The 50,166-nt window shown below is 67.2% G+C and carries 49 protein-coding genes and 2 pseudogenes (1 of these 51 only partly in view); 27 read left to right on the top strand and 24 right to left on the bottom strand.

The window, feature by feature from the left end; genetic code table 11:
• The 4 genes and pseudogenes from GGR43_RS23470 to GGR43_RS02380 form a co-directional block, all read right to left on the bottom strand.
• Positions 1 to 157 (bottom strand): annotated as a pseudogene (locus GGR43_RS23470) (electron transfer flavoprotein subunit alpha/FixB family protein); the annotation flags it as partial.
• On the bottom strand, positions 154 to 903 hold the full coding sequence (locus tag GGR43_RS02390; RefSeq protein WP_188070320.1) for an electron transfer flavoprotein subunit beta/FixA family protein: 750 nt from the start codon (positions 901 to 903) through the stop codon (positions 154 to 156). The pseudogene GGR43_RS23470 and the gene GGR43_RS02390, both read right to left, overlap by 4 nt.
• A gap of 157 nt (positions 904 to 1,060) precedes the next feature.
• On the bottom strand, positions 1,061 to 2,260 hold the full coding sequence (sucC, locus tag GGR43_RS02385) for an ADP-forming succinate--CoA ligase subunit beta (RefSeq protein ID WP_188070319.1): 1,200 nt from the start codon (positions 2,258 to 2,260) through the stop codon (positions 1,061 to 1,063).
• A gap of 130 nt (positions 2,261 to 2,390) precedes the next feature.
• Entirely contained in the window at positions 2,391 to 2,711 is a 321-nt protein-coding gene (locus GGR43_RS02380; protein WP_188070318.1) for a hypothetical protein, read from the bottom strand.
• Positions 2,712 to 3,357: 646 nt separating this feature from the next.
• Between GGR43_RS02380 and GGR43_RS02375 the strand changes: the two genes are divergently transcribed.
• The gene (locus GGR43_RS02375; protein ID WP_188070317.1) at positions 3,358 to 4,608 is read left to right on the top strand and encodes a lipoprotein-releasing ABC transporter permease subunit; all 1,251 of its coding nucleotides are present in this window, start codon (positions 3,358 to 3,360) and stop codon (positions 4,606 to 4,608) included.
• Entirely contained in the window at positions 4,601 to 5,278 is a 678-nt protein-coding gene (locus GGR43_RS02370; protein WP_188070316.1) for an ABC transporter ATP-binding protein, read from the top strand. Before GGR43_RS02375 ends, GGR43_RS02370 begins: the two co-directional genes overlap by 8 nt.
• Before the next feature lie 15 nt (positions 5,279 to 5,293).
• On the opposite strand, the gene GGR43_RS02365 is transcribed toward GGR43_RS02370, so the two are convergent.
• Positions 5,294 to 6,499 carry a Yip1 family protein gene (locus GGR43_RS02365; RefSeq protein WP_188070315.1) on the bottom strand — a complete coding sequence of 402 codons (1,206 nt, stop codon included), beginning with the start codon at positions 6,497 to 6,499 and terminating at the stop codon, positions 5,294 to 5,296.
• Positions 6,500 to 6,662: 163 nt separating this feature from the next.
• Between GGR43_RS02365 and dnaE the strand changes: the two genes are divergently transcribed.
• On the top strand, positions 6,663 to 10,184 hold the full coding sequence (dnaE, locus tag GGR43_RS02360; RefSeq protein WP_188070314.1) for a DNA polymerase III subunit alpha: 3,522 nt from the start codon (positions 6,663 to 6,665) through the stop codon (positions 10,182 to 10,184).
• Positions 10,185 to 10,443: 259 nt separating this feature from the next.
• Here the strand turns inward: dnaE and GGR43_RS02355 are convergent, their stop codons facing one another.
• The 6 genes from GGR43_RS02355 to GGR43_RS02330 form a co-directional block, all read right to left on the bottom strand.
• Positions 10,444 to 11,130, bottom strand: coding sequence for a glutathione binding-like protein (locus GGR43_RS02355; protein WP_188070313.1), 687 nt, complete (start codon positions 11,128 to 11,130; stop codon positions 10,444 to 10,446).
• Positions 11,131 to 11,204: 74 nt separating this feature from the next.
• On the bottom strand, positions 11,205 to 12,272 hold the full coding sequence (locus GGR43_RS02350) for a PA0069 family radical SAM protein (protein ID WP_188070312.1): 1,068 nt from the start codon (positions 12,270 to 12,272) through the stop codon (positions 11,205 to 11,207).
• Between the two features lie 146 nt (positions 12,273 to 12,418).
• Positions 12,419 to 13,030 carry an ABC-type transport auxiliary lipoprotein family protein gene (locus GGR43_RS02345; RefSeq protein ID WP_188070311.1) on the bottom strand — a complete coding sequence of 204 codons (612 nt, stop codon included), beginning with the start codon at positions 13,028 to 13,030 and terminating at the stop codon, positions 12,419 to 12,421.
• Between the two features lie 11 nt (positions 13,031 to 13,041).
• Complete coding sequence (locus GGR43_RS02340) at positions 13,042 to 14,004, bottom strand: MlaD family protein (protein WP_188070310.1); 963 nt, start codon at positions 14,002 to 14,004, stop codon at positions 13,042 to 13,044.
• The gene (locus tag GGR43_RS02335; protein WP_425502145.1) at positions 14,005 to 14,889 is read right to left on the bottom strand and encodes an ABC transporter ATP-binding protein; all 885 of its coding nucleotides are present in this window, start codon (positions 14,887 to 14,889) and stop codon (positions 14,005 to 14,007) included.
• 14 nt (positions 14,890 to 14,903) lie between these two features.
• On the bottom strand, positions 14,904 to 16,037 hold the full coding sequence (locus GGR43_RS02330; RefSeq protein ID WP_188070308.1) for an MlaE family ABC transporter permease: 1,134 nt from the start codon (positions 16,035 to 16,037) through the stop codon (positions 14,904 to 14,906).
• A gap of 135 nt (positions 16,038 to 16,172) precedes the next feature.
• Between GGR43_RS02330 and GGR43_RS02325 the strand changes: the two genes are divergently transcribed.
• Complete coding sequence (locus GGR43_RS02325; RefSeq protein WP_188070365.1) at positions 16,173 to 16,820, top strand: HAD family hydrolase; 648 nt, start codon at positions 16,173 to 16,175, stop codon at positions 16,818 to 16,820.
• Positions 16,821 to 17,009: 189 nt separating this feature from the next.
• On the opposite strand, the gene pgeF is transcribed toward GGR43_RS02325, so the two are convergent.
• The 3 genes from pgeF to lgt are packed head-to-tail and all read right to left on the bottom strand — an operon-like array spanning position 17,010 to position 19,745.
• Positions 17,010 to 17,777 (bottom strand): peptidoglycan editing factor PgeF, encoded by a 768-nt coding sequence (gene pgeF, locus GGR43_RS02320; protein WP_188070307.1) that lies wholly within the window; start codon positions 17,775 to 17,777, stop codon positions 17,010 to 17,012.
• A complete protein-coding gene (locus tag GGR43_RS02315) occupies positions 17,774 to 18,880 on the bottom strand; it encodes a class I SAM-dependent methyltransferase (protein WP_188070364.1) in 1,107 nt (368 codons plus the stop codon). Before GGR43_RS02315 ends, pgeF begins: the two co-directional genes overlap by 4 nt.
• A gap of 4 nt (positions 18,881 to 18,884) precedes the next feature.
• Entirely contained in the window at positions 18,885 to 19,745 is an 861-nt protein-coding gene (gene lgt, locus GGR43_RS02310) for a prolipoprotein diacylglyceryl transferase (RefSeq protein WP_425502141.1), read from the bottom strand.
• Positions 19,746 to 20,066: 321 nt separating this feature from the next.
• Between lgt and otsB the strand changes: the two genes are divergently transcribed.
• The 13 genes from otsB to GGR43_RS02245 all read left to right on the top strand — a co-directional run bounded on the left by otsB (position 20,067) and on the right by GGR43_RS02245 (position 33,312).
• The gene (otsB, locus tag GGR43_RS02305) at positions 20,067 to 20,822 is read left to right on the top strand and encodes a trehalose-phosphatase (RefSeq protein ID WP_188070305.1); all 756 of its coding nucleotides are present in this window, start codon (positions 20,067 to 20,069) and stop codon (positions 20,820 to 20,822) included.
• Positions 20,819 to 22,615, top strand: coding sequence for a glycoside hydrolase family 15 protein (locus GGR43_RS02300; protein ID WP_188070304.1), 1,797 nt, complete (start codon positions 20,819 to 20,821; stop codon positions 22,613 to 22,615). Before otsB ends, GGR43_RS02300 begins: the two co-directional genes overlap by 4 nt.
• Positions 22,612 to 24,045, top strand: a complete 1,434-nt coding sequence (gene otsA / locus GGR43_RS02295; RefSeq protein WP_188070303.1) for an alpha,alpha-trehalose-phosphate synthase (UDP-forming) — start codon at positions 22,612 to 22,614, stop codon at positions 24,043 to 24,045. Before GGR43_RS02300 ends, otsA begins: the two co-directional genes overlap by 4 nt.
• Before the next feature lie 239 nt (positions 24,046 to 24,284).
• Complete coding sequence (locus tag GGR43_RS02290; protein WP_188070302.1) at positions 24,285 to 25,739, top strand: methyl-accepting chemotaxis protein; 1,455 nt, start codon at positions 24,285 to 24,287, stop codon at positions 25,737 to 25,739.
• Between the two features lie 18 nt (positions 25,740 to 25,757).
• Positions 25,758 to 26,039: an STAS domain-containing protein gene (locus GGR43_RS02285; protein WP_223177241.1), complete on the top strand. Its 282-nt coding sequence runs from the start codon at positions 25,758 to 25,760 to the stop codon at positions 26,037 to 26,039.
• 4 nt (positions 26,040 to 26,043) lie between these two features.
• Positions 26,044 to 28,455: a chemotaxis protein CheA gene (locus tag GGR43_RS02280; RefSeq protein ID WP_188070300.1), complete on the top strand. Its 2,412-nt coding sequence runs from the start codon at positions 26,044 to 26,046 to the stop codon at positions 28,453 to 28,455.
• The gene (locus GGR43_RS02275) at positions 28,452 to 29,324 is read left to right on the top strand and encodes a CheR family methyltransferase (protein WP_188070299.1); all 873 of its coding nucleotides are present in this window, start codon (positions 28,452 to 28,454) and stop codon (positions 29,322 to 29,324) included. The genes GGR43_RS02280 and GGR43_RS02275 overlap by 4 nt, the downstream gene beginning before the upstream one ends.
• Positions 29,321 to 30,400 (top strand): chemotaxis-specific protein-glutamate methyltransferase CheB, encoded by a 1,080-nt coding sequence (locus tag GGR43_RS02270; RefSeq protein ID WP_188070298.1) that lies wholly within the window; start codon positions 29,321 to 29,323, stop codon positions 30,398 to 30,400. The genes GGR43_RS02275 and GGR43_RS02270 overlap by 4 nt, the downstream gene beginning before the upstream one ends.
• Before the next feature lie 2 nt (positions 30,401 to 30,402).
• Positions 30,403 to 30,957, top strand: coding sequence for a chemotaxis protein CheD (locus tag GGR43_RS02265; protein ID WP_188070297.1), 555 nt, complete (start codon positions 30,403 to 30,405; stop codon positions 30,955 to 30,957).
• A gap of 20 nt (positions 30,958 to 30,977) precedes the next feature.
• Positions 30,978 to 31,355: a response regulator gene (locus tag GGR43_RS02260; protein WP_188070296.1), complete on the top strand. Its 378-nt coding sequence runs from the start codon at positions 30,978 to 30,980 to the stop codon at positions 31,353 to 31,355.
• A gap of 28 nt (positions 31,356 to 31,383) precedes the next feature.
• The gene (locus tag GGR43_RS02255) at positions 31,384 to 31,824 is read left to right on the top strand and encodes a chemotaxis protein CheW (RefSeq protein ID WP_188070295.1); all 441 of its coding nucleotides are present in this window, start codon (positions 31,384 to 31,386) and stop codon (positions 31,822 to 31,824) included.
• Positions 31,825 to 31,931: 107 nt separating this feature from the next.
• The gene (cheB, locus tag GGR43_RS02250) at positions 31,932 to 33,008 is read left to right on the top strand and encodes a chemotaxis-specific protein-glutamate methyltransferase CheB (RefSeq protein ID WP_188070294.1); all 1,077 of its coding nucleotides are present in this window, start codon (positions 31,932 to 31,934) and stop codon (positions 33,006 to 33,008) included.
• Positions 32,998 to 33,312 (top strand): hypothetical protein, encoded by a 315-nt coding sequence (locus tag GGR43_RS02245; RefSeq protein WP_188070293.1) that lies wholly within the window; start codon positions 32,998 to 33,000, stop codon positions 33,310 to 33,312. The genes cheB and GGR43_RS02245 overlap by 11 nt, the downstream gene beginning before the upstream one ends.
• 194 nt (positions 33,313 to 33,506) lie before the next feature.
• On the opposite strand, the gene map is transcribed toward GGR43_RS02245, so the two are convergent.
• Positions 33,507 to 34,334, bottom strand: coding sequence for a type I methionyl aminopeptidase (gene map / locus GGR43_RS02240; RefSeq protein WP_188070292.1), 828 nt, complete (start codon positions 34,332 to 34,334; stop codon positions 33,507 to 33,509).
• Between the two features lie 121 nt (positions 34,335 to 34,455).
• Here map and GGR43_RS02235 point away from each other — a divergent pair, with 121 nt between their 5' ends.
• Together GGR43_RS02235 and GGR43_RS02230 are read left to right on the top strand one after the other, a co-directional pair.
• Positions 34,456 to 34,944, top strand: coding sequence for a GFA family protein (locus GGR43_RS02235; RefSeq protein ID WP_188070291.1), 489 nt, complete (start codon positions 34,456 to 34,458; stop codon positions 34,942 to 34,944).
• The gene (locus GGR43_RS02230) at positions 34,941 to 35,696 is read left to right on the top strand and encodes a competence/damage-inducible protein A (protein ID WP_188070290.1); all 756 of its coding nucleotides are present in this window, start codon (positions 34,941 to 34,943) and stop codon (positions 35,694 to 35,696) included. Before GGR43_RS02235 ends, GGR43_RS02230 begins: the two co-directional genes overlap by 4 nt.
• Before the next feature lie 253 nt (positions 35,697 to 35,949).
• On the opposite strand, the gene GGR43_RS02225 is transcribed toward GGR43_RS02230, so the two are convergent.
• Both GGR43_RS02225 and GGR43_RS02220 read right to left on the bottom strand, forming a co-directional pair.
• Complete coding sequence (locus GGR43_RS02225) at positions 35,950 to 36,459, bottom strand: GAF domain-containing protein (RefSeq protein ID WP_188070289.1); 510 nt, start codon at positions 36,457 to 36,459, stop codon at positions 35,950 to 35,952.
• 10 nt (positions 36,460 to 36,469) lie between these two features.
• A complete protein-coding gene (locus GGR43_RS02220) occupies positions 36,470 to 36,961 on the bottom strand; it encodes a VOC family protein (protein WP_188070288.1) in 492 nt (163 codons plus the stop codon).
• Between the two features lie 313 nt (positions 36,962 to 37,274).
• Between GGR43_RS02220 and GGR43_RS02215 the strand changes: the two genes are divergently transcribed.
• A complete protein-coding gene (locus GGR43_RS02215) occupies positions 37,275 to 38,720 on the top strand; it encodes a L,D-transpeptidase family protein (protein WP_188070287.1) in 1,446 nt (481 codons plus the stop codon).
• Between the two features lie 3 nt (positions 38,721 to 38,723).
• Positions 38,724 to 39,107, top strand: coding sequence for a hypothetical protein (locus GGR43_RS02210; RefSeq protein WP_188070286.1), 384 nt, complete (start codon positions 38,724 to 38,726; stop codon positions 39,105 to 39,107).
• 21 nt (positions 39,108 to 39,128) lie between these two features.
• Here the strand turns inward: GGR43_RS02210 and GGR43_RS02205 are convergent, their stop codons facing one another.
• On the bottom strand, positions 39,129 to 39,311 hold the full coding sequence (locus tag GGR43_RS02205) for a hypothetical protein (protein WP_188070285.1): 183 nt from the start codon (positions 39,309 to 39,311) through the stop codon (positions 39,129 to 39,131).
• Between the two features lie 144 nt (positions 39,312 to 39,455).
• Between GGR43_RS02205 and GGR43_RS23375 the strand changes: the two genes are divergently transcribed.
• Both GGR43_RS23375 and GGR43_RS02195 read left to right on the top strand, forming a co-directional pair.
• A complete protein-coding gene (locus tag GGR43_RS23375) occupies positions 39,456 to 39,596 on the top strand; it encodes a hypothetical protein (RefSeq protein ID WP_223177240.1) in 141 nt (46 codons plus the stop codon).
• A 120-nt stretch (positions 39,597 to 39,716) separates the two neighbouring features.
• Positions 39,717 to 40,121 (top strand): metallopeptidase family protein, encoded by a 405-nt coding sequence (locus GGR43_RS02195; protein ID WP_188070283.1) that lies wholly within the window; start codon positions 39,717 to 39,719, stop codon positions 40,119 to 40,121.
• A gap of 18 nt (positions 40,122 to 40,139) precedes the next feature.
• On the opposite strand, the pseudogene GGR43_RS02190 reads toward GGR43_RS02195, so the two are convergent.
• The 4 genes and pseudogenes from GGR43_RS02190 to GGR43_RS02175 form a co-directional block, all read right to left on the bottom strand.
• Positions 40,140 to 40,655, bottom strand: a pseudogene (locus GGR43_RS02190) (GAF domain-containing protein); the annotation flags it as partial.
• Positions 40,656 to 40,759: 104 nt separating this feature from the next.
• Positions 40,760 to 41,914 carry an alpha-hydroxy acid oxidase gene (locus GGR43_RS02185; protein ID WP_188070281.1) on the bottom strand — a complete coding sequence of 385 codons (1,155 nt, stop codon included), beginning with the start codon at positions 41,912 to 41,914 and terminating at the stop codon, positions 40,760 to 40,762.
• Positions 41,911 to 42,591, bottom strand: coding sequence for a Fe2+-dependent dioxygenase (locus GGR43_RS02180; RefSeq protein WP_188070280.1), 681 nt, complete (start codon positions 42,589 to 42,591; stop codon positions 41,911 to 41,913). The genes GGR43_RS02185 and GGR43_RS02180 overlap by 4 nt, the downstream gene beginning before the upstream one ends.
• Before the next feature lie 16 nt (positions 42,592 to 42,607).
• A complete protein-coding gene (locus tag GGR43_RS02175) occupies positions 42,608 to 43,357 on the bottom strand; it encodes an energy transducer TonB (protein WP_188070279.1) in 750 nt (249 codons plus the stop codon).
• A 230-nt stretch (positions 43,358 to 43,587) separates the two neighbouring features.
• On the opposite strand from GGR43_RS02175, the gene GGR43_RS02170 reads away from it, so the two are divergent.
• The 4 genes from GGR43_RS02170 to GGR43_RS02155 are packed head-to-tail and all read left to right on the top strand — an operon-like array spanning position 43,588 to position 46,643.
• A complete protein-coding gene (locus GGR43_RS02170) occupies positions 43,588 to 44,229 on the top strand; it encodes a PepSY-associated TM helix domain-containing protein (RefSeq protein ID WP_425502140.1) in 642 nt (213 codons plus the stop codon).
• Between the two features lie 13 nt (positions 44,230 to 44,242).
• The gene (locus GGR43_RS02165) at positions 44,243 to 44,719 is read left to right on the top strand and encodes a DUF2271 domain-containing protein (protein ID WP_188070278.1); all 477 of its coding nucleotides are present in this window, start codon (positions 44,243 to 44,245) and stop codon (positions 44,717 to 44,719) included.
• Positions 44,720 to 44,731: 12 nt separating this feature from the next.
• A complete protein-coding gene (locus tag GGR43_RS02160; protein ID WP_188070277.1) occupies positions 44,732 to 45,658 on the top strand; it encodes a DUF4198 domain-containing protein in 927 nt (308 codons plus the stop codon).
• 10 nt (positions 45,659 to 45,668) lie between these two features.
• Complete coding sequence (locus GGR43_RS02155; RefSeq protein ID WP_284277537.1) at positions 45,669 to 46,643, top strand: FAD:protein FMN transferase; 975 nt, start codon at positions 45,669 to 45,671, stop codon at positions 46,641 to 46,643.
• A 79-nt stretch (positions 46,644 to 46,722) separates the two neighbouring features.
• Here GGR43_RS02155 and GGR43_RS02150 read toward each other — a convergent pair whose 3' ends face one another.
• Together GGR43_RS02150 and GGR43_RS02145 are read right to left on the bottom strand one after the other, a co-directional pair.
• Positions 46,723 to 49,062, bottom strand: a complete 2,340-nt coding sequence (locus GGR43_RS02150; RefSeq protein ID WP_284277539.1) for a TonB-dependent receptor — start codon at positions 49,060 to 49,062, stop codon at positions 46,723 to 46,725.
• A 187-nt stretch (positions 49,063 to 49,249) separates the two neighbouring features.
• On the bottom strand, positions 49,250 to 50,166 hold the end of the coding sequence (locus GGR43_RS02145; protein ID WP_223177239.1) for a TonB-dependent receptor. 1,285 nt of this gene lie beyond the right edge of the window; 917 of the gene's 2,202 nt are visible here — the last part of the coding sequence; its start codon lies beyond the right edge, outside the window; the stop codon is at positions 49,250 to 49,252.

Below are 50,166 nucleotides of genomic sequence, written 5' to 3'. Positions count from 1 at the left end.
CGCCCGCAATCTGCGCGGCGGCTTGCGCAACGCCGCCCACATCCTGCCCCGCGACCAGCAGATGCACCTCGCCCAGCTGCGCGCCCGCGCTCACCACAGAGAGCGTCGCGTCCTTCAGCACGCCGCCCTCATGCTCGACCCATATCAGCGTCTTCATGCCGCCACTCCCAGTTCCTTCAGCTTGCCCACCAGTTCATCGACATCCGCCACCTTGATCCCGGCCGAGCGTTTCGGCGGCTCGGCCACGTTGAGCGTCTCCAGACGCGGGGAAATGTCCACGCCGAACTCCTCGGGCTTGCGGTTGGCGAGCGGCTTGGCCTTCGCCTTCATGATGTTGGGCAGCGAGGCATAGCGCGGCTCGTTCAACCGCAGGTCGGTGGTGACGATCGCCGGAAGGGCGAGCTTCACCGTCTCCAGCCCGCCATCGACCTCGCGGGTGACCGCGACGCTCTCGCCCTCGACCTCGACCCTGCTCGCGAACGTGCCCTGCGCCCAGCCCAAGAGCGCCGCCAGCATCTGCCCGGTCTGGTTGCTGTCGTCGTCGATCGCCTGCTTGCCCAATATCACGAGGCCCGGCTGTTCCTCCCCGGCCACCTTCGACAAGAGCTTCGCCACGCCCAGCGGCTCCACCCCGGCCTCGGTCTCGATCAGGATCGCCCGGTCCGCGCCCATCGCCAGCGCCGTGCGCAGCGTCTCCTGCGCCTTCGCCACCCCGATCGACACCACCACGATCTCCGAGGCGACACCCTTCTCCTTCAGACGGATCGCCTCCTCCACCGCAATCTCGTCAAACGGGTTCATGCTCATCTTCACGTTCGAAAGATCAACTCCCGATCCATCCGACCTGACCCGCGGCTTCACATTGTAATCAATCACACGCTTTATCGGCACCAATAGCTTCATCTTCCATGTCCTTCCGCATCATCCATGGACCCGCGCAACGGCAGTACCGGGGAAACGCTTCTTCCCATGCGTCGCTTTGCGCTGCCGTGCAAGTCCATCGCAAAAGGGCACCGGGCATTTCTGCCCGATGCCCCCGTGATCTCTGTCGTCCTGAAAGTCAGGCGACCGCCTTGACCTGCGCGACGATCTTCTTCGCCGCGTCGCCCAGATCGTCCGCCGAGACGATCGGCAGGCCGGAGGCGGCAAGGATGTCCTTGCCCTGCTGGACGTTGGTGCCTTCGAGGCGGACGACCAGCGGAACCGACAGGTTCACTTCCTTGGCGGCCGCGACGATGCCCTCGGCGATGATGTCGCAGCGCATGATGCCGCCGAAGATGTTGACGAGAATGCCCTTCACCGCCGGATCCTGCAGGATGATCTTGAACGCGGCCGTCACCTTCTCCTTGTTCGCGCCGCCGCCGACGTCGAGGAAGTTGGCCGGGAACATGCCGTTGAGTTTGATGATGTCCATCGTCGCCATGGCGAGGCCCGCGCCGTTCACCATGCAGCCGATGTCGCCGTCGAGCTTGATATAGGCGAGGTCGTATTTCGACGCTTCCAGTTCGGCCGGGTCTTCTTCGGTCTCGTCGCGCAGTTCGAGGATGTCGGGGTGACGGAACAGAGAGTTGCTGTCGAAGCCGACCTTGGCGTCGAGCACCAGCAGATTGCCCTGCTCGGTGACGGCGAGCGGGTTGATCTCGATCTGCGACGCATCGGTGGCGAGGAACGCCTTGTAGAGCGAGGCGGCGACCTTCGCGGCCTGCTTCGCCTGATCGCCCGAAAGCTTCAGCGCGGCGGCGACCGAACGGCCGTGATGCGGCATGAAGCCGGTCGCGGGATCGACGGCGAAGGTGTGGATCTTTTCCGGGGTCGAGTGCGCGACCTCTTCAATGTCCATGCCGCCTTCGGTCGACACGACGAAGGCGACGCGGCCGGTGGCGCGGTCGACCAGCAGCGCGAGGTAGAATTCCTTCGCGATGTCGGCGCCGTCGGTGACGTAGAGGCGATTGACCTGCTTGCCGGCGGGGCCGGTCTGCACGGTGACGAGGGTGTTGCCGAGCATGTCGGCGGCATGGGCGCGCACTTCCTCCACCGTCCTGGCGAGGCGGACGCCGCCCTTGGCGTCGGGGCCGAGTTCCTTGAACTTGCCCTTGCCGCGGCCGCCGGCGTGGATCTGCGCCTTCACGACATAGAGCGGTCCGGGCAGCTTGCCGGCGGCCTCGACCGCTTCCTCGACGGTGAAGGCGGCATGGCCGGCCGCGATCGGCGCGCCGAATTTCGCCAGAAGTTCCTTGGCCTGATATTCATGAATGTTCATCGGATGAAATCCTCGTCACCAGCGGGAGAAAAGACGGCGCCGCTAAAGCACAGGCGGACGCCCAAGGAAAGCCGGACTTTGCAAATGGACTTTGCAAAGTTGCAAAATGCCGCCGCGCGGGGCCGGCGCATCAAAAGGCGCAGTGGAACGCGGCCTTGCCGGTGACGGCGATCAACTCCGCATCCTTGAGCGCGCGGACCTTGTGCAGATAGTCGTCCAGCGTGATTCGCTGATAGTCCACCTTCTTGACCGAGGCGAGCGACTGGAGGCGGCGCAATTGCGTGACGCTGAGGCGGTCGGCCATATATTCGGCCATGCAGGCGGCCGTCCGGTCGGGCAGGCCCGCATCGACAAGCCCCGTGCGCAGGCGCGCTTCCGGGCTGGCGCAGGCGGACAGGGCGAGCAGCATCAGCATGGCGGCGGCGGCAACAGGGCGGAACGGGGCGATCATCGGAAACCTTTCACTGTGGAGGAGGAAGGCGGCGGAAATGGAGGAGTCTTTAGAGGCTGCCTCGTTCGCTGAAAAGACAAGGCGGTTTTGCGGCTTGCAAAGCGGTTTGAGGATCGCTGCTTTGGTGGGATCGGTCCCCCTCCATCTTTTCCGTCACCCCAGCGCAGGCCGGGACGCCGGCCATGGTGCGCAGCCTTCTGAGATGCCAGCCTGCGCTGGGATGACATGACAGGAAGGCAGAAATCAGCCGTAATCCGCCACCAACGGACGATGGATTCGCAAGCACCCGTCGCCAGAACGGAAAACACCCGGATCGCGCCCTTTTTCGCGATCCGGGTGTGTGTGCTATGCACATTCCCCTATTGTCCGGCCCCCCAATCGCGCCCCTTTTTTATACGCGCGGTTGATCCGGTATCCCTGAACCCTGGCGGATTTTTATTATGCCTGTGTTCCGAAGAAGAGAGCTATCGCGAGGGGGGCATGCCTGTCACCAGCAAAATTGGCTTCTGTCGTTTTTCGCGACGCCCCTGTGTCAAATCCGCAACATGTCGAAACGGTCCGCCGGGCCTCAGAAGCAAAAAGCCGTTCCCACTTCCGCGTTCGATGCTCTAGAGCATCAAGCCTCACCTTGGGGAACCTGCCTCTCATGATTCTCAGCCGTTTCGAGCGGACCATCGCCAAACGCTATCTGCTGCCCGGCAAGGGCGAAGGCTTCATCTTCCTGGTCGCGGGAATCAGCCTCGTCGCGGTGATGCTGGGCGTCGCCGCGCTCATCATCGTGATGAGCGTGATGAACGGTTTCCGCGCGGAGCTGTTCGACAAGATCGTGGGCCTCAACGGCCATGCGGTGGTGCAGGGCTATGGCGGCCGCCTGCCCGACTGGCGCGACGTCCTGAAGGAAGCCAAGGCGACCCCCGGCGTCACCAGCGCGACTCCGCTGATCGAGCAGCCGCTGCTCGCCAATTATCAGGGGCGGGTGGAAGCGGTGCTGGTGCGCGGCATGACGATGCCGGACATTCTCGGCAACGACACGCTGAAGGGCAAGGTACAGGCGGGGCGGCTCGATTCGCTCAAGCCCGGCCACAACATCATCGCGATCGGATCGGGGCTTGCCGAAAATCTGGGCGCGACCGTGGGCAGCACCATATCGATCATCAATCCGGCGGGCCGGGCCACCCCGTTCGGCACCGTGCCGCGCGAGATCGGTTATGAGGTCGGCGCGATCTTCGAGGTCGGCATCTATGATTACGACAAGGCGTTCGTCATCATGCCGATGGAAAATGCGCAGCAACTGCTGCTGCTGGGCGATGTCGTCGGGATGATCGAGGTGCAGACGGTCAACGCCGACAAGGTCGCGGACATATTGACCCCGCTTGCCGACAAGGTGGAAGGGCGCGCGGTCGTCACCGACTGGCGGCAGCTGAACAGCAGCCTGTTCGAGGCGTTGCAGGTGGACCGGGTGGTGTCGTTCGTCATCCTCTCGCTGATCATCCTCGTCGCGGTGTTCAACATCCTCTCCTCGCTCATCATGCTGGTGCGCGCCAAGACGCGCGACATCGCGATCATGCGCACCATGGGGGCGAAGCGGTCGAGCATGCTGAAGATATTCGTGACGGTGGGCGTCACCATCGGCACGCTGGGCATGGCGGCGGGCGTGGTGCTGGGGTTCATCTTCCTCTATTTCCGCGAGGATGTGCTGAAGCTGATCCAGATCGTGACGGGCCAGAATATCTGGGATCCCTCGGTGCGCTTCCTGACCGACCTGCCGTCCAAGCCCGATCCGGTGGAGATCGTCGTCATTTGCGCGATGGCGCTGATCTTCAGCTTCCTCGCCACGCTCTATCCGGCGTTCAAGGCCGCCAATACCGACCCTGTGCAGGTGCTGCGTTATGAATGATGTGCTGAACGTGACCGGGCTGCGGCGCAGCTTCACCCAGGGCGACGTGACCATCGACGTGCTGCGCGGCGTGGACCTGACGATCGCGCCGGGGGAGATCGTCGCGCTGGTCGGGCCGTCGGGATCGGGCAAGTCGACGCTGTTGCAGGCGGTGGGCCTGCTGGAGGGCGGATTCGAAGGATCGATCCGCATCCTGGACGAGGAGGCCGCGCAGCTGGACAATGACGGGCGCACCCGGCTGCGCCGCGATTCGCTGGGCTTCGTTTACCAGTTCCACCACCTGCTGCCCGATTTCAACGCGACCGAGAATGTGATGCTGCCCCAGCTGGTGCGCGACGTGAACGAGACGGCAGCGCGGGCGCGCGCCGTTTCGCTGCTGAGCAGCCTCGGCCTCGGCCACCGGCTGGAGCATCGGCCGAGCCAGCTTTCCGGCGGCGAGCAGCAGCGCGTCGCCGTCGCCCGCGCCTTGGCGAATCGCCCGGCGCTGGTGCTGGCGGACGAGCCGACCGGCAATCTGGACGAGCGCACGTCCGACATCGTGATCGACGAGTTCATCCGGCTGGTGCGTGGGGAAGGTTCCTCCGCGCTGGTCGCCACCCATAATGAGCGGCTGGCCGCGCGGATGGATCGAGTCGCCCGCCTGCATGATGGGGTACTGGAACCGGCCTGAGTCGTCGGTCGCAGCCTATCGGGCCAGCGCCGTCAGCTTCGCCGGGTCGATGGCGGCGGCGATCGCCTTCAGCGCCTCGAAGCTGTCGGCATCGCCGGAGACGGAGATCAGGAAGCGGTTGTCGAGGGTGGTGGTATAGCTGCCCCGGCGCTCCGTGGCATCCCATGTTTCCCGCACCATGCGGCCATTTTCGGTGCGCGTCCGCTCGAAGCCCGAATCATCCTCCCGCTCCTGCGTGACGTTGAACGCCGCGCCCAGCCCGGCCAGCGCGCCCGCCGCCGCCATGTCGGTCAGTTCGACCCGGATGCGGCGGCCGTCCCGCTCATAATCGGCGCTCGCCTGCGCGCCGCCGACGCCCGCCGCACCCATCGAGCGGGTTTCGATCGATACGCGCCGATAACCGCCCAGCGTTTCGGGCAGCAGCGTCCTGAGCTGCGCCGAATCGACCGGCCTGGCATGGGCGTTCTGCTGCGTGGCTTCCTCCAGCTTGCGGCCCGCCTCCTCCAGCCGGGCGGTGTCGATGGTGCCGAGGCCGGGCACCGTCACCTCACCGCCGCTGTGGAGCGCGGATTCCACCCCGCCGATGCCGCCGAACATCGCGGTGGCGGGCCGCAGCAGCGCGCTGACGACGATGGCGAGCAAGATCGCGGCGGCGGCGATGGCGATGGTGCACAGCATCGCCTTGTCCTGCGGCACCTTCATCAGCACGGGCAGGCCGGTATAGAGCAGGTAGAAGCTGTACAGCCCCAGCAGGCCGAACAGCCCCAGGCCGGGAATGGCGACGAAGATGCCCGCCAGCCAGGCCGCCGTCGAGGAATAGACGGCGAGCTTGAACGCGTTGACGCGATGGGAGGCGCCGTCGAATTTGGTCACGACGAAATCGGCGATGAAGGCGAGCGCGGCCACCGACACCAGCGCCATCACATATTGGCTGATCGCCACGCCCAGCGCCGCGCCGACCGAGGCGCGATAATGAAAGCCGAAGCCGCCATAGCCGATCAGCGCGGAGCGGACGAACAGGGCCAGCGCGGGAATGGCGGCGAGCAGCAGCGCATAGCGCCGGTAGAGATCGCCGATGCCGGTGGCCTCGCGCTCGATGACGGGCCATTCCGCCCGCGGCTGCATCAGCAGCGCCTTGACGCGCTGGATCAGGCCGGGCGGCTTCGTCCCCGGCTCGTTCGTGGAACCGCCGGAACCGTTCGCGGAATCGGAAGTGGTCATGGAAAATCTCCCCTGCAACCTGACGACGCGACCCGCGGGGGAACAGATCATGCCCATGCGCTCCTGTCAAATTATCGGTCCCCGGCGGGGGTACGGCGTTCATCTGTGGATAAGTCGCGCGGAGACATTGCGCCGGCCCGCGCGCCCGACTAGATTCCGGTCCATGTCTTCCCCATCGGCCCATGCTCCCTTCGTTCCGCTTCGCGTCTTTTCCGCCTTCACCATGCTGGAAGGCGCGATCGACCCCAAGGCGATCGCCAAGCAGGCGAAGAAGCTCGGCTTCCCCGCCGCCGCGCTGACCGACCGCAACGGCCTCTATGCGTCCATGGCCTATTCCGACGCCTGCAAGGGCGAGGGGGTGCAGCCGGTCATCGGCACGATGCTGTGCGTCGCCCGCCCGGACCGGCCGCAGGGCGCGGCGCCCGTCTACGACTGGCTGGCGCTCTATGCGCAGACCGACCGGGGCTATGACAATCTGTGCGCGCTGGTGTCGATGGCGCATCTCGACCGCCCGGTCGAGGAACAGGCGCATGTGCCGCTCTCGGCGCTGGAAGGGCATAGCGACGGCCTGCTCTGCCTGACGGCGGGCGGGGAGGGGGCGCTGGCCCGCCTGTTCGCGGAGGACCAGCCTGCCGCCGCGCGCGCCTATGCCGATGCGCTGGAACGGCTGTTTCCCGGCCGCCTCTACATAGAGCTGTGCCGCCGCCGCGAGTCCGTAGAGGAGCAGGCGGAAGAGGCGCTGATCGACCTCGCCTATGCGCGGAACCTGCCACTGGTGGCGACCAACCCGACCTGCTTTGCCGAACCGGATTTCCACGAGGCGCATGACGTGATGCTCTGCATCGCCGACGGCGCCTATGTCGAAAGCGCGGACCGGCGCACCAGTTCGCCCGATGCGTGGATGAAGCCGGCGGACGAGATGCAGCGCCTGTTCGACGATCTGCCCGAGGCGATCGCCAACACGCTGGTCGTCGCGCAGCGCTGTGCCGTCATGGCGCCCAAGCGCAAGCCCATCCTCCCCAGCCTCGCGGGCGACCGCGAGGGCGAGGAGAAGATGCTGCGCGATCAGGCGACCTCCGGGCTGGAGGCGCGGCTGGCCAAGGCGGGCATCACCGACGAAGAGAATCGCAAGCCCTATTGGGAGCGGCTGGAATTCGAGCTGGGCATCATCATCCAGATGGGCTTTCCCGGCTACTTCCTGATCGTCGCCGACTTCATCCAATGGGCGAAGGAACAGGGTATTCCGGTCGGGCCGGGCCGTGGTTCGGGCGCGGGCAGCCTCGTCGCCTGGGCGCTGACCATCACCGATCTCGATCCGCTGGAACTGGGCCTGCTGTTCGAACGCTTCCTCAACCCCGAACGCGTGTCCATGCCGGACTTCGACATCGACTTCTGCGAAACGCGGCGCGGCGAGGTGATCCGCTATGTGCAGGAGAAATATGGCGCGGACCATGTGGCGCAGATCATCACCTTCGGTCTGCTGAAGGCGCGCGCGGTGTTGAAGGACACCGGCCGCGTGCTCCAGATGAGCTATGGACAGGTGGACCGGCTGGCGAAGCTGGTGCCGAACCTGCCGACCGACCCGTGGACGCTGGAGCGCACGATGAACGGCAGCGCGGAGTTCGTCGCCGAATATAAGGCCGACGGGCAGGTGAAGCGGCTGGTCGACCTCGCGATGCAGCTGGAGGGGCTGCCGCGCCACAGCTCCACCCACGCGGCGGGCGTGGTGATCGGCGACCGGCCCTTGTCGCAACTGGTGCCGCTCTATCGCGACCCGCGCTCCGACATGCCGGTGACGCAGTTCAACATGAAATATGTCGAGAGCGCGGGGCTGGTGAAGTTCGACTTCCTTGGGCTCAAGACGCTCTCGGTGCTGCAACGCGCGGTCAACCTGCTCGCCGGGCGGGGGATAGAGGTCGATCTCTCCTCGCTGCCATGGGATGACGAAGGGGTCTACGCTCTGCTTCAGCGCGGCGACACGGTCGGCGTGTTCCAGCTCGAATCGGAGGGCATGAGAAAGACGCTCGCCGCCGTGAAGCCGACCAATTTCGGCGATATCATCGCGCTGGTGTCGCTCTATCGCCCCGGCCCGATGGACAATATCCCGATGTTCGGCCGCCGCAAGAACGGGCAGGAGAAGATCGAATATCCGCACGATCTGCTGGAGCCGATCCTCAAGGAAACCTACGGCATCTTCGTCTATCAGGAACAGGTGATGCAGGCCGCGCAGATCCTCGCGGGCTACAGCCTCGGCGATGCCGACCTGCTGCGCCGCGCGATGGGCAAGAAGATTCAGGCGGAGATGGACGCGCAGCGCGAGCGCTTCGTCAAGGGCTGCGCCGAGCAATCGAACATTCCCAAGGCCAAGGCGAACGAGTTGTTCGACTTGATCGACAAGTTCGCGGGCTATGGCTTCAACAAGTCGCACGCCGCCGCCTATGCGCTGCTCGCCTATCACACCGCTTGGCTGAAGGCGCATCATCCGGCGGAATTCTACGCCGCGTCCATGGCCTATGATATCCACCTGACCGACAAGCTGACCGTGTTCGTCGATGATATGCGGCGCACCGGCGTCCAGTGCCTGCCGCCCGACATCAACAAGGCGCAGGCGGACTTTTCGGTCGAGGAAGTGGAGATCGAGCCGGGCACCGACCCGCGCCTCGGCGTCGCGGTGCGCTATGCGCTGGGCGGCCTCAAGGGCGTCGGCGAAAAGGCGATGGAGCAGCTGGTCGAGGAGCGCGCGGCGCATGGCCCCTTCACCAGCCTCGACGATTTCGCCAACCGCATCGAGCCGCGCCTGCTCAACCGGCGGCAGCTGGAAAGCCTGGCGGCGGCGGGCGCCTTCGACGGCATCCATGCCGACCGGGCGGGGGTGCATGCGGCGGCGGAAACCATCCTCTCGGTCGCATCGAGCGCGGCCGAGGCGCGCACCAGCGGGCAGGGCGGCCTGTTCGGCGGCGAGGATGTGAAGCAGGCCGACGTGCGCATCCCGCCGCACAAGTCCTGGTCCAATTCGGAGCGGATGACGCAGGAGAAGGAGGCGTTCGGCTTCTATTTCTCCGCCCATCCGGTCGACCGCTATCGCCATATCGCGCAGGCCAAGGGCGCGAAGAGCTTCGGCGACCTGTGCGCGCAGCCCGCGCCCGAAGGCGATGCGAGCGTGCGCACCGGCGCGGTGATGGCCGCGCAGGTCGAATCGGTACGCTGGCGCGAGACGAAGCGCGGCGCGCGCTATGTCTCGGCGGTGTTTTCCGACAGCAGCGGCCAGTTCCAGGCGAGTTGCTTCGAGGAAGAGGGCTGCAAGGCGATCGCCGACATGGCCGAGGCGGGCGACTGCGCGCTGATGACGGTGGAACTGGAACGCCAGCCGGGCGAGGACGTGCCCCGCGTCACCATCCGCACCGTGCAGTCCTTCGCCTCAGTGTCGAGCGGCATGCGCATGGAGGTGTGGATCGACGTGGAAGACCCCGCCGCCGTGCCGCAGATCGCGGCGGTGCTTCGGGCCAGCCGGGGCGGGCGGGGCGTCGCCCGGCTGCGCGCGCTGCTGGATGATGGGCGCGTCGCGGAACTGCTGCTCGGCCGCGATTACCAGATCAACGCCGAGGTTATGGAGGGCCTTTCCGTCATCCCCGGCGTCGCGCAGGTGTCTGTGCCTCCGCGCGAGCCGCTGCGGCTGGTGGGATAGGGCGGCGACGGGGCGAACGGTTGGGCGGTTTGGGGCCAAAGCCAGAAACCCCACCTCCGTTCGCCCTGAGCTTGTCGACCCGAAGGGCGAGCGAAGCTCAACGGCTGTTTTTCTTCTTTCTCAATGCAGAAAAGAAGGACAGGGCTTCGACAAGCTCAGCCCGAACGGTTGGGGAAGGTCCGCTCTCCACCCAAACCCGCCCTTTCGAATGCGATCGCCATGCAAAGAGGGGCGAACTGATCCGCCCCTCCCGTGCCGCCTATTGCTTCAACCCGAACAGCTTCGCCTTCTGCTCGTCGCTCAGCGGTTCCGGCTTCGGGTACAGGCTTTCCTTCGTCTCATAGGCGCGGACCACGGCGGGGCGGGCGGCGACGGTTTCGAACCAGCGCTTCAGATGGGGGAAGTCCTCCAGCCGCTGCTGCTGGTTTTCATGGGGCACGATCCACGGATAGATCGCCATGTCGGCGATGCTGTAATCGCCCGCGACGAATTCCCGGTCGGCCAGCCTTTTGTCGAGCACGCCGTAGAGCCGCGCGGTTTCCTTCACATAGCGCTCCTGCGCATAGGGAATCTTCTCCGGCGCATAGATATTGAAATGATGGTTCTGCCCAGCCATCGGACCAAGGCCGCCCATCTGCCAGAACAGCCATTGCATCACCTCGGCGCGGCCGCGTGCGTCCCTGGGCAGGAAGCGGCCGGTCTTGTCGGCGAGATAGGTGAGGATCGCGCCGCTTTCGAACACCGAAATCGGCTCACCGCCATCGGCGGGATCGCGGTCAACGATCGCCGGGATGCGGTTGTTGGGCGCGATGGCGAGAAATTCGGGGGTGAACTGGTCGCCATTGCCGATGTTGATCGGGTGGACCCGGTGCTCCAGCCCGGCCTCTTCGAGGAAGATGGAGATTTTGAGGCCATTGGGGGTCGGCCAGCTGTAAAGATCGATCATGCGCGGTCCTCGGCAAAGGGAAGGTGCGCCCAACATAAGCAGGAATCGCGCGCATTCCAGCCCCTCATCCCTGCCTAGAACAGCGAATATTGCGCGCCCTGCGGGGGACGGAACAGGTCGCTGCGCAGCGGCGGCGCGGGCCGGGGCAGGCCGTGCCGCGCCAGCGCCTTGCGGAAGCGCATGCGCAGCAGGTCGGCCCAGACGCCCTGTCCCTTCATCCGGCTGTGGAAGCGCGGGTCATTGTCGCGCCCGCCGCGCAATTCACGGATGATCGCCATCACCTTCCCCGCGCGGTCGGGATAATGGGCGTCGAGCCACGCGCGGAACAGCGGGGCGACCTCGTGCGGCAGGCGCACCGGAATGAAATTCGCGCCGCGCGCGCCCGCCTGGGCCGCCCGCGCTATGATCGCGTCGATCTCATGATCGGTGATCGCCGGGATGACCGGCGCGACGTTCACATGCACGGGAATGCCCGCCTCGCTCAGCGCCCGCACGGCGGCGAGGCGCTTTTCCGGATGCGGCGCGCGCGGCTCCAGCGTGCGGGCGACGTGCGCGTCGAGGCTGGTGATGGAGATCATCACCACGACCAGAGAGTCGCGGGCCATCGCCTGAAGCAGGTCGATATCGCGCAGCACCCGGTCCGACTTGGTGGTGAGGAACAGCGGATGGCGGCATTCGGCCAGCACCTCGACGCACTGGCGGGTGATGCGCCAGTCCTTCTCGATCGGCTGATAAGGGTCGGTATTCGTCCCCATGGCGAGCGGCGCGACGCGATAGCCCGGCTTGCCCAGCTCGGCGCGCAGCAGCGCGACGGCATCGGGCTTGGCGAACAGCTTCGTTTCGAAGTCGAGGCCGGGGGACAGGTCGTGCCACGCATGGCTGGGCCGGGCGAAGCAGTAGATGCAGCCATGTTCGCAGCCGCGATAGGCGTTGAGCGAGCGGTCGAAGCCGATGTCGGGCGAACTGTTGCGGGTGATGATCGTGCGCGGATGCTCGACCGTGACGCTGGTGCGCGGCGGCGGGGCGGCGCCGTCAATGGCCTCCGCCTCGTCGAGCCAGTCGCCGTCGGCCTCCCGTTGCGGCAGGTTGAAACGGGCGCTGGAAGGATTGGCGGGCGCTCCACGCCCCTTGATCGCAGGCATGGAGCATAAGAACATAAAGGGAACGATTCGGGCAAGCGATTCGGTCGAGACACGTCATCCCGGCGAAGGCTGGGATCGTTCGGGGCCTGGTTCCGTCCTATCTGGAACGATGCCAGCCTGCGCTGGCATGACGAAGAGGGGCTGCCTCAGCCCTTCACCCAGTCCGCCACCTGTTGCGCGACCTGATTGGCGGCGCGGCTGATCGGTTGGGCGACGCGGTCGGCGCGGATGTCGGAAACCGGCTCGCGCGCGGTGAAGCGGCGGCGCAGCGCCTGGCCGCTGGCGCTGTCGGTCAGCACCGCGTCATAGGTGACGACCGCTTGCCTGGTCCGCGCGTCGACGCCGAATTCGACCAGGCTGCCCGACAGGCGGCGCTGCGGGGTCAGCCCGTACTGATCCTCGTCGATCACGAACAGCGCGCCTCCGGCGGTGATCGTCTCGCCGAGCAGCCGCAGGAAGAGGTCGCGCGGGGCCTCGGTCCATTGCGCGTCCTTCACATAGGCGACGCTGGTCGCGTCCACCTGTACCGGCACGCGCGTCGTCGCGATCGCGCGGGGCACTTCGGGCAGGATCACCGCGATCGCGGGCAGGCCCTGGCTGCGCAGGTCGCGCCCCGCCGCCACCGCCGCCTCGGTGCGGACGGTCAGCAGCTGCGGCGGCGGCTTGGAGCCGAAGCTGACGCAGCCGCTCAAGGCAGCGCCCAGCGCGAGGGCCATCGCGGTCAGGCGCGTTCGCGGGGAAAAGGGGCGTATCGGCATCGCGGCGTTCCTCATTTCTTGTAATCCGGCAGCGGCGGATCGCCCAGCAGCGAACCGGCGCCCTGATGGTCGATCTTCTCCGAAATCGCCCGCAGGCTGCGCGACATTTCGCGCAGGTCGCGCACCAGCATGTTGACCTCCGGCATCGTATCGCGGGAGAAGGTCTGCATGCCCGGCCGCGCCTCGGCCAGCGTGGAATCCAGCGTGTCGAGGCTGCGCGTCGCGGACTGGATGGTGCCGCGCAGGTCCTTGATCAGCGGGCGGCCTTCCTCGTTCAGCATGTCGTTGGTGGTGCCGACCATCTTGCCGATCTCCTCGATCGCGACGCCCGCCTTTTGCAGCGTGACCCGCGTTTCGGCGAGCGTCGCCGCAATCTCCGGTCCGCGCGCGGAGAGGGCGCCGGTCAGCGTCTCGACATTCTTCAGGATCGCCGCGAGGCTCGCCTGATTGCGGTCGTTGAGCAATTCGGTCAGCCGCTCGGTCAGCGTCGTCAGCCGCTCCAGCAATTGCGGCGCGTTGTTGAGCAGCTCGCCCAGTGCGCCGGGCTTGGTCGGGATGACGGGCACACCTTCGGGGCAGGCGTCCTCCCGCTGCTGCTCCGGACAGACGATCGGCGGCGCGCCCTTGACCGCGCCGTCGAGCACGATTTCCGAAACGCCGGTGAAGCCCACGCCCTGAATGGTGGCGGTGGTGCCCTGAAGGATCGGCGTGTCCTTCTTCACGACGATGCGCACGCGCACGAAATTGGGGTCGCGGCGCCACAGCTCGATCGCCTTGACCTGCCCGGACGGCACGCCGGAATAGGACACGCCGGAGCCCTTGGCGAGGCCGTTCACCGATTGCTTGAAGAAAATGTCATATTCCTGATTGTCGCCGTCCGACAGACGCGAGAACCAGAAGGCCGCGACCATCACCGCCAGCAACAGGCCCAGCACGACGCTGCCCACCAGCACATGGTTGGATCGAGTTTCCATCTAGCCTTCGTCCTTTCCGGCCCGCGCCTTTTCGGTCTTGCCTGCCCCGTCGCCTGCCCCATTGTCTGCCTTGCCGCCGGCCCCCCGCGAGGAGGTCGCCGCCCGGCCGCGCGGGCCGTTGAAATATTCCTGTATCCACGGATGCTCGGTCGCCAGCAGCTCGTCAATGGTGCCGACCGCGATCACCTTCTTGTCGGCCAGCACCGCCACCCGGTCGCAGATCGCATAGAGGGTGTCGAGGTCATGGGTGATGAGGAAGACGGTCAACCCCAGCGTTTGCTGCAACTGCCGCGTCTGCTCGTCGAACGACGCCGCGCCGATCGGGTCGAGGCCCGCGGTCGGCTCGTCGAGGAACAGCAGGTCCGGATCGATGGCGAGTGCGCGGGCGAGGCCGGCGCGCTTCTTCATGCCGCCGGACAGCTCGGACGGGAATTTCGGGCCGGCCTCGGGCGGCAGGCCGGTCATGCGGATCTTGTAGGCGGCGATCTCGTCGCGCAGTTCCGGCCCGATCTGCGGATAGAATTCGCGCAGCGGCACCTCGATATTCTCCGCCACGGTCAGCGTGGAGAAGAGCGCGCCGCCCTGGAACAGCACGCCCCATCGCTTGCGCAGCGCCAGCACATCCTCGTCGACCTGCCCGATGGTGGACTGGCCGAACACGCTGATCTCGCCCTCGTCGGGCTGTTGCAGGCCGATGATCGCGCGCATCAGCACCGACTTGCCGGTGCCCGACCCGCCGACCACGCCCAATATCTCGCCCTTGTACACGTCGAGGTCGAGATTCTCGTGCACCACTTGCGGGCCGAAGCTGGTGCGCAGCCCGCGCACGCGGATGGCGATGCCGTTGTCGTCGTGCGCCGGGGCGCTTGCCCGCTCCTCGCTCATGTCCAGCCCGCCGCTCATGTCCAGCCCACCCAGGTGAAGAACACCGCGAAAAAGGCGTCGAGCACGATCACCACGAAGATCGCCTGCACCACGGCGGAGGTGGTGCGCAGGCCCACTTCCTCGGCATTGGCCTTGACCTGCAAGCCCTGATAGCAGCCGGTCATGCCGATGATGAGGCCGAATACCGGCGCCTTGATCAGGCCGACCCACAGGTCGGTGATCGGCACCACCTCGCGCAGGCGCTGGATGAAGGTGATCGGCGGGATGTCGAGCGACACCGCGCACAGAAAGCCGCCGCCGATGATTGCAATGACCGAGGAATAGAAGCCGAGCAGCGGCATCAGCACCACGGCGGCGAGGATGCGCGGCATGATCAGCGCCTCCATCGGGGAAACGCCGATGGTGCGCATCGCGTCGATTTCCTCGGTCAGCTTCATCGTGCCGATCTGCGCGGCGAAGGCGGAGCCGGATCGGCCTGCGACCATGATCGCGGTCATCAGCACGCCCAGTTCGCGGAAGGTGAGGCGGCCGACGAGGTTGACGGTCAGCACCTCCATGCCGAACTGCCGCAGCTGCACCGCGCCCTGCTGGGCGATGACGATGCCGATCAGGAAGCTCATCAGCCCGATGATGCCGAGCGCCGAGACGCCCACCACCTCGAACCGCTGGATCACCGCGTTCCAGCGCATGCGGGACGGATGGCGGATCAGGTCCCAGCCGGTGATGAGCGTGGCGCCGAAAAAGCCGATCAGGCCGATCAGCGTTTGCCCTGCGACGATGGTGGCCTCGCCGATCTGGGCAAGGATGCGTTGCAGCGGCGGCACTGTATGGGCGTGGACGGCGACTTCGCCTGCGGAGCCGTCCCCGGCCTTCACCGCCTCGATCAGGCGGCTGGCGTCCTCGTCCGCGCCCTCGATCGGGCAATCCCATTTCAGCGCATGGCTGTGCACGAGCCAGGCGCCGATGGTGTCGATATGGGTGACATCGTGGAGATCGATCGCCGCGACCGGCCCCTCGACCTTTTCGAGGTCGGCGGGCAGCGACCCGAACCGGCTGATGGAAAGCGAACCGGAAAAGCGCAGGACCGGCCGTTCGGCTCCCTCCTTCCCCCGTTCATTTTCCAGCGAAAAATGTGCCAATTCCGTCATCAGGCTGGTTTCTGGTCCATTATCGGTTGCACGGCAAGCCGAAACGGCCCATCCGCATGCTCCAACGTAAGGGAATTGTCGAAGGTTGCATCCATAGTGAAGGACGATGAACCGGTAAAGATCGCCATTTACGACATGGACCGCACGGTGACGGTGCGCGGCACCTACACGCCGTTCCTGCTCCATGTCGCCTGGCGGATGGCGCCCTGGCGGCTGATATTCGCGCCGCTGGTGCCCTTCGCGATGCTGGCCTACATCCTCCGGCTGATCCCGCGTTCGCGGCTGAAGGAGATCAACCAGCATCTGATGATCGGCGGCCGGGTGAGCCGCGCCGCGCTCGCCCCGCATATCGAAAGCTATGCCGACCATGTGATGGCGCACAATATCCGCCGCGATGCGCTGGAGCGGATCGCGCACGACCGGGCGGAGGGATACAGGCTGGTGCTGGCGACGGCCTCCTACCGCCTCTATGTGGAGGCGATCGCGCGGCGGACCGGGTTCGACGATGTGATCGCGACCGACCATCTGGGGCAGGACGTCGAATATGTGCGCGCGAAGATCGCAGGCGAGAATTGCTATGACGCCGCCAAGCTGGCGATGATCCGCAGCTGGATGGCGGGGCAGGGGATAGAGCGCGACCATGCGCATATCCGCGCCTATTCCGACCATGTGTCCGACGCGCCGATGCTGGAATTCGCCGACGAGCCTTATGCCGCCAACCCGCATCCGCCGCTCGCCGCGATGGCGAAGGAGCGGGGATGGGGCCGCTTCGACTGGAGCTGACAGGATCGCCTGCTATTCCGCCCATGCGGGCCTGCGAACCGCGCTATTCCGCGCTTCGGTGCTCACGGACCTTTAGGTCCGCTGCGCTCCGATGCTCGAATGGCACGTCTCTCGGCTCCGCCTGAACGAAATAGCAGGCGATCCTGAAGAAGTTGCGCGGCGCAACTTTTCCCGCCGCGCAACTTTCGCTCAGCGCACTGCGATGAGGGAGATCTGCCGCCCATAGTCCGGCTCGTCCTTGTGGCAGGAGCGGCGATAGCTGAAGAACCGGTCGGGCTGGGCATAGGTGTCCTGACCCAGCATCTCGATGCGCTGCACACCCGCCGCCGCCAGCCGCGCGGCGACATAGGCCTCTATGTCGAACTGCGCATGGCCGGGGCGTCCGCCGTCGGCGAAGAAGCGTTCATTGCCCGGATCGGCATCGAGGAAGCGCTGCACGAAAGCAGCGTCGACCTCATAGGAGGCACGGGCGATGCACGGGCCGATCGCGCAGCCGATGCGCTCGCGCCGTGCGCCCAGCGCCTCCATCGCGTCGAGCGTGCGGTCGGTGACGCCCGCGATCGCGCCTTTCCACCCGGCATGGGCGGCGCCGACGACGCCTGCTTCGGCATCGGCGAACAGCACCGGCACGCAATCGGCCGTGAGGATGCCGAGCAGCAGCCCCGGCGTCGCGGTGACGAGCGCGTCCGCAGGCGGACGGGCATCGTCGGGGATCGGCGCGTCGACCGTCACCACATCGGCGGAATGGACCTGATGCAGCGTGACGAGCGCCGCGCCGGGCAGCACGGCCTCGCCCGCGCGCCTGCGGTTTTCGAGGATCGCCGCGCGGTCGTCGTCTGACCCCAGCCCGACATTGAGGCCCGCATGGATACCGGTCGAAACGCCGCCCGCGCGGCCGAGAAAGCCATGGGGCACCTCGCCCAGCGCTGCGCTGGTCCATGTCTCGACGCCGCTCATGCCGCTTCCCCTTCCGGCCCAAATCCTTCGGGCCCAAATCCTTCGGGCAGCGCCCAGTCGGGGTGGACGACGGCGATCACCTTGAACAGCGTGCCCATCTGGTCCGCGTCGACCAGCCGCCGCCGCGCCGCCTCTATCTCCTCCACCTTGTCCGGCGCGGAGCGGGCGAGCATCTGCGCGCGCGCGTCGATGCCGAGGCGGGCGAGGAATTCTCCCTGCCCCACCGGGCCGCAGACCTTCAGCCCTTCCTGCCGCGCGGCATTGCCGATCAGCGTGAAATCGACATGGGCGGTCAGGTCGTTGTCGCCCGCATCGGCGAAGGGATCGGCAAAGCGGTGGCCGCGCACCGCCTGCAAGGTGTCGCCCAGCGCCGGACCCTCATAGCCATAATCGATGAACAGCGCGATGCCGCCCTGGCGCAGCAGGCGGCGGGCCAGGCCCATCATGATCGCCGCGCCTGCGGGCGCGCTTTCGTGGATCGAGCCTTCGGGCGCGTCGCGCAGCGGCTGCGGCACGCGCGCATCCACCGGTCGCTCTCCCGCCATCGGCGCGAAGGGGCGATCCTCGCCCAGCCCGACCATCATCTCGCGCCAGCCCTCGGCGGTCCTGATCGACTGCTGGATCGGCAGCGCGTCGAAAAATTCGTTGCCGACGACCAGCAGCGGCCGGTCGGCGGGCAGGCTGTCGATATCGTCATGGAAGCGCGCATGGGGCAGCAGCGCCTGCTGCCGCCCGCGCAGCACCGGGCTGGTTTCGACCAGATGGACCGGCGGGTGCAATTCCACCTTCTCCATCGCGCGCAAGGCGTCGGCGGCCAGCGTGCCGCGCCCCGGCCCCAGCTCGACATAACAGGCCTGCTGCGACCGGCCAGACCGCATCCACACGTCCGCCAGCGCCAACCCGATCAGCTCGCCGAACATCTGGCTGATTTCCGGCGCCGTGGTGAAATCGCCCGCCGTGCCCAGCGGGTCGCGCGTGGCGTAATAATGGGCGTTCACCTGCGCCATATATTGCGCCAGCGTCATCGGCCCGCCCGCCGCGATGGTGCGCGCCAGCCTTTCGACAAGGCTCAGCTGGCGGCGGCCGAAGCCGCTGCCGGGCATGCCCTCAGCCGACACTGGCGGTCCCGGCGGTCGGCTCCACCCGTACCCGGCGGCGCTTCGCCGTCAGGATCAGATAGAGGCCGCCCGCGATCATCGGCAGGGTCAGCCACTGGCCCATGTGGAGGCCGGTGCGCTGCGCGAATTCCATCAGTTGCGCGTCGGCCTCGCGGAAGAATTCGACGCCGAAGCGGGCGAGGCCGTAGCCCAGCAGAAAGAGGCCGACCAGCTTGCCCGGCTCGTAGCGGGCCTTGGTCCGCCAGAAGGCGTACCAGAGGGTCGCGCCGAGCAGCAGCCCTTCCAGCGCGGCCTCGTAGAGCTGGCTGGGGTGGCGCGGCAGCGGGCCGCCGGTTGGGAAGATCATCGCCCAGCTTACATCGGTGGTCTTGCCCCACAATTCGCCGTTGATGAAATTGGCGATCCGCCCGAAGAACAGGCCGAAGGGCGCGCAGCAGGCGACATAATCATGGACGCGCAGCCAGTTCAGCCCTTCCTTGCGGCACAGCAGCAGGATCGCCGCCGTCACCCCCAGCACGCCGCCGTGGAAGGACATGCCGCCGTTCCACAATTTCAGGATATCGAGCGGATGGGCGAGGATTTCCGGCTGGTAGAAGATCACATAGGCCAGCCGCCCGCCGATGATGATGCCCAGCGTCGCATAGAAGATCATGTCGTCGGCATGGCGGCGCGCCATCGGCGCGCCGGGCTGCGCGATCAGCTTCAGCAGATACCAGTAGCCGACCAATATGCCCGCGAGATAGGCGAGCGAATACCATTTGATCCCGAAGAAACCGAGATCGATAGCGACGGGATCCAGCCCCAGATCCTCGAAACGGATATGGTGGGCGGCGGCAGAGAATAGTTCCAACAAGGCGCGTCCTCGCAAATTTGCGCCTGCATATCGCAGCGGCGCGGCGATGGGAAGCGGGCTGCGGCGCAGCGAGTCCCGGCCGGGTGGGGGCAGTTGAAAAGCCATGCGAAAATCGCGGCCCCTTCCCCCTCCTTTCCGCCAGCCCCTTGCCTTCCGGCTCATAGCGAATAGGATCGGGGGAAGGAAACGCGGGCCAGGCGGCCGTCGTTTCCGGGCGGATGACGGGCGGGGCGCTCGCTCTCCCTTCCGGCTGATGGAACAATTGCCGGGCCGCCCTCGTATTGACCTTCCGATCCGGGGAGACGAACCATCCGAGCCGTGCAAGAGGCAGACAAGACAGCGAACCATCCCTCCGCGCCGCCGCCGGTGGACAGGGGGGTCAGCCTTTTCCTCGATCTGGACGGAACCCTTGTCGATCTGATCGACCGGCCGGATAATGTAACGACCGATACGGAATTAAGGGCGCTGCTGCTGGCCGCACGGGAACGGCTGGACGGGCGGCTCGCGATCGTCAGCGGCCGCTCGCTCGCTCAGCTCGACCGGATATTGGGCCCGGTCGCCCCTCATCTGGCGCTGGCGGGCAGTCACGGGGCCGAGTTTCGCCATCAGGAGCGCATCGACGCGCCCGACCGCCCGCGCGCGCTCGATGCCGTCGCGCGGACCATGGGCGCCTTCGCCGACCGGCATGAAGGCGTGCTGCTGGAGGTGAAGAGCTTCGGCGTCGGCCTGCATTACCGCATGGCGCAGGAGGAAGGCGAGGCCGCGCGTGCGCTGGCGCGGGCGCTGGGGCGGGAGCATGGCCTGTTCGTGCAGGAAGGCCATGACATGGTGGAGCTGCGCCCGACCGGCCACGACAAGGGCTTCGCGATCCGGCATCTGATGGCGGCCCCACCCTTCGCCGACGCGCCGCCGGTGTTCGTGGGCGACGACCTGACCGACGAGGCCGGCTTCGCGATGGCCTCGGCGCTGGGCGGCTATGGCGTGCTGGTCGGAAAGGCGCGGCCCAGCGCCGCGCGGTTTCGCCTCGCCGGGCCGCCGATGGTACGCAACTGGTTGAAGGAACTGAGCATATGACCGCAACGCTGGACCTGTGGCCCATCGGCAATTGCCAGGTGTCGGCGCTGGTGGACCGCGCCGGGCGGTTCGTCTGGGGCTGCGTGCCGCGCGTCGACGGCGACCCGGTCTTTTCCTCGCTGCTCGACGCCGCGCCGCGCGCGGGCGAGGGCGCGCACGGCTTCTGGGAGATCGACCTCGAAAATTGCGTGCGCACGCGCCAGCATTATCTGCGCAACACGCCGGTGCTGGTGACCACCCATGCCGACGCCGACGGCAACGAGCTGGAGGTGGTCGATTTCTGCCCGCGCTATACCGGCGAGGGGCGGGTCTATCGCCCGGTCGCCTTCGCCCGCATCGTCCGCCCGCTCAAGGGATCGCCGCGCATCCGTGTGCGGCTGCGCCCGTCGCGCAACTGGGGGGCGGAGCAGGCGCCCCATACGCGCGGGTCCAACCATATCCGCTATCTGGTGGACGAGATGGTGCTGCGCCTCACCACCACCGCGCCGGTCGGCTGGATCGTGGACGAGCGCCGTTTCCGGGTGGAAGGCGCGCTCTATTTCTTCCTCGGCCCGGACGAGACGTTCGCGGGCGACCCGCGCATCTCGATCGAGGCGATGCGCGACCGCACGATCAAGGAATGGCGCCACTGGGTGCGTGGCCTCGCCACGCCGGTGGAATGGCAGGACGCGGTGATCCGCGCCGCCATCGCGCTCAAGCTGTGCCAGCATGAGGAAACCGGCGCGATCGTCGCCGCGCTCACCACCTCGATCCCCGAACATGCCAATTCGGGCCGCAACTGGGACTATCGCTATTGCTGGATACGCGACGCCTATTACACGGTGCAGGCGCTCAACCGGCTGGGCGCGCTCGACGTGTTGGAAGGCTATCTCGCCTATCTGCGCAATGTGGTGGACAGCGCCAAAGGCGGCCATATCCAGCCGCTCTACGGCGTGGGCGGCGAGACGCGGCTGGAGGAACGGATCGAGCCGGGGCTGAGCGGCTATCGCGGCATGGGGCCGGTCAGGGTCGGCAACCAGGCCTATCAGCAGATCCAGCACGATGCCTATGGCCAGATCATCCTGTCCAACGCACAGGCCTTTTTCGACCAGCGCCTATACCGCATGGCGGGGGAGGAGGATTTCCGCGCGCTGGAGAATATCGGCGAGCATGCGTGGAAGGTGCACGACAAGCCCGATGCGGGGCTGTGGGAATTGCGCACGCGCAGCTCCGTCCACACCTATTCGGTCGCGATGTGCTGGGCCGCGTGCGACCGGCTGTCGCTGATCGCGCAGCGGCTCGGCCTGACCGCGCGCGTCGATTTCTGGCGCAGGCGGGCGGACAAGATCCGCAAGCTGATCGAGAAGCAGGCCTGGCGGGAAGAGGCGCAGCACCTGTCCGCGACGCTGACCGGCGACGATCTGGACGCCAGCCTGATCCAGCTGCTCGACCTGCGCTTCCTTCCGCCCGACGACGTCCGCTTCCGCAGCACCCTCAAGGCGGTGGAGGACGGGTTGCGGCGGGGCAGCCACATGCTGCGCTATGCGACCGAAGATGATTTCGGCCTGCCGGAAACCGCATTCAATGTCTGTACGTTCTGGCTGATAGAGGCCCTGCACGCGACCGGACGGCTGGAGGACGCCCGCACGCTGTTCGAGGAAATGCTCAGCCGCCGGACCGGCGCGGGGCTTCTGTCGGAGGATATTGACCCGCAAACCGGCGAATTGTGGGGCAATTACCCGCAAACCTATTCGCTGGTGGGCACGATCAATTGCGCGGTCCTGCTCAGTAAACCGTGGAGTACCGTAAGATGAATACCCCGCCGCCCAAACGCCTGATCGTCGTTTCCAACCGGGTGCAGCCACCCACCGGGGAAGGGGCGGGCAATCAGGGCGGGCTGGCGGTCGCCCTGTCCGCCGCGCTGCGCGAAAGCAGCGGCATATGGTTCGGCTGGTCGGGCGAGGAGACGGAGAATTTCAACGGCCATATCGACTTCCAGCGCAATGAGGGCGTGACCACCGCGACGATGCACCTGGAGGCGCAGGACATCGACGAATATTATAACGGCTATGCGAACCGCACGCTCTGGCCGCTGTTCCACGACCGCATCGACCTCGCCGAATTCCAGCGCGAGTTCGAGGGCGGCTATCAGCGCGCCAACACCCGTTTCGCCGAGACGCTGACGCCGCTGATCCATCAGGACGACCTGATCTGGGTGCACGACTATCATCTGATCCCGCTCGGCCGCGAGCTGCGCGCGCGGGGCATCCGCAACCGGCTGGGCTTCTTCCTGCATATCCCGTGGCCGCCGACCCGCCTGCTGCTGTCTCTGCCGCATCATCGCGAGCTGGTCGAATCGCTCTTTTCCTATGATGTCGTCGGCTTCCAGACGCAGGACTGGCTCGATTCCTTCTTCCACTATGCGCAGCACAAGCTCGGCGCGGACGTGGGCGCGGACGGCATCGTCACCCATCAGGGACGCAGCCTGAAGGCGATCGCCTGCCCGATCGGCATCGATTGCGACGCCTTCACCGAAATGGCGCATGGGCAGGAGGCGCTCGACGCCTGCCGCAAGATGGAGGAAAGCGCGAAGGGCCGCGCGATGATCCTGGGCGTCGACCGGCTCGATTATTCCAAGGGGCTTCAGGACCGGTTCCTGGGCTATCAGCGCTTCCTGTCCACCTATCCCGAAATGCAGGAAAAGGTGTTCCTCCTCCAGATCGCGCCGCCCACGCGCGAGGACGTGCGCAGCTATCAGGAAATCCGCACGCAGCTCGACGCGCTGTCGGGCCATATCAACGGCGAGTTCGCGACCGTGGACTGGGTGCCGATCCGCTATGTGAACAAGGGCTATCCGCGCACGCAGCTCGCGGGCATCTATCGCGCGGCGCGCATCGGGCTGGTGACGCCGCTGCGCGACGGTATGAACCTCGTCGCCAAGGAATATGTGGCGGCGCAGGACCCGGACAATCCCGGCGTCCTCATCCTGTCCTCCTTCGCGGGGGCGGCGCGCCAGATGCAGGAGGCGCTGCTGGTCAATCCGCACAGCGCCGAGGACGTGGCCGACGCGATCGCCCGCGCGCTCGTCATGCCGAAGGAGGAGCGGCTGGAACGCTGGCGGGCGCTGAGGGACGGGGTGCAGCGCGAGGACGTCACCTGGTGGCTGCGCCGCTTCGTCGCGGAACTGGCCCGGCCGGAAGCAGAGGGCGAGGACGACCGGGCGGAACCGGAAATCGCCGAATAGCAAAGCGCGGGATGCGCCTCCGCCTGCCTCCGCCGCATCCTGCGATGCGGTGGATTCCATGCGTTGGCGCGCCATCGCGGGTCCGCGCGGACCGGCTTTTCCCGCGATGCTTCGTCTTTCCGGTAAAGGATACGGTGCATTAACCAATTTCTCCTAGCGTCACCTCGTTGAATTGATTGAGGAAGGGTCGCGTCGCCGGATCGCACCGTGCCCGACCTGATGCCGGAGCTGTTTTTTGCATGAATGAAGCATTGGGTAATGAGGCCGGTTTGTCGCGGGAATTCGCGGTTCTGCCCTGGCTCGCGGGCGGTTGGGCCGCGCTGGGAACGGTGGGCGCGGGGCTGGCCGCCTATGGCATGCCGCTTGTGGGAATCGGATGCGCGGTCGCCGGGGTCGTCGGCGCCGGGGGCGGAGTCGCCCTTCGCGCCGCGCGAATCGGCCGTCCCTACCAGGCGCTGGGCGCCCGGTTCGAAACCATGGCCGCAGGCGATATGGACGGCGCTGTCCCGTTCCTCGACCATGAAGGCGCCGCTGGCAAGATAGCGCGCGCAGGCTCGGCCCTGTGCGGCCGGGCGCGGGCCGCGCGCGACGGCGCGCGCCAGCAGGAAGAGGTCGCGGCCGTCATCGATCGCGGACTCGCCGGGCTGTCCGAGGGCGATCTCGCCTTTCGCATAAGGGAGGCGTTCCCCGCCGCCTATGAGCATCTGCGCCGCCATTTCAACGAAGCGATGGGCAGCCTGTCGGACACGGTAGGCTCCCTCGCCCAGGCGACGCGCGGCCTTCATTCCGGCGCGAGCGAGATTCGCGCGGCGACGCAGGACCTTTCGCTGCGCACCGAGCAGCAGGCGGCCTCGCTTCAGGAAACCGCCCATTCGATGAACGAGATCACCGGCATGGTGAAGGAGAGCGCCGAAAGCGCCCGCCGCGCCGCGCAGGCGGTCGGCGATGCGCACCGGGAAGCGAGCGAGGGCGGGCTGGTCGTCGAGCGCACGGTGCAGGCGATGGGGGCGATCGAGCAATCGGCGCAGGAAATCACCCAGATCATCAACGTGATCGACGGTATCGCCTTCCAGACCAACCTGCTGGCGCTCAATGCCGGGGTCGAGGCCGCGCGCGCGGGCGATGCCGGCAAGGGTTTCGCGGTCGTCGCCAACGAGGTCCGCGCGCTCGCCCAGCGCAGCGCCGACGCGGCCAAGCATATCAACTCGCTCATCATGACCAGCGCGCAGCAGGTCGAGCAGGGCGTGAGCCTCGTCGCGGAAACCGGCGCGATGCTCAACCGCATCGTCTCGCGGGTGGGGGAAGTCACCTCGCTGGTCGCGGCGATCTCCGAATCGGCCGAAACCCAGTCGGCCGGGTTGCAGCAGGCCAATGTCGCGGTCGGCGAGATGGACAAGATGACGCAGCAGAACGCCGCGATGGTCGAGCAATCGACGGCGGCGGTGCGCAGCCTCGCCGCGCAGGCGGATGAGCTGGCGCGGCTGGTCGGGCGCTTCCGTCTCGACGGCGTGGCGGTTCCGGCGGCGGCTCCGGCCTCCGTTTCTTCCGGCGGCGGCCACGGTCGGACGCGGGCGGCGGAGGGCCGGCGCCCGTCCGCTGCACCCGTCGCGCCGGCCGCCCTTCCCGCGCCCTCGCAGCGCGGAGCGGGCAATCTCGCGATGGTCGTCGATGATGACGACTGGTCGGAATTCTAATCAACGGGGGCGGCAGCGATGACGATGATAACCTTACCTTCGATGATCGACAGGACGACCGCGGGGGCGCTCGTCTCCCACCTCGACCGGACGCTGGTGCCGGGGCAGCAGGTGACGGTCGAGGGGCGCGATGTCGAACGCATCGGGCAGGCGGGGCTGCAACTGCTGCTGAGCGCGCAGCAGACCGCGCTGGCCCGGTCGGTGACGATGACGGTGCACCCGTCCTCCGCGATGCTGGGGGCGGCGCGCATTGCCGGGCTGACCGGCGCATTCCTATGGGCGGGCCAGGAAACGGAATAACGAGATGACGAACGAGGAAATCCAGAACATCTTCTTCCTGGAGTGCGAGGAAGCGCTGAGCCAGGCGGAGGAAGGGCTGATGGCGTGCCAGTCCGGCACGGCGGATGCCGAGACGGTGAACGGCATCTTCCGGTCGGTCCATTCGATCAAGGGGGGCGCGGGCGCGTTCAGCTTCACGCTGCTACAGGCCTTTACCCACAAGTTCGAAACGGTGCTGTCCTATGTGCGCGACGGCGACCTGCCGCTGGGCGACTGGCTCAATGCGCTGATGCTGCGCGCGTTCGACGTGCTGGCCGACCATGTGACGGCCGCGCGCGGGGAAGGCGAGGCGCCTGACGATGCCGCGATCAGCGCAGAACTGGAGGAGATCGCGGCCCGCGTCGCGGCGGGCCTGCCGGTCGGCGACGCGGCCCCGCAAGGGCAGGCGGACGGTGCCGATGCCCCCGACGACGACGCCGAAGAAAAGGATGAACTGGGTCTGGATTTCGATCTGGACGGACTGATGGGCGATCTTTCGGTCGACGCCGAGGAAGCCGCGGCGATCGAAGCCGCCGCCGCCGAGGTCGAGCGCCGCATGGAGCAGGGCGACGATATCGCGGCGTTTGCGGCCGAGGCCCCGGCGCAGGCCGAGGCGCCCGCTCCCGCTGCTCCTGCCGCCGCCGCTGGCGCGGACGGGCAGGCGGCCTATGGCTGGTATGTCAGGCTGCGGTTCCTCGACGGCGCGCTCGCCAATGGCAGCGAACCGCTACTGATGCTGCGCGAGCTGGGCGAACTGGGCGGACGCTGCCTGGCGGTCGATGCCGCCACGCTGCCGACGCTCGACGCGCTGGATGCGGAAAAGGCCTATTTCGGCTGGACCTTCCACCTGCCCGCGCGGGCGACGAAGGAAGAGATAGAAGAGATTTTCGACTTCATCGGCACCGATTGCGAACTGGCGATCGAAGCCGCGATGGAACCGGTGGGCCTCGGCGGCGCGACGGTCGCGCTGGCGCCGGTCGAGCCGGTCGCCGTGGCGGCGGAAGCGAAAGCGGAAGAGGCCCCGGCGCCCGTGGCGGCCGCCCCCGTTCCGGCGCCCGTTCCCGCCCCGGCTCCAGCTCCGGTTCCGGCTCCCGTCGCCAGCGCGCCGGTCGAGGCCGCGCCGATTGCCGAGGCGGCTCCGGCTTCCGCTCCGGCCGCCGATCCCGCTCCGGCAGCGGCGGTGCCGCAGGCCGCGCCCCGCGCGGTCAATGCGGTCGGCCAGACCGTCCGCGTCGATCTCGCCAAGCTCGACCGGCTGATCGACACGGTGGGCGAACTGGTGATCGCGCAGGCGATGATGGCCCAGCGCCTCGCGGGCCACGGCCTGTCGGCGATGGACGAAATGGGCATGCTCGATCATCTGACGCGCGAGATTCAGGAAAGCGCGATGTCGATCCGCGCCCAGCCGATCGGCTCGGTCTTTTCCCGCGTGCCGCGCATCGTGCGCGAGCTGGAGGCGAGCACCGGCAAGCGCGTCGAGCTGACGATGAGCGGCGAGGGCACCGAGCTGGACAAGACGGTGGTGGAACGCCTCGGCGAGCCGCTGACCCACCTCATCCGCAACGCGGTCGACCATGGTCTCGAAACGCCGGACGTGCGCCTCGCGCGGGGCAAGCCCGCCGAGGGCAGGTTGCACCTCTCCGCCGAGCAGCGCAGCGGCCGCATCCTCATCTCCATTTCGGACGACGGCGCGGGCATCAACCGCGAGGTGGTGCTGAAGAAGGCGATCGAGCGCGGCCTCGTCGCGCCGGGCGCGCAGCTTTCCAATGAGGAGATCGACCATCTGATCTTCGCGCCGGGCTTCTCGACCGCGCAGCAGGTGTCGAACATTTCCGGGCGCGGCGTCGGCATGGACGTGGTGCGCCAGAATGTGAAGGATCTGGGCGGCCGCATCTCGATCGAATCGCGACCGGGCGAAGGCTGCACCTTCACCCTCGCGCTGCCGCTGACGCTGGCGATCGCCGACGGCATGATTGTCACCGTGGGCGACCAGACCGTGGTGATCCCGCTCACCCATGTGCTCGAAAGCCTGCGGCCCGAACAGGCCGATGTGCAGTTCGTCGGCAAGAACTTGATGGTGCTGAACAATCGCGGCCGCTTCCTGCCGATCGTCCCGCTCGACCTCGCGGTCGGCGCGGTCGAGGCGGTGAAGAGCGCGGACGAGGCGGTGCTGATCGTCGTCGATACCGAAAGCCACGGGCAGGCGGTGCTGATGGTCGACAGCATCGTCGACCAGCGCCAGTTCGTCATCAAGAGCCTGGAGGCGCATTACCAGCCGATCAGCGGCGTCGCCGGGGCGACCATCCTGGGCGACGGCAAGGTCGCGCTGATCCTGGATGTCGACGCGCTGGTCGCGGACAACTTCACGGCGGAAAGCGGGGCGCTGGCGGCAGCATGATCGCGGCAGAGGCTGACGGCTACGCCCCCTTTCCGGGGATCAGCGCGCAAATCTATTCGCGCGCCGATTTCGAGGCCGTCCGGGACATCGTCTACGAGATAGCGGGCATCGTCCTGCCGCCCGGCAAGGCGACGCTGGTCTATTCCCGCCTCGCGCCGCTGGTGCGGGAAAGCGGGCGGCAGACCTTCGCCCGCTATATCGAGCTGATCCGCGGCGACGAGGCGGCGCTGCGCAAGGCGATCAACGCGCTGACCACCAACCACACCTTCTTCTATCGCGAGGCGCATCATTTCGAGCATCTGGCGCGCCATGTGCGCCCGGTGCTGCTGGAAAAGGCGCGGGCGGGGGAGCCGGTCCGGCTGTGGTCGGCGGGCTGCTCCACCGGGGAAGAGCTCTATTCGCTGGCGATGACGCTGCTCGGGCCGGACAAGGGGCAGGCGCAGCCGTTCCTGAAGGGCAATACCGTCATCCTCGCCACCGACCTGGCCGACCATGCGGTCGCCGGGGCGAAGGCCGCGCGCTACCCGGCCGAGGCGCTGAAGGACGTGCCCGCCGATCTGGTCCGCGCCTGGTCCTCCACCCGCGACGGCGAGACGGAAATGGCGCCTGCCGTGCGCGGGATGATCCGCGTGCGGCGGCTGAACCTGCTCAACGCCTGGCCGATGAAGCGCGGCTTCGACGTGATCTTCTGCCGCAACGTGATGATCTATTTCGACCAGCCGACCAAGGACCGGCTGGTCGCCCGCTTCGCCGACCAGCTGCTGCCCGGCGGGCATCTTTATATCGGCCACAGCGAGCGGGTCGGGGGGCCTGCCCAGCAGGTGATGTCATTGGTGGGAAGCACCATCTATCGAAAGGACCAGGCGTGAAGACACGGGTACTGATCGTCGATGATTCCGCGACCATGCGGGCGCTGTTGTCGCGCATGCTGGGCAGCGAGCCGGATCTGGAGGTCATCGGCACCGCCGCCGACGCGCAGCAGGCGCGGGTGATGATCCGCGAGATGAACCCGGACGTGGTGACGCTGGATGTCGAGATGCCGGGGATGAACGGCCTCGACTTCCTCGAAAAGATCATGCGCCTGCGCCCGATGCCGGTGGTGATCGTGTCCGGCGTCACGCGCAAGGGCGCGGAAACGACGATCCGCGCGCTGGAGCTGGGCGCGGTCGATTGCTACGCCAAGCCCGACGGGTCGATCATGAACCTGCTCGATCATGACGGCGGCGCGCTGGCCAATATGGTCCGCTCCGCCGCGCGGGCGAGCCAGTGGCGCGGGTCGGGCGGGCGGGCGGCGGCGCCGTCCCCGGCCGCGGCGGCGGTGTCGCGCGAGGCGATCGCCCTCTCCGCCGGGATTTCCGCCGGGCGCACCGGCGTCCCGGCGCAGCTGATCGCGATCGGCGCCTCCACCGGCGGGGTCGAGGCGCTGCACCATATCCTGCCGTCTTTTCCGCAGAACTGCCCGCCGACGGTCATCGTCCAGCATATCAGCGCGGCCTTCGCCCCGGCGATGGCCGACCGGCTGGACAAGCAATGCGCGGTCACGGTGCGGCTGATCGAATCGGGCATGCCGCTGCTGCCCGGCCATGTCTATGTCGCGCCGGGCAACGACCGGCACGCGGTCGTCGGCACCGCAGGCCGCCTCACCGCGACGATGAAGCCGGGCGACCCGGTTTCGGGTCATCGCCCCAGCATCGACACGCTGTTCGAATCGGTCGCCCGCTCGCTCGGCCCGGCGGCGGTCGGCATATTGCTGACCGGCATGGGGCAGGACGGCGCGCGCGGGCTGCTCGCGATGCGGCAGGCAGGCGCGCATACCATCGCGCAGGATCAGGCGACCAGCACCGTCTACGGCATGCCGCGCGCGGCGGCCGACATGGGCGCGGCCGAAAAGATATTGCCGCTGCCCCGCATCGCCGAGCGCGCGCTGGCCGTGGCGGGGCTGTAACCATGTTCGTGACGACCGATGTGCAGGGCGGAAGGCGGGTGCGCCGCGTCACCGTCATGCAGGGACAGGTCTATGTCGGCACCGGTGAGCCGGAAATGCTGACCACCGTGCTGGGCAGCTGCATCGCCTGCTGCCTTTATGATCCGGTCGCGCAGGTCGGGGGGATGAACCATTTCCTGCTGGCCGAGCCCAGCCCCGGCAGCGGCACGATAGCCGACAGAAATTACGGCGTTTATCTGATGGAACTGCTTATTAACCAGATGATGACACGTGGCGGCGTAAAGTCGCGGATGAAGGCGCATGTCTACGGGGGCGCGAACATGCATTCGGGCATGGCGCGGATCGGCGACGCCAATGCGCTGTTCGCGCGCGGTTTCCTCAGGGATGAGGGGATTGCGCTGGTGCGGGAGGATACCGGGGGCGAATCGGCCCGGCGGATCGAGTTCGACCCCGTGCTGGGCAGGACGCGGTGCCGGGTGATCGAGGCGGCTGCCGCTCCGGCGGCGAAACCCGTCGTCCGGCCCAGGCAGGTCGGCGGTGAAGTGGAATTGTTTTGAGGTGAGGGAAAGCGGAAAAAATGTCTGATACCATTCATGTGCTGACGGTGGATGACAGCGCCAGCATGCGCGCCCTGTTGCGGGCGGCGCTGACATCGCGCGGCTATATGGTGACGCAGGCCGAGGACGGCGTGGCGGCGCTGGAATGGCTGTCCGACAGTGCGGAGGAAATCGATGTCATCGTGACCGACATCAACATGCCGCGCATGGACGGCTTCGGCCTGATCGAGGCGCTGCGCTCCCAGGTGCGCTTTCGCGACTGCCCGATATTGGTGCTGTCGACCGAAAGCTCCGACGAGAAGAAGGCGCGCGCCCGGTCGGCCGGGGCGACGGGCTGGATCGTCAAGCCGTTCGACGCGGACAAGCTGGACACGGCGCTGCGCCGGGTAACCCATTGATAAGCCGTTTGAGGCAAGGATCGGAAACATGGCACGTCAATTGATCACATTCCGCCTGGGCGAACAGAGCTTCGGCCTCGACATCATGGCGATTCGCGAGATTCGCGCCTGGTCGCCCGCGACCCGGCTGCCCCATGTGCCGCCCTATGTGGCGGGCGTGGTGAACCTGCGTGGCACGGTGCTGCCGGTCATCGACCTGGCCGCCCGCCTGGGGTGGGAACCGGCGAACCCGACCGACCGCCATGTGATCATCGTCGCGCAGGTCGGCACGCAGCTGCGCGGGCTGATCGTCGATGCGGTCAGCGACATCGTGACCGCGCAGGAGGAAGAGATGCAGCCCGCCCCCGCGACCGGATCGGACGCGGTGGTGCCCTATCTCGAAGGCCTGCTGGCGCTGGAGGACCGGATGGTGATGGTGCTCGACCTGCCGGGCCTGACGGCCGACGCGGTTCTGCCCGAGGCGGCCTGAACTACGGGCGGCGGCATGGCGGCGGGCGCGGCGCGGTGGGCGGCCGCCGGGCCTGACCGACCCCTTTTCAGACTATCGAAGAATACCGAATATCAGGGACGCATAAAATGGCTGCTATCAAGGTTCTGGTTGTCGACGATTCCATCACGATGCGCGCGCTGTTTTCCAGCGCGCTGGAACAGGCCGGCAATCTTGTCGTGGTCGGCGCGGCCGCCAATGCCGACGAAGCGCGGGACATGATCGCGGAGCTGCGCCCCGACGTGGTGACGCTGGATATCGAAATGCCCGGCATGAACGGCATCGATTTCCTGGAGGAGATCATGACCACCCGGCCGATGCCGGTGGTGATGCTGTCCACCCTGACCGAAAAGGGCGCGGAAGTGACGCTGCGCGCGCTGGAGCTGGGCGCGGTCGACTGCTTCCACAAGCCTGCCCGCGCGACGACCGAGGAATTCGCCAGCATCGCGGGCAAATTGTGCAAGCTGGTCGCCACCGCCGCGAAGAGCAAGGTGAAGCGCTATGACGCGGATGCCGTCGCGGCGAAGGCCGCCGCGGCCGAGAAGGCGGCCGCCGTCAGCGACGGTTCCGCCTATAAATGGAACGGCAGCCTCGTCGCGATTTCGGCTTCCACCGGCGGTGGCCCGGCGGTGATCGAGCTGCTGTCGGGCTGGCCGGTCGATTGCCCGCCGACGATCGTGCTGCAACAGCTGGAGGACGGGCTGGCGGTGCCGTTCGCCTCGCGCCTGAACAAGGCGATCGCGCCGGAGGTCAAGCTGGCCGAGGACGGCATGGCGCTGAAGCCCGGCCATGTCTATGTGCTGTCCCACCCCGACCGGCACGGGCTGATCGATCGCTGGCCGGGCGGCGCGATCCGCCTGATCGCGCGCGATCCGGTGAACGGCATGCGCCCCTCCGCCGACCTGCTGCTGACGACCATCGCAAAGGCGGCGCGCGACCGGGCGGTCGGCGTGATCCTGTCGGGCGCGGGCACCGACGGCGCGGCGGGCATGCTCGCCGTCAAGCAGATGGGCGGGCTGACCCTGTGCCAGGACAAGGACAGCGCGATGCTGTTCGAGGCCTCGGCCGCGGCCATCGCCAAGGGCGCGGTGGAGGCGCAACTGCCGCTTCCCGATCTGGCGGCCAGGATATTGGCCCATTGCGAGGAACGAGATATTGCCGCCTGAAGTCCCGCCTTCCCTCGACCAGCGCCTTTCCGCGCCGCCGCCATGCGCCCTTTCCGCCGACCTGCGGCTGAAGATCGCGGCGGAGCTGGAAAGCCTGCGCGCGGATCTGGAGGAGCTTGGGGTGGAGCTGTGCCACGACGAGGACGTGATGCTGCGCTGCATGACCCGGTTGCAGCATCTCGACGAAATGGGGCAGCGCTGCCACTGGCTCGCCCAGCTGATGCGCGCCGACAATCCCGCCGCGGTCCTGCCGGACATCACCTTGCAGGCGCTGGGCGACCGGCTGATGGCGCGGCAGGCCTGACGGGCGATCGGATAAAGCGGAAAAAAGGGGCCTTCATGGCCCCTTTTTCGTTTGTCTGTCCGTCGTTGATCGTAGCTGTTTTGCAGCCATTTTCATCGCGTCATGCCAGCGCAGGCTGGCATCTGCGGAGAGGGAGCGCGACATGGCCTACGACCCCAGCCTGCGCTGGGGTGACCGTAGAGGAAAGGGATCGCCTATAGATAAGGCGGGCAGTCCAGTCCCCTGGGGCTCTTGGTGAAGATCTCGCAGCCCGTTTCGGTGATGCCGATGCTGTGCTCGAACTGCGCCGACAGGCTGCGGTCGCGGGTCACGGCGGTCCAGCCGTCGTCCAGCAGGCGCACGCCGGGCTTGCCGATGTTGATCATCGGCTCGATGGTGAAGAACATGCCCGGCTTCAGCTCCGGCCCGGTGCCGGGGCGGCCGACATGGACGACCTCCGGCGAATCGTGGAATACCCGGCCCAGCCCGTGGCCGCAGAAATCGCGCACCACGCCGTAGCGGTGCTTTTCCGCGTGGCTCTGGATCACATGGCCGATATCGCCCAGATGATTGCCCGGCTTCGCCTGCTCGATGCCGAGCATCAGGCATTCATAGGTCACCTCGACCAGCCGTCGCGCCTTGATCGACGGTTCCCCGGCGATGTACATGCGGCTGCTGTCGCCATGCCAGCCGTCGACCTGCGGCGTCACGTCGATGTTCAATATGTCGCCGTCCTTCAATTCCCGGTCGCCGGGAATGCCGTGGCAGATCACATTGTTGATCGAGATGCAGCAGCTGTGGGTATAGCCGCGATAGCCCATCGTCGCGGGCACGCCGCCGCCCTCGATCGTCAGGCGGCGGACGATGTCGTCCAGCTCCCCGGTGGTGACGCCGGGCGCCACATGCGGCACCAGCGCGTCGAGTATCTCGGCGGCGAGGCGTCCGGCCCTGCGCATGCCCTCAAAGCCGCTTTCGTCGTAGAGCTTGATCGCGGTCGAACGGGTCGGCGGCGAACTCGCCGTCATGGTCATATAATCGGTCATCCCGCCAATATAGACAGGATGAGGCCGGTTGACGAGGGGGTTGGCGCGCCGCCGGTCGCAACGGGGGCTTGATCCGCACCCCGCAAGGGGGCATGGGTCGGTTCAAGTCGAGGAGGCGAGCATGTCCGATACAGCGAGGGAAGGCGGTTGCGCCTGCGGGCAGGTGCGCTATCGCGTGTCGGCGGCGCCGATTTTCGTCAACCAGTGCCATTGCTCGCTGTGCCGGCGGCAGAGCGGTTCCGCCTTCGCCGTCAATTTGTTCGTGGAGACGGAGGAGGTCGCGCTGCTGTCCGGCGAGGTGACGGAAAGCAGCGTGCCGACCGGCAGCGGGGCGGAGCAGGCGATCGTCCGGTGCCGGGCCTGCGGCACCGCCCTGTGGAGCCATTATGGCGGGCTGGGCCGTGGCATGTCGGCGGTCCGCGCCGGGACGCTGGACGATCCGGGCGGCGTCACGCCCGATGCCGCCATTTATGTCGCCACCCGCCTGCCCTGGGTTCCCCTGCCGGAAGGGGTGCCGGCGTTCGAGGCCTTCTACCGGCCGTCGGAGCTGTTGCCGCCGGATCGATATGCGCGGCTGAAGGCGGTGTTGCAGGGGAATGGACGGGCATGAGCGAACGGATTTGGACGGCCGCGCTGGTGGTGATCGGGGACGAGATCCTCTCCGGCCGCACGCAGGACCGCAACATCGCCCAGATCGCGAGCTGGCTCAACGTGCAGGGCATAAGGCTGCGCGAGGTGCGGGTCGTGCCCGATGTCGAGGACGCGATCGTCGAGGCGGTGAACCAGCTGCGCACCCGGCACGATTATCTCTTCACCACCGGCGGCATCGGTCCGACGCATGACGACATCACCGTCGATGCGATCGCAAGGGCGCTGGGCGTGCCGGTGGTCGTCCACCCCGACGCGCAGGCGATATTGGCGGATTATTATGCCGAGCGCGGCGGCCTCACCGAAATGCGGCTGCGCATGGCGCGCGCGCCGGAAGGCTCCTCGCTCATCCCCAACCGCTTTTCGGGCGCGCCGGGTATCCGCCACGGCAATGTCTTCATCATGGCGGGGGTGCCGCACATCACCGCCGGCATGCTCGACGCGCTGACCGGATCGCTGGAAGGCGGCGCGCCGGTGCTGTCGGAGCAGATCGGCTGCTGGGTCGCGGAAAGCGAGATCGCCGACCTGCTGGTGTCGACCGAGCATGCGCATGAAGGCAGCCAGATTGGCAGCTATCCCTTTTTCCGCGAAGGGCGGGTGGGGTGCAATTTCGTCGTGCGCTCGACCAGCCGCCAGGTGCTGGACGCCTGCGCGGCGGATCTGGCCGCGCGGCTGGATGCGGGCGGGTGGCCCGCGATCGTCGGAGGCATTTAGCGGCGATCATATCTTGCACACAGGTTCGGGGGACGGCCTCTTCGGCTGAGCGGACACGGCCGGCAAAGCAGAATCGGAGCGCGCGGAGGCGCGGAGACGCGAAGAGAGGGACGAGCCGCAGGCTCCTTGAGTCCATATTGCCCCAGTTCCCGCCGCCAGCATGAGACCTGCGCGTCGCGACATTATCTCCGCGCCTCCGCGTGAACTCATATGGCACGACGCTTGCGCGCCTGCTTCCTGCCCCAACCCGGTTTCAAGGTTCTAAAAGCCGCCCCTGGCGCGAAAGGGCCGGGGCGAGGGCATCGCAGAGCGTTTCCAGCCCCATGACGTCCGCTTCGTCGAACCGGGCGAGCAGGGGGCTGTCCAGGTCGAGCACGCCGATCAGTCTGCCTTCATGCCGGATCGGCACGACGATTTCCGACGCGGATGCCGCATCGCAGGCGATATGGCCGGGAAAGGCGGCTACGTCCCGCACGCATTGCGTCTCGCCGCTCGCCGCCGCCCTGCCGCAGACGCCCTTGCCCAGCGGGATGCGGATGCAGGCGGGCTTGCCCTGAAACGGGCCGAGCACCAGCTCGTCCCCGGCCAGCCGGTAGAAGCCCGCCCAATTGAGGTCCGGCAGCAATTGCCACAGCAGCGCGGCAATGTTGGCCATGTTGGCGACGGCATCCTCCTCGCCCGCGACCAGCGCCCGCGCCGCCGCCAGCAGATCGGCATAGAGCGCGGCCTTGTCCGCCGGGTTGGAGGGCCGGAAATCATACATCGCCTTCCCCTTAGCTTTCCGGGCCTTCCCCCGCCGCCGCGCGCTCCAGCGTGGCGATGTCGAGCTTCACCATGGTCTGCATCGCCCGGAACACGCGGTCCGCCACCGCCGGGTCGGGGTCGGCGAGGAGGCGCGGTAGCATTGCCGGCACGATCTGCCACGGCACGCCCCAGCGGTCGCGGAGCCAGCCGCAGGCGATCTCCGACCCCAGATTTTCGGTCAGCGCCGTCCACAGCCGGTCCACTTCCGCCTGATCGGCGCATTCGACGGAGATCGAGGCGGCGGTGCCGTAGTCGGCGGGCGCGCCGCCGTTGAGCGCCTGATATTGCTGCCCGTCGAGGGTGAAGCTGATCAGGATGACCTCGCCCGCCTCGCCGCCGGGCCACGGGCCGGGCGCGCGCTGGACATGGCCGATCGCCGAGCCGGGAATGAGCGAGACATAGAAGCGGACCGCCGCTTCGAGGTCCTTTCCGAACCAGAGACAGGTGCTGACTTTCGACATGGGATCGCCTCCTTCGCGAACGGCCCCCCGCCCGGTCGCACCGCGCCAGCGATGCGCGGCGGAGCATGCCCGACCGGCATCGCGCGTTCAAGGGCATGATTCTGGCGATTATATTTCCTTGAAAGCCGGACCGGGGTGGTGAAGCGGCTTAGGCCCCTCCCCTTCAGGGAAGGGGGGATCGATGCCGGCATTCAGCCGAAAGGTCGCCACCCGGACCGGTTCGCAAGGGATATCGCCATGATTTTGCGGCCGAACCCGGCTTTGCGACAACCAGGCTTTGAGGATCGGGCGGAGATGGTCTATCGAGGGCGTCATGCACTTCCGTTTCAGACCCCTCCCAACCGCCGCAACCCTGATCGCGGCAGTCTTTTCCATCGCCGTGTCCGCGCAGCAGATGCCCGCGCAACCGTCCTCCGCGCCGCCGGTCGCGCCGCCCCCGGCCATCGCGCCGACCGCTCCGGCGCTGGTGCCGATACCGCCGCTTTCGTCCGCGCAGGCGGCGTTGCTGACCAAATGGGTGAAGAGCATCGATGCGCAGGGCATCGGCAAGGCGCCGCTCGACGGCAAGTCCCTGCCGGAAAACGCGCTGATCGAGGCCGTGCTCGACCGCGCCCATGCGCTGCACAACGGCCGGGTGGCCCCCGCCGATTTCCTGTCCATCTGGGCGCTTCGCCCCGCCGCCTACGATCCCCGCCCCGGCCTTGCCAGGGCCGTGGTGGAGGACAGGCTGCAACAATGGATCGACGATCAGGCGCCGCCCTATTCCGGTTATGAAGATCTGCGGCAGGGCTTGCAGACCTATCGGCGCATCCGCGAGGCGGGCGGCTGGCCGGTGCTCTCCGCCGGGGCGGGCGAGAGCGCGATACGCCAGCGGCTGGCGATCGAGGACAAGACCGGCGCGCCCGGCGAAACCCTCGCCGCCGCGCTCCAGCGGGCGCAGCGCCGCTATGGGCTGAAGCCCAGCGGGGTGCTCGACGCCGCCACGCTCGACGCGCTCAACGTGCCGGTCGAAAACCGGATCGCCTCGATCATGGCGAATATGGAGCGGTGGCGCTGGATGCCGCGCGACATGCCGGTCAACCGCGTGCAGGTGAACATCGCGGCGGCCGTGCTGACCGTGTTCGAGGGCGACAGGCCCGTCATGTCCATGCGCGCCGTCACCGGACGGCCGGGCAACGAAACGCCGATGCTGGTCAGCCGCATCCATTCCATCGTCGTCAATCCGCCGTGGAACGTGCCGACCTCCATCGCCCGCAAGGAATTGCTGCCGCAGGGCCGTCAGACGCTCATCAAAAAGGGCTATCGCTTCATCAAGACGCCCGACGGCGGCGAGCGGCTCCAGCAGGCGCCCGGCCCGTCCAATTCGCTCGGCCGGTTGAAGTTCGATTTCGACAATCCCTTCGCCGTCTATCTGCACGACACCCCGGCGCGCGGGAAATTCGCCAGCTATGACCGGCTGGCGAGCCATGGCTGCATCCGGCTGGAAAAGCCGATCCCGCTGGCCGAGCTGATGCTGCGCGGCAACCCGGATTTCAGCGACGACGTGCAGGCGCTGATCGATACCGGTAAGACGCAGCGCCTCGCCCTGTCGCGGCAGGTGTCGGTCTATCTGCTGTACTGGACGGCCTTTGCGGGCAATAACGGGGTGATGAACTTCCGCAACGATCCGTATGGCTGGGACCGGCTGCTCGCCGCGAAGATAGAGGCCTCGCGCCGCACCGCCCAACCGGCCGCCGCCGCCGCTTCAAGGGAATCCTGATCCATGCCCTTTCCTTATCGCCGCCTTGCCCTGCTGCTGCCGCTGGCGGCCGCCGTCGCCCTCGGCGCCTGTAGTGACCGGGAGCCGGAACAGTCCGATGCGGGCGAGGAGAACGCCGTCTCCGCCCCGGCCGTGCCGGACGAGGCGCCGCCGCCGCCCGAACCCGAAGCCGCGCCCGGCAATGTGCAGGCCGCGCCGAAGGAAGCCCCGCCGCCGGAGATTCCCGACGATCAGCAGGTGCTGGACGATGCGGCCGCCACCGGCATGACCGTGCGGCTGCGGAGGAGTGGGGACGCATCGCCCGAAGAGGAAGCACCGGAGGTTCCGGCCGCGCGCAAGGGGGAAGTGGCCGAAGGCAATAATCAGGGGCTGGGCCAGATTTACTAGCGGTTATGCGGGGTGAATCCGTCAGGAGCCGCCCTGCTTGTCGTCGCGATCCAGCTGTTCCCGCAATTCGCGGGTGCCGCGTTCCGTAACGTCCATGGGCGGCTGGTTCCGCTGCGTCCTGTTTCTCAACAGCGCGTACAGCAGGACCAGCGCCAGCAGGATCGGGCCGCCGATGATAACGATGCTCCATATCTCGCCGCGCATGATGCCTCTCCAATAAATGGTGGAAGATCAATGAAACAGCCGGGGCATGGTTCCGCTTTGCGGTGAACCGAGCGGAACATAATCCCCCGGCCGCCAGTTCGTTCAGGGCGCCACCCCCCGGCGCTTGTCAGGAAGGATGAACCAATGGCAAACCAGAACCAACAGCCGGGCCAGCAGCCCGGCCAGAAGCGCGATCAGCAGCAGCAACAGCAGCAGAACGACCAGCGCAAGCAGCAGGGCGGCAATGCCGAACGCCGCGACAAGGGCCAGCAGCAGCAACGCTGAGCAAGCCAGAAGCAGGCCGCTTGACGGAGCGGCCTGCTACCGGCGCCGCAGGGCGGCGTCCTTCCCGGATACGGCGCATTGCCTCTCGCCCGCATCTGGAATATTCCCTATAGTGCGGCCATGGCGAAGAGAATTGGCCCGGCCCCGGACGGGGAAACCATCGAAAAACTGGCGACCGACGCGATCAGAAGCCTCCCGGCCCCCTTTGCGGACCATCTCGCGGACATCGTCGTCCGGGTCGAGGAATTCGCCGACGACGACATATTGCGCGACATGGGGATCGAGGACCCGTGGGAGTTGACCGGCCTCTATCAGGGCCGCCCGCTGAGCGAGCAGTCGATCTGGTCGACGGGCGACATGCCGCCGATGATCTCGCTGTTCCGCATGCCGCTCCTCAACGAATGGATCGAGACCGGGGTGACGCTGGAAGACCTTGTGGTGCACGTCCTCATCCATGAGGTGGGGCACCATTTCGGCCTGTCGGACGCCGATATGGAAGCGCTGGAGAACGCGGCGGGCCTATAGCCTTTATGCGCGGCGCGAGAGCCGCTCATTATCGAGGGCGAGGGAAGCGGCGCGGGCCAGGGCTTCCAGCAGGCCGATTTCCCTGTCGGTCGGCTGCCCGGCTTCGGACCAATAGGCTCCGACCGCGGCGATGGGCTCGGTCCGGCCGATCGGCACCATCAGCATGGAGCGGACGAAGGTGTCGCGATAGGCGTGGACCGGCACGCGCGGATCGTCGAAAATATCGGCGATCACCGCCGTTTCGCGATGCTCCATCGCCCAGCCCGACACGCAGCTGGCGATCGGGAAGCGCTGCCCCGACCAGAGCGGCTCCATCGCGTCTTCGGCGATATAATGGCAGTGATCCTCCTCGCGCAGGACGATCGCGATACCGTCCGCGCCCACCGCGCGCCGCGCGAAGGCGCGCAGCACGCTGACCACCGCCTCCAGCGATCGCGCGCCGGCGAGCGCCTCAATCGCCTCGGCGGCGATGCTCCACCGCGCCGCCAGCGCCTTTTGTTCGGAATCGCGTTCGCTCGCCAACTTCCTGTCCATCGACAGCCTTCCGTGCACAACAGCCCGCCGCACGGCTTTTCTATCATCGGAAAGGGTTGGTCACAAAGCCAATTCGATCAATGGTTTAGGGAATATCCTGCCGGTCAGGCGGAGAGTATCGTCCGATCGACCGCCCGCGGGGACGGGCGGCCGGTCTGCGCCATGGCCAGCTCCAGTTCGGCGCGCAGGATATGCAGCATATGGGCGACGCCCGGCAGGCCCGCCACCGCGAGCGCGTGCAGTTGCGGCCGGCCGACCAGAACCGCCTTCGCCCCCAGCGCCAGGGCCTTGAGGATGTCCGTCCCCTGCCGGACGCCGCTGTCGAGCAGCAGGGGCATCCGGTCGCCCACTGCGTCCGCCATCGCGGGCAGGGCGTCGAGCGGATCGACCAGACCGTCCAGCACCCGGCCGCCATGATTGGAAACGACGATGCCGTCGATGCCGTGATCCAGCGCGCGCCTCGCGTCCTCGGCGGACAACAGCCCCTTGAGCACCAGCGGCAGGCGGGTCTGGGACCGCAGCCAGTCGATATCGTCCCATGTCGGCGCGGCATCCATCAGCGCGGTGCCGAACAGGATATTCCCACCGATCGGGTCGGCCTGATGCGCGATCCGGGGCATGGCGCGCAGGTTCGCCGCCTCGACGCCGGGGGGAAGGGTGAAGGTGGAATGCTTGACCGACGCATCGACGGTGACCATCAGCAGCCCATAGCCCGCCGCCTCGGCCCGGCGCACCAGTTCGAGCGTATGGGCGCGGTCGGGCTGGAAATAGAGCTGGAACCATAGCGGCGGGCACGCGGCCCTGCCCAGTTCGGCGGCGGCGGCGCGGGCGGTGGCGGCGATATCCTCAAGCGTGAAGCTGGAAAGCGTGCTGACCACCATCGTCGTGTCGAGCGCGGTCGCCGCGTTCATCGTCGCGATCTCCCCCTGCGGATGGGCGAGGCGATGATAGGCGACCGGCGCCAGCAGAATGGGGGCGGCATGGCGCTGGCCGAACAGCGTCACCGCCGTCGACCCGCCCCGCAGATCGGAGAGCATGCGCGGGACGAGCCGATAGCGGTCGAACTGCGCGCGATTCGCCGCCAGCGAGCGCTCAGGCCCCGCGCCCGATTCGATATGGCGCCAGACCTCCCCGGCCAGATGGGCGGGCGCCTGACGCTCATAATCGGCCAAGGCGCGGAAATGAGGCGGGATGGCGGTCAGGGGCGGGCGGGGGGCGGCATCCTCGCGATCGTCGCCGGCGGGCCCATCCCCGCTCATGTCACCGACCATTGGCGCAGCAGATTATGATAGACGCCGGTCAGTTCCGCGACGCTGGGATGATCGGGATGGTCCGCCGTCAGCTTCTGGATCGCGCTGTCCAGTTCGAACAGGGTCCGGCGGCCGATCTCGGACGGCACGAGGCTCTGCGTCCAGAAGAAGGACGCGAGGCGCGCGCCCCTCGTCACCGGGGTGACGCGATGATGGCTGGTCCCCGGATAGACCACCATGTCGCCCGCGCGCAGCTTCACGCGATGATCGCCGTAGCTGTCCTCTATCACCAGTTCGCCGCCGTCATATTCCTCCGGCTCGTTGAGGAATATGGTGCAGGAAATGTCGGTGCGGACATAGACATCCTCGCCCGGCAGGCGGAACAGCGCATTGTCGACATGGTTGCCGTAGGTGCCGCCGCCTTCGTAGCGATTGAAGCGGGGTGGCAGCACGCGCAGGGGCAGCGCCGCGGCGATGAAGAGCGGGCATTGGCCGAGCCGCGTCAGGATGAGCGTGCCCAATTGCTTCGCGGCCGGGCTGTCGAGCGGCAGCTGGAGATTGTCCTTCACCTTCACGGCGAGATGACCGGCGGTCGCGCGCCCGTCCTCCCATGCCGCCTCCGTCAGGATGCGGCGGCATTCGCGCAGGTCATCCGGCGACAGCAGGCCGGGAATCGACAGGATCACGCGTCCATCCTTTTCGTCAGCTCTTCAGGATGAACGGAATTTCGACCACGCCGCGCACCATCACCGGCACGCCGCCGCGACGGGTGGGCGACCAGCGCCAGGTCCTTACCGCCGACAGCGCCGCCCTGTCCAGCCGCTCGAAGCCGCTGCTCTTGGCGACGGAGATATCGACGACGGTTCCCTCGACCGACAGAACGACCATCAGCGAGACCACGCCCTGCTCATGCTTGCGGCGGGATTCGATCGGGTAGCGCGGCGGGGTCGCCGAGATCATCTTGGAGGAAAGGTCGCCCACGCTTTCGACAGCGGGGGCCGGAGCCGGGGGCGCCGGAGTGGGCGGCCCCGGAACGGCCACCGGGGAAGGCTGCGGCACCGGCGAGGTCGCCACCTGCACCGAGACCGGCGGCGTTTCCACGATCGTTTTCGGCGCGACCACCGGAGAGGCCGTCTGCGGCACGTCCTGCTTCGGCCGGGGTGCCGGCGGCGGCGGGGGAGGCGGGGGCGTGGGTTCCGGCACCATGTCGACCAGCGTCATCGTCGACGGGGCCTTGTGCACGGTGACGACATGGAAGGCCAGCATCGAGAATATCAGGCCGCCGACGATCGCGATCGAACCCGCCAGCGCGACGAAATTGGGTTTCCGGCCTTCGCCGTAGCGGCCCGCCAGCCGGGGCAGCTGCATGGGAATCACCTGGGCGGCGGGCCTCGCCGCCTCTGGCATCTCGTCCGTTTCGACCGGACGCAGGGAGAGGGTCTTGCCGTTCAATTGATCACGCCCCCGCTGGGTGAGAATAGCCGCCTGCTATTAATGCGAGGCATTCGCATAGCGGATCGGGTGCGATCCGTCGAGCCAGAATTGCAAGCCGCATGGCCCGGCGACCGGCTGAACCGAAGCTGAACGGGCCGATTCAGCCCCGGTCGCCGCCGCTCTATTATCTTGCAAACGATTCGTAACTGCTACTACATGAACCGGCTATTCCAGAATCAGGCATTGGTGTGACATCTCCTTCGGTCCGTCGGGACTCTTCCAAAAAGGCGTGGCGAAACTGGTGGGTGCGGCAACTCCACAGCTGGCACTGGATCAGCGCGGCCATCTCGCTCGTCGTCATGCTGTTCTTCGCGGTGACGGGAATAACGCTCAATCATGCCGCCTCGATTCCGGCGGCGCCCTCGGTCGTCGAGCGGCAGGGCGACCTGCCCCGGCGGATGGTCGAGATGCTCGTCCGCCCCGCGGCGCCGGACGCCCCGCTGCCCGAACCGGTCGCGCAGGCCGTCAGGGATGCGGTGGGCCTCGACGCGGCAAGGCGCCCGGCGGAATGGTCCGACGAGGAAATCTACGTCGCCCTGCCCCGTCCGGGGGGCGACGCCTGGGTCAGCATCGATCGCGCGACCGGACGCCTGACCGCCGAAATCACCGACCGGGGCTGGATATCCTATCTCAACGACCTGCACAAAGGCCGGAATTCGGGCATTGTGTGGTTCTGGTTCATCGATCTGTTCGCGGTCGCGTGCATCGTCTTCACGCTGACGGGCCTGCTGCTGCTCCAGATCCATTCCAAACGCCGCAGATCGACTTGGCCGCTGGTGTCCGCCGGCCTCGCCCTGCCGGCGCTGCTTGCCTTGCTGTTTGTTCATTGAAGGGAATATTGTGATGCGCACGACGCCGTTTCTGCTGTTGGGAAGCGCGATCGCGACACCGGCCGCCGCCGGCACCGTGACCGTGACCATCCCCCGCCTCAACGTCGCGGAATATCACCGCCCCTATGTCGCGGTGTGGCTGGAGCCGGAAGGCGGCGGCCCGGCGCGCACCATCGCGGTCTGGTACGATATCAAGAAGGGCGGCAACGAGCCGGGCACCAAATGGCTTTCCGACCTGCGCGCATGGTGGCGCAAGGGCGGACGCAGCCTGAAGATGCCCGCCGACGGGGTGAGCGGCGCGACGCGCGCGCCGGGGCGATATACCATCCCGCTGCCCCGCGACCTGCGCCCCGGCAATTATATTCTGAATGTCGAGGCGGCCCGCGAGACGGGCGGCCGGGAACTCGTCAGCCTGCCGGTCGCCGTTCCGAACGGGTCCGGCAAGGCCAGTGGCCGGACCGAACTCGGCCCGGTTTCTTTCTCTCGCTGAAGGATCTGCCCGATGAAATCACTCGCACCCCGCCTGCTGGCCGCCGTGGCCCTTCTCGCGATACCGGCCGGCGCATCGGCGCATCGTCAATGGCTGCTGCCCTCGGTCACCACTGTTTCGGGCACGGACAGCTGGGTGACGGTGGACGCCGCCGTGTCGAACGACCTTTTCGACCCCGATCACATGCCGATGCCGACCGGCGGCATCAAGGTCACCCAGCCTGACGGCAGCGCCGGGGAAATTCGCAACGCCGCGCAGGGGCGCTATCGCTCCACCTTCGACGTGCAGCTCGACAAGCCGGGGACGTGGAAGATCGGGACGTTCGCGACCAATGTGAGCGGCACCTTCAAGCTGAACGGCGAGGACTGGACCGTCGGCCGCCGCCGCGGCCCGCCCCCCGGCGCTGGTGCCGGCGGCCCCGGTGCGGCTGGTCCGGCGATGGCCGGACGTCCGGCGGGTCCGGGAGGTCCGGGCGCGCCCAACGCGGCGCCTGCGCGTTCGGTCGCGACCGTCGCGGACATTCCGGCCGGGGCGACCGACATCAAGCTGTCCGAATCGATCAGCCGCAACGAGATTTTCGTGACCGTCGGCGAGCCGACCGACACGGTGCTGCGCCCGACCGGCAAGGGGCTGGAATTCGATCCGCAGACCCATCCGGACGATCTGGTCGCCGACGAACCGGCGAAGTTCCGCTTCCTGATCGACGGCAAGCCCGCGCCGGGCCTCAAGGTGACGCTGGTTCCGGGCGGCAAGCGGTTCCGCGACGAGGAAGGCGCGCAGGAGCTGACCACCGGCGCCGACGGCATGATCGAGGTGAAATGGGCGATGCCGGGCATGTACTGGCTGAACGTCACCGCCACCGATGCCCGTTCCTCGACCGCCAATGCGGGCGAGCGGCGGATGAGCTATACGACGACGCTCGAAGTTCCCGCGCCCTGAGGCGCCTTGCGTGCGGATAGCGCTTCCGGCCCGCATCGATGCCGCCGCGATCGCCGATCGCGACCCGTCCGGTACGATCGGCGACCTTTGCGGGGAGACGATGGGCACGGGCTGGAGCGTCCGCTTCGCCACCCGGCCCGACGTCGACGCCGGGCGGATCAGGGCGCTGATCGAGCAGCGTCTGGCGCATATCGTCGCACAGATGAGCCATTGGGAGCCGGATTCGCTGCTGTGCGCCTTCAACCGCGCGCCCGGCGGATCATGGGCGGCGCTGCCCGACGACTTCGCCACGGTGATGGAGGCGGGGCTCGCCGTCGCGGACCGGACGGACGGGGCCTATGATCCGGCCATGGGGCATCTGGTCGACCTGTGGGGATTCGGGCCGCCGGGGCCGAAGCCGCCGCCCACGGCGTCCATGGTGGAGCAGGCGCGCGCGCTCTGCGGATGGCGGCGCCTTGCCTATGATGCGCCCGCCCGCCTGCTACGCCAGCCGGGCGGGCTTCATCTCGACCTTTCCGGCATCGCGAAGGGCTATGCGGTCGATGCGGTCGCGGACCTGCTGAGCCGGGCCGGGCTGCGCCATGCGCTGGTCGAGATCGGGGGAGAGCTGGCCGGGCGCGGCATCCGTCCCGATGGCGAGCCATGGTGGGTCGATCTGGAAAACCCGCCGGGCGCGGATATCCCTCCGTTGCGCGTCGCGCTGCACGGGCTGGCCGTCGCCACGTCGGGCAATTATCTGCGGGGCTATCATACGATCGATCCGGCCGGCGGCTATCCGGTGGACAATGGCATCGCGTCGCTGAGCGTCATCGCCGCCTCCGCGATGCTGGCCGACGCCTGGGCGACCGCGCTGACGGTGGCGGGGCCGGACACAGGGATGGAACTCGCCGCCCGTCACGCCATCGCCGCGCGGATGATCGTGATGGAGGAAGGGGGCGCCCGCGAAATCCTCTCGCCCGCGCTGCTGGCGATGCTGGAGGACTGACCCTCGCCGCGCGCCGCGCGAATGAACAACGCCCGCCCCCGGAAGGGAGCGGGCGCTATCCTGTCGCCGGTAAGGGGCGTCAGTATTTCAGCGACAGCGTGGCGAAGGCCGAGCGGCCCGCCGCGGCGCTGACATAGTGCGTCGTGTAGGTGCGGTCGTAATAGCGCTTGTTGGTCAGGTTCTGCACATTGACCCGCAGCGCGATAGCGTCGGACACGTCCACCGCCACCGTCGCGTCGAAGCGCCAGTAGCTCGGGATCGAGCGCTCGATCACGCGCGAGTCCGTGGCGGAAACATAGCCGAAGCTGCCATATTGCTTCGAGCTGTAGATGGCGCCGCCGCCGACCTGGAAACGCTCGGCGATGTCGAAGGTCGTCCAGGCGGTGAAATTATGCTTCGGCGTATTGGGGAACGGACGCCCTTCCGCGACGTTCGGCCGCCCCTGCGCGTCGAGCGGACCGGCATGGCGCACTTCGGAATCCATATAGGTGTAGCCGCCGAAGATGCTCCAGAACGGCAGCGGCTTGCCGTTGAAGCCGACCTCGATGCCGTCGATGCGGCGTTCGCCGACATATTCGGGCAGGCCGTTGGCACCGGTCGTACGCGCGTTGGTCGTCTCGGTGCGGAACAGGGCGAGGTTCAGCGCCAGCGCCGCATCGAAGAATTCCCACTTGGTGCCGATTTCATAGGATTTGGTGACTTCGGCCTTCAGGTCGTTCAGCGTCGTGGCCGCGATCGCATTGCCTTCCGACCCCTCGCCGACCATGCTGCCCGCAGGCGTGGTGGACTTCGCATAGGAGACGTAGAAGCTGCCATTTTCCATCGGCTTGTAGACGAGGCCAGCCTGATAGTTCAGGAAATTGTCCTTGAGCTCCAGCGCGGTGATCCCGGTGGCAGCGACGGCCTCGCTGGTGGTCTTGTACCAGTCGTAGCGCAGGCCGAGGTTGAGCAGCAGCGCATCCGTCAGCGTGACCGTATCGGTCGCATAAAGGGCGTAGGTGGTCGCCTCGGTGATGCCGGTGACGCCGCTCTTGGTGATCGGAACCCCGGTGGTGCCGCCGGCAGGGATGTTCTGCCAGTTGTCATAGGGGTTGGGCGTGAACAGGCTGGTGCAGTTGAAGGTGGCGATATTGGCGGCGGCGCAGCGCTGCGCCGCCGGTGCGCCGGCAATGGAGTTGGTGTTCACGGCATAGTTGCCGCGCTTCGACCGTTCCCAGCTCGCCTCGGCCCCGGCCGCGAAGCTGTGCTCGATACCGCCGGTGTCGAACTGGCCGGAAAGATCGACCTGACCCACCATCGAATCGACGTCGCTCCAGCGGCTGTTGATGCGGCGCCACACCAGACCGTTGGCGACATTGCCCTGGCTGTCGTCTGGCTGGGTGACGATATAGGCCTGCTTCACATTGGCATATTTGCCGGTGGTGCGAATCCGGATCGTGTCGGAGAGGTCATGTTCGAAACGGAACAGCATCTCATCGACATTGGTGGTGCGGAAATCGCGGTTGGCGAGGCCGTAGAAGGCGCTGCGCGGCACATCCCGGCCGTTGACGACCTCCGCCGGGCCGATCGCCAGATCACCGGCGGCGGCGGCCTGCGCGGCGGTGCGCTCGAACGGAATGCCCGGATCGGGGATGTCGTCGCTTTGCAGGTGATAATAGTTGAGATAGGCGCGGGTGGCGGTGCCGAGGCCGAGCGCGAAGGAGGGAGAGATGCCCCAGCGGTTGTAGGTCACGACATCGCGCTTGGCGACGTCCGCGTCATGCCACATCCCGTTGAGGCGGACGGCGGCCATGTCGCCGATCTGGTAGTTGGCGTCGACCGTGGCGCGCTTGTAGTCGGCGGTGCCCAGGCTCAGGTCGGCGCGGGCCTCGGTGCCGAGATGCGGCATCTTGCTGACGAGGTTGAGGCTGCCCCCGGCGCTGCCGCGGCCGCCCATGGTCGAATCGCCGCCCTTGACGACCTCGATCTGCTCGATCGCGAAGATTTCGCGCGACTGGCCGCCGACGCTGCGGATGCCGTCGAGATAGGTGCTGCCCTGCGCGTCGAAGCCGCGGATGAACGGGCGGTCGCCCTGCGGGTTGCCGCCTTCGCCCGCGCCGAAGGTGATGCCCGGAACGGTGCGGAGCGCCTCGACGAAGGTGGTCGATCCGCTCTCGCGGATGACTTCGGACGGCAGCACGATGACCGTCTTGGGCGTGTCGAGCAGCGGCGCGGTATATTTGGGCGAATCGGCCTTGTCGACCTTGTAGCCCTGTTCCTCGATGGCGGTATCCGTGACGGTCACGCCGCCGAGCCGGGTGGCGTCCGCCCTGGCGGACGAATTGTCCTGCGCGAGCGCCGGAGAAGCGATGATGCCGACACAGCCCAGAGCGAGATAGGCCGGAACCATGGCGGCGTGATTTTGACGCGGTCGAGACACTGCAACCCCCTTGTTGAGAATCCGTTTCAATGGGAGCGCTAATGAGAATGATTTTCGCTTATGGCAAGAAATATTTCTGCTTTGTTGCCAATCCCTATCGTTGGATTTCGCAGGCTGTGGCTTTTGCGCAACAAAAAGGGCCTGCGAGGAAACCCCGCAGGCCCGACAGAATGAGGCTGGAACCGGCTTAGTAGCGCAGGTTCGCGGTCAACAGCGCCGAGCGGCCCGGCGCGACGTTGGCGAAGATGCCGACATGCGATGCGTCATAATAGAGCTTGTTGGTCAGGTTCTGCACATTGACGCGCAGGTCCAGATTGTCGCTGACCTTATAGCCGATGGTGGCGTCCAGACGGGCATAGGGCCGGAACCACTGGGTATTGGCGTCGTTCACATAGCGCCGGCCGACATAGTTGACGCCGCCGCCCAGATCGAAATCGGGCGTGAGCTTGTAGGTCGTCCACAGGCTGAAGCTGTGCGAGGCGACGAACTTGATCCGGTTGCCGTCATTGCTGCCCGCGCCATCGTCGATCAGTTCCGGATCGAGATAGGTATAGCCGCCGAAGATGTTCCATTCCGGCGTGATGTTGCCCGACACGCCGACCTCGAACCCGCGAACGCGGGTGTTGCCGATCAGCTGGACCGTATTGGTGACGGGATCGGTCGCGCGCGCATTGGTCTTTTCGGTCTGGAACAGCGCGGCGGTCAGCGAAAGCTGCTCGCCGAACAGATCCCATTTGGTGCCCAGTTCCCAGCTCTTCGCGCGCTCCGGCTTCAGGTTGACGTTGTTGGCGGTCAGCGTGCAGGCGCCCGCCCCTTCGGCCCCGCCGGCCATGCCCGCGCATTCGCCCGTGGGGTTGGACGAGGTGCCGTAGGAAACATAGATGCTGCCGAAGGGCACGGGCTTGTAGACGAGGCCCGCCTGATAGTTCCAGAAGTCGTTCTTCGCGCTCCGCGCGGCGTCCGACACTTCATAATCGTCGTAGCGGATGCCGAGATTGATCTGGAACTGCTCGCTCAGGCTGATCGTGTCGAACAGGAACGCCGCATAGGTTTCGTGCACGATCGGGACGGCAGGCGTCGTGAACGGCGTCTTCACGAGCGGGT

Source organism: Sphingobium jiangsuense (assembly GCF_014196495.1).
In the GTDB taxonomy this organism is placed as follows: Bacteria; Pseudomonadota; Alphaproteobacteria; order Sphingomonadales; family Sphingomonadaceae; genus Sphingobium; species Sphingobium jiangsuense.
The sequence above is the reverse complement of the archived record's forward strand: the minus strand, read 5'-3'. Positions and strand labels throughout refer to the sequence as shown.

Coding starts and splice junctions, on each gene's coding strand:
- GGR43_RS02265 (WP_188070297.1), top strand. CDS start 30,403: ATGTTCGTGACGACCGATGTGCAGGGCGGAAGGCGGGTGCGCCGCGTC.
- GGR43_RS02345 (WP_188070311.1), bottom strand. CDS start 13,030: ATGCCGATACGCCCCTTTTCCCCGCGAACGCGCCTGACCGCGATGGCC.
- GGR43_RS02165 (WP_188070278.1), top strand. CDS start 44,243: ATGCGCACGACGCCGTTTCTGCTGTTGGGAAGCGCGATCGCGACACCG.
- GGR43_RS02215 (WP_188070287.1), top strand. CDS start 37,275: ATGCACTTCCGTTTCAGACCCCTCCCAACCGCCGCAACCCTGATCGCG.
- GGR43_RS02365 (WP_188070315.1), bottom strand. CDS start 6,499: ATGACCACTTCCGATTCCGCGAACGGTTCCGGCGGTTCCACGAACGAG.
- GGR43_RS02290 (WP_188070302.1), top strand. CDS start 24,285: ATGAATGAAGCATTGGGTAATGAGGCCGGTTTGTCGCGGGAATTCGCG.
- GGR43_RS02330 (WP_188070308.1), bottom strand. CDS start 16,037: ATGACGGAATTGGCACATTTTTCGCTGGAAAATGAACGGGGGAAGGAG.
- GGR43_RS02315 (WP_188070364.1), bottom strand. CDS start 18,880: ATGCCCGGCAGCGGCTTCGGCCGCCGCCAGCTGAGCCTTGTCGAAAGG.
- GGR43_RS02185 (WP_188070281.1), bottom strand. CDS start 41,914: ATGAGCGGGGATGGGCCCGCCGGCGACGATCGCGAGGATGCCGCCCCC.
- GGR43_RS02280 (WP_188070300.1), top strand. CDS start 26,044: ATGACGAACGAGGAAATCCAGAACATCTTCTTCCTGGAGTGCGAGGAA.
- GGR43_RS02325 (WP_188070365.1), top strand. CDS start 16,173: ATGGACCGCACGGTGACGGTGCGCGGCACCTACACGCCGTTCCTGCTC.
- GGR43_RS02255 (WP_188070295.1), top strand. CDS start 31,384: ATGGCACGTCAATTGATCACATTCCGCCTGGGCGAACAGAGCTTCGGC.
- GGR43_RS02390 (WP_188070320.1), bottom strand. CDS start 903: ATGAAGCTATTGGTGCCGATAAAGCGTGTGATTGATTACAATGTGAAG.
- GGR43_RS02225 (WP_188070289.1), bottom strand. CDS start 36,459: ATGTATGATTTCCGGCCCTCCAACCCGGCGGACAAGGCCGCGCTCTAT.
- GGR43_RS02285 (WP_223177241.1), top strand. CDS start 25,758: ATGACGATGATAACCTTACCTTCGATGATCGACAGGACGACCGCGGGG.
- otsA (WP_188070303.1), top strand. CDS start 22,612: ATGAATACCCCGCCGCCCAAACGCCTGATCGTCGTTTCCAACCGGGTG.
- GGR43_RS02350 (WP_188070312.1), bottom strand. CDS start 12,272: ATGCCTGCGATCAAGGGGCGTGGAGCGCCCGCCAATCCTTCCAGCGCC.
- GGR43_RS02275 (WP_188070299.1), top strand. CDS start 28,452: ATGATCGCGGCAGAGGCTGACGGCTACGCCCCCTTTCCGGGGATCAGC.
- GGR43_RS02380 (WP_188070318.1), bottom strand. CDS start 2,711: ATGATCGCCCCGTTCCGCCCTGTTGCCGCCGCCGCCATGCTGATGCTG.
- GGR43_RS23375 (WP_223177240.1), top strand. CDS start 39,456: ATGGCAAACCAGAACCAACAGCCGGGCCAGCAGCCCGGCCAGAAGCGC.
- GGR43_RS02335 (WP_425502145.1), bottom strand. CDS start 14,889: ATGAGCGAGGAGCGGGCAAGCGCCCCGGCGCACGACGACAACGGCATC.
- GGR43_RS02375 (WP_188070317.1), top strand. CDS start 3,358: ATGATTCTCAGCCGTTTCGAGCGGACCATCGCCAAACGCTATCTGCTG.
- GGR43_RS02300 (WP_188070304.1), top strand. CDS start 20,819: ATGACCGCAACGCTGGACCTGTGGCCCATCGGCAATTGCCAGGTGTCG.
- GGR43_RS02210 (WP_188070286.1), top strand. CDS start 38,724: ATGCCCTTTCCTTATCGCCGCCTTGCCCTGCTGCTGCCGCTGGCGGCC.
- GGR43_RS02230 (WP_188070290.1), top strand. CDS start 34,941: ATGAGCGAACGGATTTGGACGGCCGCGCTGGTGGTGATCGGGGACGAG.
- GGR43_RS02235 (WP_188070291.1), top strand. CDS start 34,456: ATGTCCGATACAGCGAGGGAAGGCGGTTGCGCCTGCGGGCAGGTGCGC.
- cheB (WP_188070294.1), top strand. CDS start 31,932: ATGGCTGCTATCAAGGTTCTGGTTGTCGACGATTCCATCACGATGCGC.
- GGR43_RS02205 (WP_188070285.1), bottom strand. CDS start 39,311: ATGCGCGGCGAGATATGGAGCATCGTTATCATCGGCGGCCCGATCCTG.
- GGR43_RS02370 (WP_188070316.1), top strand. CDS start 4,601: ATGAATGATGTGCTGAACGTGACCGGGCTGCGGCGCAGCTTCACCCAG.
- dnaE (WP_188070314.1), top strand. CDS start 6,663: ATGTCTTCCCCATCGGCCCATGCTCCCTTCGTTCCGCTTCGCGTCTTT.
- pgeF (WP_188070307.1), bottom strand. CDS start 17,777: ATGAGCGGCGTCGAGACATGGACCAGCGCAGCGCTGGGCGAGGTGCCC.
- map (WP_188070292.1), bottom strand. CDS start 34,334: ATGACCGATTATATGACCATGACGGCGAGTTCGCCGCCGACCCGTTCG.
- GGR43_RS02340 (WP_188070310.1), bottom strand. CDS start 14,004: ATGGAAACTCGATCCAACCATGTGCTGGTGGGCAGCGTCGTGCTGGGC.
- GGR43_RS02355 (WP_188070313.1), bottom strand. CDS start 11,130: ATGATCGATCTTTACAGCTGGCCGACCCCCAATGGCCTCAAAATCTCC.
- GGR43_RS02160 (WP_188070277.1), top strand. CDS start 44,732: ATGAAATCACTCGCACCCCGCCTGCTGGCCGCCGTGGCCCTTCTCGCG.
- GGR43_RS02220 (WP_188070288.1), bottom strand. CDS start 36,961: ATGTCGAAAGTCAGCACCTGTCTCTGGTTCGGAAAGGACCTCGAAGCG.
- GGR43_RS02195 (WP_188070283.1), top strand. CDS start 39,717: ATGGCGAAGAGAATTGGCCCGGCCCCGGACGGGGAAACCATCGAAAAA.
- sucC (WP_188070319.1), bottom strand. CDS start 2,260: ATGAACATTCATGAATATCAGGCCAAGGAACTTCTGGCGAAATTCGGC.
- GGR43_RS02260 (WP_188070296.1), top strand. CDS start 30,978: ATGTCTGATACCATTCATGTGCTGACGGTGGATGACAGCGCCAGCATG.